This is a genomic window from Ruegeria sp. BHSC223, from assembly GCF_059613025.1.
The window spans coordinates 1-56021 of record NZ_JBXWRR010000011.1 but is presented as its reverse complement, the minus strand read 5'-3'; the positions used below and the strand labels follow the sequence as shown (position 1 = coordinate 56021).

Below are 56021 nucleotides of genomic sequence, written 5' to 3'. Positions count from 1 at the left end.
CTTATGCCCCGCCAGACCGACATACCGGACCCGATCCGCAGCGCCCTGCGCCGTGTCGGCGGTGTCTTGGGCATCGTGCTGATGGTGCTGCAACTGTTGGCACCGCAGCTGGCCCAGGCAGGTGAGGGCGCGTGGATCGAGATCTGCTCGGAAGAGGGCGCGGTCTGGATCCAGATGCCGGTCGAGGGCACGGATGATCCCTGCCCCGATTGCGGCGATTGCCTGATGTGTTCGACAGCGGTTGATTTCATGACGCCCGCCTATGGCGGGGTCGTCGAACCGGTCCTCCTCGACGCCCGGCAACCGACCCGAACCGACGTGTCGGCTCGGGCGGCGCGGAACCGGCTCTGGCCCGAGACCCGTGGCCCCCCAATCCAAGACAAGAGAGGTGCGATGTGCTGATCACACGCGTCATCCGGGTTCTGCTGACCCTTCTGTTTCTGGCCCCCATCCCGGCGCTGGCCAGCGACCTGCCCCGGTTTCTGGCCGCGCTTGCACCCGCCGATCTGGCCCCCGGCGCCGACGCCTTTGGCCCGCTGCGCGAGGATGTGCCGGTGGCGCCGGTGCTCAAGGGCGGCGAGACCGTTGCCTGGGCCTTTCTCACCTCGGATTTCGTGGGCACCACCGGCTATTCCGGCAAGCCGATCCATGTGATCGCCGCCATCGACGCCGACGCGGTGCTGACCGGCGTCAAGCTGGTGGAACATTCCGAACCGATCGTGCTGATCGGCATCCCCAATTCCAGGATGGTCGCCCTGACCGAGGGCTATCAGGGTCTTGACCTCAAACGCGAGGCCGAGACCGGCGGCGAGGGGCATGACCTCGACATCATCTCGGGCGCCACGGTCACCATCATGGTGATCGACGACAGTCTGGTGCGCGCAGGGCTCAAGGTGGCGCGCGCGCTGGGTCTGGGCGGCCTGTCGCCCGCCACCCCCGAAGGCCCGCGTCGCGAGATCGACATGGGTCAGACCGGGACCAGTGACTGGTTCACCCTGTCGGGCGACGGCTCGGTCCGGCGGATGACCCTGGATATCGGGCAGGTCAACGCGGCCTTTGAGGCCACCGGTGACGCCCGCGCCGTCAAGCGCCCCGAACCGGGCGCGCCCGAGGATACGTTCATCGACATGCACCTGGCGCTGGTCTCGGTCCCCGAGATCGGTCGCACCCTGTTGGGTGAGGCGGAATATGCCAACCTGCAAAACTGGCTTGAGCCGGGCGAGCAGGCCATTCTGGTACTCGGGCGCGGCGCTTACAGCTTCAAGGGCTCGGGCTATGTGCGCGGCGGTATCTTCGACCGGATCCAACTGATCCAGGGCGACAGCGCGGTGCGCTTCTTCGACCGTCAGCAACGTCGTCTGGGCACGGTCGCTGCGACGGATGCCCCTGCGTTCTCGGAACTTGACCTCTTCAAGATCCCCGCCGATGCCGAATTTGACCCGGCCGCCCCCTTCCGCCTGCAACTGTTGGTGCAGCGCGCCGTGGGCGCGGTGGAGAAAAGCTTCCTCACCTTCGATCTGGGCTACCGCCTGCCGGAACGCTTCCTGCTGCCTGCCGCCGCCCCGGTGGTGGTCGAGGATGCGAGCGACGAGGCCGCCGCCAAGGCCGCGCTGTGGCAACGGATCTGGAAGGACCGCACTGTCGAGATCGGCATCCTGAGCGCGATGCTGCTGGTGCTGACCGCGACCTTCTTCTTCCAGTTCCAGGCCACGATGAACGCGCGCGTCTTCTACTGGTTCCGCATCGCCTATCTGACTGCGACGCTGTTCTTCATCGGCTGGTACGCCAACGCGCAGCTGAGCGTCGTCAACCTGATGGCGCTGGCGGGAAGCCTGCGTTCGGGCTTCAGCTGGGACGCGTTTCTGCTCGACCCGCTGGTGTTCATCCAGTGGTTCGCCGTGGCCGCCGCGCTGATCTTTTGGGGGCGGGGGGCCTATTGCGGCTGGCTCTGCCCGTTTGGCGCGCTGCAAGAGCTGACCAACAAGGTCGCCCGCGCCTTGCGCCTGCCGCAATGGACCCTGCCCTGGGGCCTGAACGAGCGGCTCTGGCCGGTGAAATACATGATCTTCCTGGGTCTGTTCGGTCTCAGCTTTGTCTCGATCCCGCTGGCCGAAACCTATGCCGAGGTCGAACCGTTCAAGACCGCGATCATCCTCAAGTTCATGCGCGACTGGCCGTTTGTGGTGTTTGCCCTGCTGCTCCTGCTGATCGGCCTTTTCATCGAACGGTTCTATTGCCGCTACCTGTGTCCGCTGGGCGCGGCGCTGGCGATCCCCGCCCGTATCCGCATGTTCGACTGGCTGCGCCGCTACAAGGATTGCGGCAATCCCTGCCAGACCTGTGCCAACGAATGCCCGGTTCAGGCGATCCACCCCACGGGTGAGATCAATCCGAACGAATGCATCACCTGCCTGCATTGTCAGGTGCTCTATCAGTCCGAGGCCAAATGCCCCGTCGTCATCCGCCAGATCAAGCGGCGGGCGCGCACAGGGACGGTCGATCCGAAACTGACCCTCGGACACCCACCGGCGAACCATCCAAACGCCAAACCGCAAGAAGCTTCCTGAAAGGAGGAACGATCATGTCGGACCACGATAACAACCTGAGCGTCACCCGCCGCGGCCTGTTGGGCGCGACCGCTACCGGGGCCGTTCTGGCCAGCACCGGGCTGGGGGCCACCCTGATGACCGCGCGCGAGGCATCCGCCGCCGCCAAGGCCAATCTGGAGCCCGGCGAGCTGGACGAATATTACGGCTTCTGGTCCTCGGGCCAGACCGGCGAGCTGCGCATCCTCGGCATCCCCTCGATGCGCGAACTGATGCGGGTGCCGGTGTTCAACCGCTGCTCGGCCACCGGCTGGGGTCAGACCAACGAGTCGCTCAAGGTGCTGACCGAGGGCCTGCTGCCCGAGACCAAGCAGTACCTCGCCGCCAACGGCAAGGTCACCTATGACAACGGCGACCTGCACCACCCGCATATGTCGTTCACCGATGGCACCTATGACGGGCGCTACCTGTTCATGAACGACAAGGCAAACACCCGCGTGGCGCGCGTGCGCTGCGATGTGATGAAATGCGACAAGATCATCGAGATCCCCAACGCGCATGACATCCACGGCCTGCGTCCGCAGAAATACCCGCGCACCGGCTATGTCTTTGCCAATGGCGAGCATGAGGCGCCGCTGGTCAATGACGGCCAGGTCCTCGACGATCCGTCGCAATATGTGAACATCTTCACCGCGATTGACGGCGACAGCATGGAAATCGCCTGGCAGGTGATCGTGTCGGGCAACCTCGACAACACCGATTGCGATTATCAGGGCAAATACGCCTTCTCGACCTCGTACAACTCGGAAATGGGCATGAACCTGGCCGAGATGACCGAGAACGAGCAGGACCATGTGGTCGTGTTCAACCTCAAGGAAATCGAGGCCGGCATCGCCGCGGGCGACTATCAGGAGCTGAACGGCGTCAAGGTCGTCGACGGGCGCAAGGGCGCGGGCAAGAACTATACCCGCTATATCCCGATCCCCAACAGCCCGCATGGCTGTAACGCCGCCCCCGACAAGCGCCACATCATGATCAACGGCAAGCTGTCGCCCACCGTCTCGGTGATCGACGTCGAAAAGGTCGATGCGCTGTTCTCGGACAATGCCGATCCGCGCTCGGCCATCGTGGCCGAACCGCAGCTGGGTCTTGGGCCGCTTCACACCGCGTTCGACAACAAGGGCAACGCCTATACCACCCTGTTCCTGGACAGCCAGGTGGTGAAGTGGGACATCGCAAAGGCGATCGAGGCCTATGCCGGTGCCGATGTCGACCCGATCCTCGACAAGGTTGATGTGCAGTATCAGCCGGGCCACAACTCGACCTCGATGGGCGAAACCGCCGAGGCCGACGGCAAATGGCTGATCTCGATGAACAAGTTCTCGAAGGACCGGTTCCTGAATGTCGGCCCCTTGAAGCCCGAAAACGAGCAGCTGATCGACATCTCGGGCGACAAGATGAAGGTGGTGCATGATGGCCCGACCTTTGCCGAGCCGCATGACAGCATCATCGTGCACCGGTCCAAGGTGAACCCGGTCAATGTCTGGGATCGCAACGACCCGATGTGGGAAGACGCCCGCCAGCAGGCCGCCGCCGATGGCGTCGATCTGGAGGAAGGTGCCGAGGAACCGATCCGCGACGGCAACAAGGTGCGGGTCTACATGACGTCCGTGGCGCCGACCTTCAGCCTTGAGAAGTTCACGGTGAAACAGGGCGACGAGGTGACGATCTATGTCACCAACCTCGATGATGTGGATGACGTGACCCACGGGCTGTGCATGGCCAACTTTGGCATCGCGATGGAAGTGGCGCCGCAGGCCACCGCCTCGGTCACCTTTATCGCCGACCGTCCGGGCGTGCACTGGTTCTATTGCCAGTGGTTCTGCCACGCGCTGCACATGGAGATGCGCGGCCGGATGTTTGTCGAACCGCGGGGGGCATAAATCATGCGCTGGCCCCTGCTGATTGCGACCCTTTTTGCCACCCCCCTTTGGGCGGCGGATTGGGACGTGCCCAACCGGGCGGGGGCCATCGCCCGGACACTGGCCCAGGCGGCGGATGGTGACACCCTCCGCCTGGCGCCCGGCATCTATGCCGAAACCCTGGTCCTGTCCCGGCCCGTTACCCTTGACGGGATGGGGCAGGCCACCATTGACGGACAAGGCACCGGCAGCGTGATCACCGTGACCGGCCCCGGCGTGACCCTGCGCGGGCTCACCGTGATCGGCTCGGGTTCGAACCATGACGGGATCGACAGCGGTATCCAGCTGACCAAGACCGCCCGCGCGCCGGTGGTGGAAAACAACGTGCTGATCGGCAATCTCTACGGCGTCGATATCCACGGCGCCAAGGATGCACGGGTGAAAGGCAACCGGATCGAGGGCCGCCAGGACCGCCATATGAACGCGCGCGGCAACGGTGTCTATGTCTGGAACGCCCCCGGCGCTGTGGTCGAGGACAACGATATCCGATACGGGCGCGACGGTATCTTCGTGAACTCCTCGCGCCGCAATATCTTTCGCAACAACCTGTTCCGCGATCTGCGCTTTGCCGTGCATTACATGTATGCCGACAATTCCGAGGTCTCGGGCAATGTCTCGATCGGCAACGACCTGGGCTATGCGGTGATGTTCACCAGCCGGGTCAAGGTGCTGAACAACGTCTCGCTCGGCGACCGTGAACACGGGGTCATGCTGAATTATGCCAATGACAGCGTAATCTCGGGCAATGTGGTGAAGGGGGCAAAGGAGAAATGCACCTTCCTCTACAATGCCAACAAGAATGAATTCACCGACAACTGGTTCGAAGGCTGCGGCATCGGCATCCATTTCACCGCCGGGTCCGAGCGCAACCGGATCGTCGGCAACGCCTTTGTCGGCAACCGGACCCAGGTGAAATATGTCTCGACCCGCTGGGTCGAATGGTCCGAGGACGGGCGCGGCAATTACTGGTCCGACTTTGCCGCCTATGACGTCAATGGCGACGGCATTGCCGACGCCCCCTATCGCCCCAACGACAGCATGGACCATGTGCTGTGGACCCAACCGGCAGCCAAGCTGCTGCTTGGCTCGCCAGCCGTGCAGCTGGTGCGCTGGTCGCAATCGGCCTTTCCGGCGCTGTTGCCGGGTGGGGTGATCGACAGCAACCCGCTGATGCATGCCCCCGAACCCTTAGCTTTGAAGAAGGTGCCCCATGACGGATAAGGCCCTGATCATCCATCAGGCGGTCAAGGATCGCGGCCGCGCCCGCGTTCTGGACCATATCGACCTGACCCTGGCCCAAGGTGAGCGCGTGGCGCTGCTGGGTCATAACGGTGCCGGCAAATCGACGCTGATCAAATCCATCCTCGGCCTGACCCGGATCGACAGCGGCAGCATTCGCATCGGTGATGCCGCGCCTGGCAGCGCGCAGGCGCGGCGCGACATTGCCTATCTGCCCGAAGCGGTCTCGTTCCATCCGGCCCTGACCGGGCGCGAGCAACTGACGCTCTTTGCGCGACTGTCAGGCGAGCGGCCTGATGTGCCCGGTCTGTTGGAGCGGGTCGGGTTGGCCGACGCGATGGACCGCCGCATCGGTGCCTATTCCAAGGGGATGCGGCAGCGGCTGGGCCTGGCTCAGGTGCTGCTGGGCAAGCCCCGCGTGGCGCTGCTGGACGAGCCGACCAGCGGTCTCGACCCGATTTCGCGGCAGGATCTCTATGCCATCATCGACGAACTGGCGGGGCAGGGGGCGGCGGTGCTGATCGCCAGCCACGCCCTGACCGAGGTCGAGGCCCGCACCGACCGCATCGCCATCCTGCGCAAGGGGGTCAAGGTGGCCGATGACACGCTGGCCAACCTGTCGGCACTGGCGGGTCTGCCGATCCGCTTGCGGGTCAGGGCGCGCGAAAACGCCGATGCGCTGGCCGCCCGGCTGGGTGGCAGCCGGGTCAACGGTGCCTCGGTCGAGCTGCTGTGCGACCCCGCCGACAAGATGACCGCGCTGCGCAGCATCGCCGCCATGGGCGAGGCGGTTGTCGATGTCGACATGACCCCGCCCCGGCTGGAGGACCTCTATCGCCACTATGCAAAGGAGACGCTGCAATGACCCGTTTTCTTGCCGTTGCCCAAACCGAAATGCTGATCCTGCGCCGCAACCGCTGGCTGCTGGTCGCGACCCTGATCATGGTCTTGTTCGCGCTGGCGCTGACATTCGCGGGCAGCGCCCCTACTGGCACGCTGGGGGTCGACATGTTGACGGTCTCGGTTGCCTCGATGACCACGCTCAGCGTCTATCTGGCGCCGCTGCTGGCGCTGATGATCTCGTTCGACGCGGTGGCGGGCGACATGGACCGGGGCAGCCTGCCCCTGCTGCTGTCCTATCCGGCGGGGCGGGGTGAGATCCTGCTGGGCAAGTTCGCCGCGCATCTGGCCGCGCTGGCATTCGCCATGGCCGTCGGCTTTGGCACCGCCGGTGCGGTGGCGGCCTGGTTCGGTGGGGCGGGCCCTGAAAGCCTGATGGCGCTCTTGCGCCTCATCCTCACCTCGATCCTGCTGGGCGCTTCCTTTCTGGCGCTGGGATACCTGCTGTCCGCGACCGCCCGAGGCTCGGCCGCGGCGGCGGGTCTGTCGGCCGGGCTCTGGCTGGTCTTTGTCGTCCTTTACGATCTTGGCCTGTTGGGGGCCGTGGTCATGGACAAGGGCGGCACCTTCACCCAATCTGTCTTCCCCTGGGTGATGGTGGCCAACCCGGCCGACGCCTTTCGGCTGTGGAACATCGCCGCGACCGAAGGGGTCGCCATGGCGTCGGGCATGACCGGCGCCGCGCAGGCGCTGCCGGTCTGGGCCGCGCCTGCCTCGCTGCTCATCTGGCCGGTGCTGGGGCTGTGGCTGGCCCGCGCCGCGTTCCGGAGGGTCGAGCCATGAGAACCCTTGCCCTGATCGCCCTGATCGCCCTGATCGCGCTGGCCGCTTGCAAGGAGGAAGAGGCCGCCGCGCCGCCCGCCCCGGTCGATCTGACCGAAAGCGCACTCAGCTATTTCTGTCAGATGAACGTGGCCGAACATGGCGGGCCCAAGGGGCAGATCCACCTCAAGGGGCATCCGGCGCCGCTGTTCTTTGCCCAGGTGCGCGACATGGTGGCCTATCTCAAAAGCCCCGAGCGCGAGGCCGAGATCACCGCCATTTATGTCAGCGACATGGGCGCCGCGCTTAGCTGGGCCGAGCCGGGGCCGGGCAACTGGATCGCCGCTGACCGCGCGTTGTTCGTCACCGGCGCGGATGTGGCGGGCGGCATGGGCGCACCTGAACTTGTGCCCTTTGCGACGCCCGAGGCCGCCGCGCGGTTCATTGCGCGTCATGGCGGTCAGGCGCTGCCCCTCAACGACATTCCCGATGCCGCGGTCCTGGGTCCGGTCGACCTGGCCCAGCCGCTGGCGACACCGGTGCTGTAACCCCGCACCCGCAACCCCGAGAGAAGGAGAAATCCATGTTCAAAAACCGACTGATCCTGCCCGTTCTGGCCGCCGGGCTGGCGCTACCGGCGCTGGCTGATGGCGATGCCGACAAGGGCAAGAAAGTGTTCAACAAGTGCAAGGCCTGCCATGCGGTTGGCGAGGGCGCGGCCAACAAGGTCGGGCCGCAGCTGAACGGCATCATCGGCGCCGCTGCCGGTCAGGTCGAAGGGTTCAAGTATTCCGACGCTCTGACCGAGGCCGCAGCAGGTGGGCTGGTCTGGGATGATGAAAGCCTGGCCGCCTTTCTGGCCAAGCCCAAGGATTTCATGAAAGGCACCAAGATGTCCTTTGCCGGGCTGAAGAAGGATGACGAGATCGAAAACGTCATCGCCTATCTGAAAGAGTTCTGAGCCTTTCGGGCGGGGCGGTTGCCGTCCCGCCCTGAGGTTCAGGAACTAACCTTCGAGAGATACCCACAGTACCCGCGCGTCCTCGTCGCTGGTCGAGACGCAGCCATGTCCCATGCCGCTGTCGTAATAGACGCTGTCGCCCGCCTTCATCGGCAGAGGCCGGTAATGTTCGGTATAAAGGGTCAGCTCGCCGCTCAGCACGAACATGAACTCCTCCCCCCGGTGGCGCACCCAGGTGTCGAACTCGCTGACATCGCGGGCCTTGATCGTGCTGATATAAGGCAACATTCGTTTGCTGGTCAGTTCGGTGCACAGCAGTTCGTGATCATAGGTGCGGGTGACCTGATGTTCGCCCTGATCCTTGCGGGTGAAATCGCGGCGGCCCGAGATGTCGCTCTTGCCCGATTGCACGAACAGTTGTGGCGTCTCCAGATCCAGCGCCTGCATCAGGCGGCGGATGATGTCGAAGCTTGGCCGGGTCTGGTTGTTCTCGATCTTGGACAGGGTCGAGCGGCCGATCGCGGCCGACCGCGCCGCTTCCTCCAGCGTCAGGCCCTTGTCCTTGCGGGCATCGCGAATCATCTTGCCCAGCGTTTCGCCATCGGGCGCTTCCAGCATGTCGGGGCTCATCCCCTCGTCTTCGGCCTGTACCGGTTCCATCGCAACTGTCCTTGTTTTCCCGATCTCCCTGCAAGGCAGCCTAACCCATTCAAATTTTCTCATGCAAATCTTTTGTTGCTAATAGGGGAAAAGTTTCCTATAGGAGACTTACCTTGTGTGCGACGGGATACAAATGTCGCGCCAGCAGGGCATTCAGGGGGGTTCTCGTGAGCGAGCGCGTTTCGTCACTGATCTGCAAGAGGGAGCGTCGGCCAGACCGCGCCCCAGCCGTGGACCACGGGTTCACCTCCAAAAAACTGCCGTTCCGGTCCGGTCGCGCCGCTGGCCCCTCTCTCCTTTTCCCGGCCTGGGTCGATCCGGGCCGGAACGGTCTCTTCTCCGCCGCATCCTGTCTTTCAGCCCAAGGGATCCCCCAGTCATGACCGATACGCCCAAACGCACCCCGCTTTACGATCTGCATGTCGAGCTTGGCGGCAAGATGGTGGATTTCGCTGGATGGGAAATGCCGGTGCAATACCCCATGGGGATCATGGGCGAGCACAAGCAGTGCCGCGAAAAGGCGGCTCTGTTCGATGTCAGCCACATGGGGCAGGTGATCCTGCGCGGAGAGGATATTGGCGCCAAGTTGGAAAAGCTCTGCCCGCAGGTGTTTTCCACCCTGCCCGAAGGCAAGGCGCGCTATGGCTTCTTCACCAACGCCCAGGGCGGCATCATGGATGACCTGATCGTGTCGAATGCGGGCGAGTATTTCTTTGTGGTGGTGAACGCGGCGCTGCGCCATCAGGACATTCCGCATATGGCGGCGCATCTGGACGGGGTCGAGGTGACCGAGATCTTCGACCGCGCGCTGGTTGCGGTGCAGGGCCCCAGTGCCGAGGATGTGGTGGGCCGTCTTTGCCCCGCAGCGCGCGATCTGAAGTTCATGGAGACGATGCTGGGCCAGATCGACGGCGTCGAGTGCCGCATCTCGCGGCTGGGCTATACCGGCGAGGACGGTTACGAAATCTCGATCCCCGAAGGCGAGGCGATCCGCATCTCGCGCCTGTTCCTGGCGCATGGGGATTGCGAACCGGCCGGTCTGGGTGCGCGTGACAGCCTGCGGCTGGAGGCGGGGCTTTGCCTTTACGGCAATGATATCGACAACGAGACCTCGCCCATCGAAGCGAGCCTGCTCTGGGCCATCCAGAAACGCCGGCGTGAAGAGGGCGGATTTCCGGGCGCCGAACGCATCCTGAAGGAAATCGCCGAAGGCGCCCCGCGCAAGCTGGTCGGCATCAGGCCCGAAGGCCGGGCGCCTGCCCGCCAGCATGTGGAGATCCAGAGCCTTGGCGGCGAGACCATCGGCGAGATCACCTCGGGCGGGTTTGGCCCCACCGTTGGCGCGCCGGTGGCGATGGGCTATGTCGCCAGCGCTCATGCGGCACCGGGCGACAAGGTCAACCTGATCATCCGGGGCAAGGCCCAGCCCGCCGAAATCGTCTCGCTGCCCTTTGTTGCACAAAACTACAAACGCTAACACACCCCTGCCACGCGGCAGGGGCGCAAAGCCTTGTAAAGGCTTTGTTCACAAGGTTTTTTCAAAACCTTGTCCCCGCCCGAGGTAACTGAAACACACCATCTGAAGGATCGACCAAATGACCATCTATTACTCCGAAGATCACGAATGGCTCAGCGTCGAGGGCGAGATCGCCACGCTGGGCATCACCAAACACGCCGCCGACCAGTTGGGCGAGGTGGTGTTCATCGAGCAGAAAGAGGCCGGTGACGACTTTGCCCAGGGTGACGAGATCGGCGTCATTGAGTCGGTCAAGGCCGCCTCGGAAATCTACGCCCCGGTCGATGGCGAGGTGGTCGAGGTGAACGAGGACCTGGCCGACAATCCCGGTGCCCTGAACGACAGCCCCGAAGGCGACGCCTGGATCTACAAGATCAAGCTCAGCGATCCGTCGCAGCTTGACGGTCTGATGGATCTCGCCGCCTATAACGACATGATCGGCTAAGCCGCCGGCCGCCGGCCCTGCCGGCGGCGCCAACCGCCTGACGAGGACCCAGAGCCATGGCCTTCAAACTCACCGATTACGAAGCCTACGATTTCGCCAACCGCCGCCATATCGGACCCAGCCCGCGCGAGATGGCCGATATGTTGCAGGTGATCGGCTTCAAGACGCTTGACCAGCTGATCGACGCCACCGTGCCGCCCTCGATCCGGCAGAAAGAGGCGCTGGACTGGGGCCCCGCCATGACCGAGCGCGACGCGCTTTATCACATGAAACAGGTGGCCTCGAAGAACAAGGTTCTGACCTCGCTGATCGGTCAGGGCTATTACGGCACCACCACCCCGGCGCCGATCCTGCGCAACATCCTGGAAAATCCGGCCTGGTACACCGCCTATACCCCCTATCAGCCGGAAATCAGCCAGGGCCGGCTTGAGGCGCTGTTGAACTTCCAGACCATGGTCAGCGACCTGACCGGGCTGGACGTGGCAAACGCCTCGCTGTTGGACGAGGCCACCGCGGCGGCCGAGGCGATGGCCATGGCGAAACGCTCCAGCCGGTCCAAGGCCAACAACGCGGCCTTCTTCGTCGACAGGAACTGCCACCCGCAGACCGTCGCCGTGATCCGCACCCGGGCCGAGCCCTTGGGCGTGGATGTGCAGGTGGGCGACCCGTCCGAGCTGGAGGCCGGCGCGGTGTTTGGCGCCATCTTCCAGTATCCGGGCACCTATGGCCATGTGCGCGACTACACCGCCGAGATCGCGGCGCTGCACGAACATAACGCCATCGCCATCGTCGCCGCCGACATCCTGTCGCTGGCGCTGCTGAAATCGCCCGGAGAGATGGGTGCCGATATCGCCATCGGCTCGACCCAGCGGTTCGGCGTGCCGATGGGCTATGGTGGCCCGCACGCGGCCTATATGGCCACCACGGACAAGCTCAAGCGGGCGATGCCGGGCCGGATCATCGGCGTCAGCATCGACGCGCGCGGCAACAAGGCCTATCGCCTGGCGCTGCAGACCCGCGAACAGCATATCCGCCGCGAAAAGGCCAACTCGAACGTCTGTACCGCCCAGGCGCTGCTGGCGGTGATGGCCTCGATGTACGCGGTCTATCACGGACCCGACGGGATCAAGGCGATCGCGCAATCGGTACATCGCAAGACCTCGCGCCTGGCTGCCGGGCTGGAAGAGCACGGGTTCAAGGTTGAACCCGACGTGTTCTTCGACACCATCACCGTCGATGTCGGCCCGCTGCAAAAGACGGTGATCGAGGCCGCCGTGGCGCGTGGCGTCAACCTGCGCAAGGTGGGCAGCGACCGGATCGGCATTTCGCTCGACGAACAGACCCGCTCCGAGACCATCGAGGCGGTCTGGGGCGCCTTTGGCATCGACAAGAAGGATGACAGCGTCAAGAACCGCGCCTATCGCCTGCCCGATTACGCGCTGCGCGATACGCCCTATCTGACCCATCCCATCTTCCACAAGAACCGGGCCGAGGCCGAGATGACCCGCTATATGCGGCGTCTGGCCGATCGCGACCTGGCGCTGGACCGGGCGATGATCCCGCTGGGCAGCTGCACGATGAAGCTGAACGCGACCATCGAGATGATCCCGGTGACCTGGCCGGAATTTGCCAACCTGCATCCCTTCGTGCCCGAGGATCAGGCGCAGGGCTATCTCGAGATGATCGACGACCTGTCCGAGAAACTGTGCCAGATCACCGGCTATGACGCGATCTCGATGCAGCCCAATTCGGGCGCGCAGGGGGAATATGCAGGCCTGATGACCATCCGCAACTATCACGCGGCACAGGGGCAGGGGCACCGCAACATCTGCCTGATCCCCACTTCGGCGCATGGCACCAACCCGGCCACCGCGCAGATGGTGGGCTATCAGGTGGTGCCGGTCCGCTCGGACGATCACGGCAATATCGACCTGGCCGATTTCCGCGCCAAGGCCGAGCAGCACAGCGCCAATCTGGCGGCCTGCATGATCACCTATCCCTCGACCCATGGCGTGTTCGAGGAGACGGTGCGCGAGGTCTGCGACATCACCCATGAACATGGCGGCCAGGTTTATATCGACGGGGCCAACATGAACGCGATGGTGGGTCTGGCGCAGCCCGGCGAGATCGGCGGCGATGTGAGCCACCTGAACCTGCACAAGACCTTTTGCATCCCGCATGGCGGCGGCGGCCCCGGCATGGGTCCGATCGGGGTCAAGGCGCATCTGGCCGAGCATCTGCCGGGTCACCCGGAATACGGCACCGCCGTGGGCCCGGTTTCGGCGGCGCCCTTCGGCTCACCCTCGATCCTGCCGGTCAGCTGGGCCTATGTGCTGTTGATGGGCGGCGCGGGCCTTACCCAGGCCACCAAGGTGGCGATCCTGAACGCCAACTATATCGCCGCGCGGCTCAAGGACGCTTACCCGATCCTCTATACCTCGGCGACGGGGCGGGTGGCGCATGAATGCATCCTCGACACAAGGCCGCTGAACGAAGAGGCGGGCGTGACGGTGGACGACGTGGCCAAGCGCCTGATCGACAGCGGGTTCCACGCGCCGACGATGAGCTGGCCGGTGGCGGGGACGCTGATGGTCGAGCCCACGGAATCCGAACCCAAGGACGAGCTGGACCGGTTCTGTGACGCGATGCTGTCGATCCGGGCCGAAGCGCAGGAGATCATCGACGGCAAGATCGACGCCGAGAACAACCCGCTGAAACACGCGCCTCATACGGTGCGTGATCTGGTGGGCGACTGGGATCGGCCCTATAGCCGCGAACAGGCCTGTTTTCCTCCGGGTAACCTGGGCGTCGACAAATACTGGCCGGTGGTGAACCGGGTCGACAATGCCTATGGCGACCGCCACCTTGTCTGCACCTGCCCGCCGATGGATGCCTATGAAGAGGCTGCCGAATAGGGGATCGACCGGGGCGGGCAGGGGCGCGCGCTCTGCACCATAGGTTCTGCACAAGGGTCGCACAAAATGTGCGGCCCTTTTGCGTGTCATGTCCTGGGTGTCAGCGTCTCGCGGTAGAGCGCGGTGATCCAGGCAGAGAACAGACGCACCTCTTCTCGCCGGGCAGCGGTGTCGCGGGTCACAAGGTAATGTGCCCGCCGTTTGGGCAGGCGCAGGTCGAGCGGTACAACCAGATCACCCTGATCAAGATAGGGTCGGGCAAAGCTCTCCAGCACCATCGTGACTCCCTGGCCCGCAGCAACGATCTGCAGTGCGTTCAGCGAGTTATCGACCCGCATCCAGTCTGCAGTGGCGCCGATCCCCAGCCCATGCAGATCCGACCATTTGCCCCAATCGGTTTCCGACCCGACGATTTGCACCACCCGCGACCCGGCAAGTGCTTGTGCGTCCAGCGCGTCGCCAAGGCTTGCCGCGAAATCCGGGTGACAGACGGGGATCGCGGATTCGTGGCCCAGATGCTGCATCAGGCTCTCGTCCCAGTTGCCAAGTCCCCAGCGGATATCCATGTCCAGTGCGGCGGTGTCGAACCGGTCCGCCCATACCGAGGTCGAAAACTGCACTAATATGTCGGGATGCTCGTCCTGAAACCGGTGCAACTGCGGCGCGATGACCAGCGCGGCGCAAGAGATCGCCGCGCGGACCTGTACGACCCGTTTACCTTGCACCCCGAATAACCCACCCGTCGCCGCCGCCATTTCGTCAAAGCTTTTGCGAATTGTCTGCGCATAGGCCTGGCCGATGTCTGTCAGTGTCACGCCTCGGGGGAGGCGTTGGAACAACTCGGCCTTAAGATGCCGTTCCAGCAGACGGATCTGTTGGCTGACACCAGCGGGGGTCAGACCCAGTTCGTCGGCGGCGGCCGAAAAGCTCTGATGCCGCGATGAAGCCTCGAAGGCCCGGAGCCATGTGACATGTGGCAGGGCGGGGGGATGCGAACGCATGACAGCTTCAACTCAGTTGTTCCAAACGTCACGAGGTTAAGTCAGGGTTTGACCAAATACGAGGGGGTCATCACTGCATAATACAAAACAAAACGGGGCGGCAGGGGCCGCCCCGTTTTGCTCTTTTGTGTCCAGATCAGGTCAGGTCGAACCGGTCCGCATTCATCACCTTGACCCAGGCGGCGACGAAATCGGCCACAAAGCTGGCCTCGGCATCGTCCTGGGCATAGCGTTCGGCCAGCGCGCGGAGCTGCGAGTTGGAGCCGAACACCAGATCAACCCGTGTCGCGGTCCAGCGCGGCGCCCCGCTGGTGCGGTCGCGGCCTTCGTAGACGCCCTTGCCCGACGGTTTCCACTCGGTCCCCATGTCCAGCAGGTTGGTCAGGAAATCGGTGCTCAGCACGCCGGGACGGTCGGTCAGGACCCCATGGGACGAACCGCCATGATTGGCGCCCAGAACCCGCAGACCGGCGACCAGAACCGTCATTTCCGGCGCGGTCAGACCCAGAAGCTGGGCACGATCGACCAGCATCTCCTCGGGCGAGGTGGAAAGCTCGCGCGCCTGATAGTTGCGGAACCCGTCCATCACCGGTTCCATCACCTCAAAGCTCTCGGCGTCGGTCTGCTCGGCGCTGGCATCGCCCCGGCCCGAGGTGAAGGGCACCTCGATCTGGTGACCACCGGCCTTTGCCGCCTGCTCGATACCGGCGCAGCCCGCCAGCACGATCAGGTCGGCCATCGACACCGATTTACCGCCGCTGTTGAACCCGGCCTGGATCCCTTCGAGCACGCCCAGAACGCGGGCCAGCTTCGCGGGCTCGTTGACATCCCAGTCCTTTTGCGGGGCCAGGCGGATACGGGCGCCATTGGCACCGCCACGCATGTCCGAACCGCGATAGGTCGAGGCCGAGGCCCAGGCGGTCGACACCATGTCGGACACGCTCAGGCCCGAGGCCAGGATCTGTGCCTTGAGCGCCGTGGCATCCGCCGCGTCGATCTGGGCACCGGCGGGAACCGGGTCCTGCCAGATCAGTTCCTCGGCGGGCACTTCCTTGCCCAGATACCGGGCGCGCGGACCCATGTCGCGATGGGTCAGCTTGAACCAGGCGCGGGCAAAGGCATCGGCAAACTCGTCGGGATTGGCATGGAACCGGCGCGAGATCTTCTCGTATTCCGGGTCCATCCGCAGCGACATGTCGGCGGTGGTCATCATCGGCGCGTGGCGTTTGTCCGGGTCGAAGGCATCGACAACCATATGCTCGGGCTTCACGTCCTTGGCACGCCACTGGTTTGCACCTGCCGGGCTTTTGACCAGTTCCCACTCATAGCCGAACAGCACGTCGAAATAGCCCATGTCCCACTTGGTGGGGTTGGGTTTCCAGGCGCCTTCGATGCCGCTGGTGATCGCGTCACCGGCCTTGCCGGAGCCATGGGTGCTGAGCCAGCCCAGGCCCATCGCCTCGACCGGGGCCGCCTCGGGTTCGGCGCCCACATGGGCGGCATCGCCCGCGCCATGCGCCTTGCCGAAGGTGTGGCCGCCCGCAACCAGTGCCACGGTTTCTTCGTCATTCATCGCCATGCGGGCAAAGGTTTCACGCACGTCGCGTCCCGAAGCGATGGGGTCGGGGTTGCCATCCGGGCCCTCGGGGTTCACGTAGATCAGGCCCATCTGCACGGCGGCCAGCGGGTTTTCCAGATCGCGGTCGCCCGAATAGCGGCTGTTGGGCTTGTCCGAGGTGGCAAGCCATTCGCCTTCGGACCCCCAATAGATGTCCTCTTCGGGTTCCCAGATGTCGGGGCGGCCACCGGCAAAACCGAAGGTTTTGAAGCCCATCGATTCCAGCGCCACGTTGCCGGCGAGGATCATCAGGTCGGCCCACGAGATCTTGTCGCCGTATTTCTTCTTGATCGGCCAGAGAAGGCGGCGGGCCTTGTCGAGGTTGCCGTTATCGGGCCAGCTGTTGAGCGGGGCAAAGCGCTGGTTGCCGGTGCCGCCACCGCCGCGCCCGTCGGCCAGGCGATAGGTGCCCGCGCTATGCCAGGCCATGCGGATGAAGAGGGGGCCGTAATGGCCATAGTCGGCGGGCCACCAGTCCTGGCTGTCGGTCATCAGCGCGGTCAGATCGGCTTTGAGAGCGTCGAGATCGAGCGATTTGAACGCTTCGGCATAGCTGAAATGCGCGCCCATCGGATCCGATTTGGACGAATGCTGGTGCAGCAGTTTCAGATTGATCTGGTTGGGCCACCAATGATGGTTGCGCATGCCGCTGCCTGCGGCATGTCCATGCATCACCGGGCACTGGCCTGCGCTGGGGGCGTCGTTTCCGTCCATGTCTGTCTCCGATCGTGAGTTGATAGAATGGGTTCAAGCACCAGAAGGAACCGGCACTGGCCGGGGCATTCTGATGTCATGAGAGGAGACTAGCAAAGGAAATTGATCGGAATAAGTTGCATTTTCCGATCTATTTCATAATGAAAAACTATTACTCTTCGCGTGTATGATCGCGGATCGCTTCGGCCAGCACATCGACCGTGTCTATGACAGGCGGGGTACTGGGCAAGCTGTCGGCAATCAGGGAGAACTCAGAGCAGGCGACAAAGATGAGCGCTGCGCCTTTCTCTGCCAACTCCTCTGCCGCGCTGGTCAGGATCGCGCGCGCGGCGGGCACCGGCCCTTCGGCCTTGATGGTGCGAATCGCGGTCAGCATGCGGTCGCCATCCTCGGGCCAGAGCGGGGTCAGTTCGGCCTCGTCGAGGGCAGCGTCAAAGACGCCTGCCATCCGCACGGCGGGCGAGGCGAGCAGACCGACCCGCGCGCCCGGTGCCAGCAGCGCGCGCGCGCGTGCAACTGACAGGGTCACCATGTTCAACAGCGGGATCGACACCGCCGCCTCGATCGCGGGGGCATAGTGATGGGCGGTGTTGCAGGGCATGCCAAGCGCGGTGGCGCCCGCCTGTTCCAGCCGCTGCGCCATCTGCGCCAGGGTGGGGCCGGGATCGGTGCCGGTGCCCTGGATCAGATGCGCGATGCGCGAGGGCACCTGCGGGTTCATGTCGATGAGCAGCGGCAGATGATCGGCATCATCGGTCGCCGTTACCGTTGCCAGCAACCGCTGTTGCAGCAAGATCGTCGCCTCGGGGCCCATGCCGCCAAGGATACCGACCACGCGCCGGGTCATGCCGAGCACCGGTCAGGGCAGGGGAGAAGGCTGGGCATGTCGGTGTCCTTTCGGTTCGTATGCATCAGGGGGCTGCGCTAACGAAAGCCGCAACCGGGCGGATAGGCAAGGGTCAGCCGCGCATGCGGGCATGGTCGGGATCATAGGGCGAGGGCGCGATCACCTGCGCGGTCACCATGTCACCGCAGAGATCCAGCATCATGCTGCTGCCCGGCGCCGCCATCGCGGGATCGACAAAGGCATAGGCCAGGTTCTTGCCGATCCGATAGCCCCAGCCGCCGGACGTCACGGTCCCGACCACCTGTTGGCCCTGCATCAGCGAGGCGCCCGGATGCGCGGGGGCGTAGGTCGTATCGACATGCAGGGTCACCAGCTTTCTGCCCGGGTCCTTGCCCTGCCGGTCCAGCAGCGCCTGCTTGCCGATGAAATCACCCTTGTCGAGCTTGACGAACCGGCTGAGCCCGGTCTCGAACGGATCGAATTCGGTGATCAGATCGGCTTTCCAGTGCAGGAACCCTTTCTCCATGCGCATCGAGTCGACCGCGCGCGCGCCAAAAAGCGTGAGGCCATGCGCCTCTCCGGCCTTTCGCAGCGCCAGATAGGCGGCATAGAGCGCGGCATTGGGGACGTGGATCTCATAGGCCAATTCGCCCGAGAAACTGACGCCCAGCACAGTGGCAGGCGCAAAGCCGATGAAACATTCACGCACCGAGAGCCAGGGAAAGGCCGCGCGCGACCAGTCGCCCCGGGCGCAGGCTGAAAGCACGTCGCATGCGCGGGGACCAGCCAGAACCAGGATGGTCTGGTCATTGGTGAGCGAGCGGAGATGCACGTCCTCATCCGCGCGCAGGTGGCTTTGCAGCCAATCCATGTCATGAAACTCGCTGGCGGCGGCGGATCCGTACCAGACCCGGTCAGGACCCCGATCCGAGGCAGGCAGGTTCGCCACCGTCGCCTCGCCCTTGATCCTGCCGTGATGGTTCAGCAGATAGCACAGCCCGACCCGGCCCGCGCGTTTGGGTACGGCGCCGCAGATCATCCGGTCAAGAAAGGCGTGCCGGTCGGCACCAGTGATCTCGATCCGGTTGAAGCCGTTCACCTCGGCCAGGCCGACGGCGGTCTGTACCGCGTGTACCTCGGCCCCGATCAGGTCAAAGGTCTCGTCAAAGGTAAAGCCGAGCGTTGGGTGGAAATCGGGCGCAGGCTTGATGTAATCCACCCGCTCCCATCCGTTGACAACGGTGAATTCGGCACCCTCGGCGGCCAGAACCGGGGTGAGTGGAGTTGTCTTGGCGGGGCGTCCGGCGGGGCGGTGTTCATGTGGAAAATGAAAGCGGAACTCGTTCTGATAGTCCTCAACGGCCTTCAGCGCGGTCAGTTCCACATTGGCGTGTCCGGTGAACCGGCGCGGGTCGATCACCCAGGTGTCATAGCAGGTCTCGCCATGTACGATCATCTGCGCCAAGAGCCATCCATGACCGCCACCCTCGCCCAGACCGGCGCGCAGGCCGATGGCGCAGAACGCGTTACGCTTGCCGGGAATGGGGCCGATCAGCGGGGCGCCGTCGATCGTATAGGTAATCGGGCCGTTGACGATGGCGCGGATGCCGGTCTCGCGCAGCGCGGGCATGCGGGCAAAGGCACCTTCTAGCACGTCCATCACCCGATCCACATCGTCGGGGCAAAGGGCGTTGACGAAATTCGGGTCGATCCCGTCCATGCCCCAGGTCTTGCACGCCTGCTCGTAGAAGCCGATCAGCAGCCCGTTCTTTTCCTGCCGGCAGTAATAGTCCGAGATCGGGCACCGGATCAGCGGCATGCGGTGGCCTGCCGCCACGATTTCCGGGATATCCTCGGTCAGGAAATACTGATGCTCCATCGAGGCGACCGGGTGATGCACGCCCATCATGGCGCCCACCTCGTTGACGCGGTAGCCGCAGGCATTCACCACGATGTCGCAGTCGATATCACCGTGTTCGGTATGCACGGTCCAGGTGTCGTCCTTGTGCTGGGTCAGCCCGGTTACCGGCGTGTTGCGATAGATCTCGGCCCCGGCCTTGCGCGCGTGATATGCCAGCGCCTGGCACAGCTGGGCCGGGTCGATATCGCCATCCAGCGGATCCCACAGCCCGCCCAGCAGGTTCTCGGTCGAGATCAATGGATGGCGGCGGGCGCATTCGGCGGCGTCGATCACCTCGAAATGCACATCCATGCCGCGCGCCATCGAGGCGAAATGACGATAGCCCTGCATCTGCTGAGGCGTGTTGGCCAGCCGGATGCCGCCATCGCCATGGTGATAGTTGATCGGGTGTTCCGGGTTCTCGGCCAGCGCCTTGTAGAGCGCGATGGAATGGCTTTTCAGGCCCACCATGGTCTGGTTCATGCCGAAATTGGTCACCTGTGCCGCCGAGTGCCAGGTGGTACCGCTGGTCAACTCGTTGCGTTCGACCAGAACCACATCGGTCCAGCCTTCTTGTGTCAGATGATATAGTGTTGAACATCCGGCGATGCCGCCGCCGATGACAACAACCCGAGTACGCGTTTTCATATGTGATGTCTCCGAAAACTCCACCTGCATTAGGGGGGAGGCAATCTTCTTCCGGCAATAGGCGATCGCCGGATCAACGAACAGCAAAACGAGTTTTCGATGTCTGAAATATGAGTGGCAGGCCGAAAATGGATTGGGGTAAATATACCATAATCTTCATTATCACACAGGGACCTGTAGACCGGACCGTTGACCTCAATCCGGTAGAAAGCCCAGTTCATGAGCCCAAGGCGGGTTTGACCCAGGGCGTGATATGGCAAGCGCGGCCACGTGCGCGCCAAAGTTCAGTGCTATCGTCAGGGCATCGGGGGGCAGTTCCTTCAGCGCAGCCGGAGTTAACAGACCCTGTTTCAACAACGAGACTAGGAGCCCGGCTATGAACGTGTCCCCTGCGCCGACGGTGTCGGCAACGGTGACGCTGGGTGCGGACACCGAAACATCGGAGCCGTCCGGCAGGTAACCTGTGGCGCCCGCCGCGCCGCGCGTCACCACCACCAGCGCCGGACCCAGAGCCAGCAGGGACCGCGCCCCGGTGCGCAGATCGGGCGCCTCGGGGTAAAGCCAACCCAGATCCTCGTCCGAAAGGCGCAGGATATCCGCCCGCACCATCATCGCGGTAAGCCGGGTGCGATAGCGCGCCTCGTCCTCGACAAGGGCGGGCCGAATATTGGGGTCGATCAGCACCACCCGCCCTGCCCCGTGGCAGCTCAGCAGATCGGCATAGGCGTCGGCGCCGGGTTCGCAGGCAAGGCTGATGCCTCCGAAACACAAGGTCTTGGCTGCCTCTGGTAAAGGGGGAAGTTCGGCGGTATCCAGCATCCGCCCGGCGCTGTTTTCATCGTAAAAGGCATATTCAGGCTGGCCATCGCGCAGCCGCACAAAGGCAAGCGTGGTCGGCCGATCCACCCGCGCCACGCCCGACAGGTCCACTTGGCTGGCTTGCAGTGCCTCGGCCAGCTGCTGGCCGAACATGTCGCGTGACAGCGCCGTGACCAGCCCGACCCGCTGCCCCAGCCGCCCCAGCGCAATCGCGGTGTTGAGCGCCCCGCCCCCCGGTTGAGGCAGGAAACCGCGTGCCCCACCGATAGTGGGGGCCGGGATCATGTCGATCAGCGCTTCGCCGCAGCACAGGATCATCTTCACCCCCGTTTGGCCTGATGCGCGGGCATTTCAGCGCAAACAGGGGTGGCTGGCCAGAGGTATCAGGTCTCGGTCAGGAAATCGGCCAGAATCGCGTGGAAGAAGCCCGGTTTCTCCAGATGCACCGCATGCGAGGTGCCGGGCACCACCGACAGGCGCGCATCGGGGATGTTGGACCAGAGTGAATGGACCTGCGGCCAGCGATAGGATTTGTCGCTGTCGCCCCACAGGACCAGGGTCGGCATGCTCAGACGGGGCAGTGCCGCGCGCCCGTCCCAGGCGGCCATCGCTCCCAGCCCGGCCATTGCCGCCTGCGGGTTGGCCCGGGCGCCGATTTCGACCAGCAGCGGATAGCCCGCCGCCGCCGCACCGGCCTTGAACCAGGTGGCCCCGATCCTGCGGATGGTGCATTCGACCCCATCCGCCAGCAGCCGTTCGCGCGAGGTGTCGATCGGCTCGAACCGGTCGGGCATCAGCCCCAGCGGCCCGGTGCCGTAAAGCACCAGCCGCTTGACCGCATCGGGCCGGTCGGCGGCCATCTGCTGCGCGATCATGCCGCCCATGGAATGGCCGACCAGCAGGAACTCGGCGATGCCCAACTCGTCCAGCAGACCCAGCACCGCCGCGGCCATCTCCTCGATGCTGGCGCATCCCTGTCGGTCGGCGGCAGCGCCGAACCCCGGCAGGTTGGGCGCGATCACGTCGAACGCGTCCTTGAACCGGGCGATTTCCTGCGCCCATTGCGCGGCACCGCCCAGGTAGCCATGGACAAAGACCAGAACCGGCCCGGACCCTTCGCGCAGATATGGCAGGCCCGGCATCAGCGCATCTGCTCCGGCAGCCACAGCGCCACATCGGGTGCGATGATCAGCACCGCGATCAGCAGGATCATCGCCGCGATGAAGGGCAGGCAGCCCATGATCACGTCACCGATGGTGACCTGATCGCGGCTGATCGCCTGGATCACGTAGAGGTTCAGCCCAACCGGTGGCGTCAGCACCGCGATTTCCATGGTGATGGTGTAGACCACGCCGAACCAGATCAGATCAAAGCCCGCGGCACTCATCAGCGGATAGATGGTCGGCAGGGTGATGAAGGTCATCGACACCGGTTCCAGGAACATCCCCAGGATGATGTAGAACACCAGCACGATGGCCAGAACGGTATAGGGCGACAGGTCGAAGGACAAGAACAGCTCGGTAAATTGCTGCGGCACCCGGTAATAGGTGAGCACGAAACCGAACAGCACCCCCGCCGACAAGAGCAGACCCAGATAGCCCATGGTCCGCATGGTGGAAAAGATCGCCTCCTTGAACCCCTGCCAGGTCAGCCCGCCGACCCAGAAGGCCAGCAGAACCGTCAGCGAGGCGGCGACGGCGGCGGCCTCGGTGGGCGTGGCGATACCGGCATAGATGGCAACCGTGATCACCAGGCCGATCAGCACGACCGGGCCGACCGTGGCCAGGATCATCCGCATCGGCATCTTGGCGGCATCCTCGCTGCCGGGGATGTCTTCGGGGCGCAGCATGCCCCAGATCAGCACCACGACGACAAAGCTAGACACCAGGATGATGCCGGGGATGACACCGGCGATGAACAGGTCGCCGATGCTCTGATCGGTGACGATGCCATAGAACAGCAGGATCAGGCTGGGCGGGATCAGCACCGACAGGGTGCCACCGGCGGCCAGCACACCCGACGAAAGGCGCTTGCCATAGCCCAGCCGCAGCATCTCGGGCAGGGCCACGCCGCCGATGGTGAGCGCGCCCACCATCGAGGAACCGCAGACCGCACCGAACCCGGCGCTGGCCCCGATGGAGCCATAGGCCGCAGAGCCGCGCAGCCGCACGCCCTGATGCAGGAACTGATAGAGGTTCGGCCCGATATTCGATTTGCCGATCAGCTCACCCAGGAACACGAATAGCGGCACCGCCAGCAGGATATAGTCGATCCAGACGCCCCAGAGCTTCAACTCCGAGGACACGATCGAGGTTTTCCAGCCCTGAATCTCCCACAGAAACGGCAGCGAGGCGGCGGCCAGCGCAAATGGGATAGGCAACCCGATGGAGATGAAGAGCATCAACAGGCCCAGCAGTCCCAGGCCGACAACATACCATTCCATCAGAGGTCTCCCGACGGGGCCGGACGCATGATCAGGCGGATCAGGCGCAATGCGGTGTAAAGGGTGAACAGGACCAGCGCGACGGCGCCCGGTGCCCAGAACATGTAGCGGGGCCAGTGCAGGATCTCGGAGGCCACGCCCGAGTTGAACGAGCGGACCGTGGCGCTGACGCCGGCATAGGCAAAGAACCCCCCGACCCCCAGCATCAGCAGGTGATTGAGGATGTCAAAGAACCGCCGCGCCCCCGGACGCATCTGGTCGGTCAGCATGGTGACCTTGGGAAAGGCATCCTCGCGCAGGGCAAAGGCGAGCCCGGCAAAGGCCACCGGGAACAGCAACAGCGCGGTGGCCTCGGTCACCATCCGGTCGGGCTTGCCCAGACCATAGCGGACAAAGACGCCGTAGGTGATCCAGACCATCTGGACCAGAACGATGACGGCCCCCAGCCCGGCGAGCCATACGACGCCGCGCTCGACACCCCGGATCAGGCGGTCGATTCCGTCACTCATGACAGACCTCTCAGGTTTTGATTAAGCGGCAACTGTGGCCCCGGTCATGCGGGGCCACAGGGATGATCCGCCGATCAGGGCGCGTGGCTGGCCAGCAGCGAGCGGATGCTGTCGGCAAGCTCGTTGCCGCAGGCATTGTTCACGGTCTCGTCCCATTTGGGTTTGACGCTGGCGATCAGGCTGGCGCGCTGGTCGTCCGAGATGGATACGGCAGCCCCGCCGCCCTGCATGACGGCATTGCCGACCTGCTGGTCGACCCAGGCCTCGTAGCGGGGTTGAAGCCAGGCTTCGGTCTCGGCCGCCGCGGCGGTAAGTGCGGCCTGCTCATCCGCGCTCAGCGCGTCGAACTTGGCCTTGTTCATCATGTACTGGATGTTGCCATAGAACAGGTTGGCGTTGACCATATAGGGCATCACGGTCCACAGCTTCCACGATGAATAGGTGGCCACGCCCATGTTGATGCCGTCGACCACGCCGCGCTCGGCGGATTGGAACACTTCCTTGGGGGCCACAAAGACCGGCTCGCCGCCCCAGGTTTCGATCATCATCGAGACCAGCGGCCCGATCGAGCGTACCAGCTTGCCGTCCAGATTGCCGATATCGGCAACCGGCTCTTCGAACCACCATTCCTGATCGTAGGAGTAGTTGGAGTTAAAGAGCGGCACCAACCCGGCATTGGCAGCCTCGTCGCGGATCAGTTCGGCATAGGCGGCGTCCAGCCCGGTCTGGTTCTCAAGGCTCACCTCGGCGGGATAAAGCGAGGTCACCGCATAGCAGGGCAGCCGGTTGTCGGCATTGATCCAGCTGATATCGGACACGCCGCCCTGGACGGAATCGACGCCCTCGGACCAGCCATGCAGCGTGGCCGAGGGGAACACCTCGACCTTGACCGAGCCGCCGGTCTTTTCAGCGACCAGATCGGCGAAATGGGTAAAGCCCGCGTAGCGGATATCGGCTTCGTTCACATAGGTACTCAGCCGCAGCGTGGTTTCGGCCGCGGCCGTGCCCGCCACCAGGCCACAGGTCAGGGCCAACGCGCTTGCGGTTACGGTTTTCAGGTTCAGGGTCATTCAGTGTCTCCCGGTTGGATGGGCGGGGGTGGTTCGGTTCTTGATGCCGTCTGCCCCGCATATGTGCTCCGCGTCCCCGGCGGGTGACGGTCGGATGCTGTTATAAGGCTAGGCACGGGTCGGGCGTTATGGCCAACTCAAATACATCATTAAACTATGCGAATGTTGCATAAATAAGCGAAATCAGGCAATTATGGTGAAAACGGGGGCGCAAAGATGGATATCAACTGGCTGCGCGATTTCACCTGCCTGGCGCGGACGCTGAATTTCACCCGCGCCTCGGAAGAGCGCAACATCACCCAATCCGCGTTCAGTCGCCGCATCAAATCGCTGGAAAACTGGTTGGGAATCCCGTTGATCAAACGCTCGACCTATCCGGTTCAGTTGACCGAGGCGGGGCAGCAATTCCTGCCGGTGGCACAGGAAGCCATCGCCAGCCTGACCGATATCCGGCAGGTGTTGCGCGCGCAGGAACAGGGGGTGACCGCGTTCCAGCGCTTTGCGGTGCTGCACACGATCTCGGTCAATTACCTGACCCGGCGCATCGCCGAGTTCGAGGACCTGATCCCCAATCTGCGGGTGCGGGTCTATTCCGACAACCTGCGCACCTGTTGCCAGCTGCTGTCGGACGGCACCTGTGATTTCCTGCTCTATTACCGGCATCAGGACGTGCAGCCGGTGTTCGAGGAGAAGCAGTTCGCGCGCAAGGATATCGGGGTCGAGCTGATGTATCCGGTGGCCGAGAGCGGCGCCGCGCGGGCGGGTGGCTGGGATCTGGACGGCGACGGGCGTCAGCCGATCCCCTATCTCAGCTACGACCCGAGCAGCTTCCTGGGCACCGTGGTCGATCAGACCATCGGCAATCGTACCCCGCCGCTGGCGATCCGCTACATGGATGCACTGACCGAGGCGATCAAGCGGCGGGTGCTGTCGGGAAGCGGCATGGCCTGGCTGCCTGAAAGCGTGATTGCCGAGGAACTGGCCGCCGGGCGGGTCACCATCATCGGCGGCCCGGACTGGCAGGCGCCGCTGACCCTGTCATTGTTCTGTTCGCGCGACCGTCTGGACGAGACCGGCCAGAAAGTATGGAACGCCCTATGATGGGCCGGGCTGGCCGCTGAGCATCTGCCAGCTTTGATCGCTCCGGCGTGGGCTGCCACCCGACAGCCGCATCAGGGTAACGGTCAGCGGCTGGTCCGGCAGGCCCTCGGCCCGGCACAGTCGCCCCGCCGCCAGATGTGGTGCCACCAGTGTCAACGGCAACCAGGCCACTCCGATGCCACCCAATGCGTATTCACAGGCCGCGAGCGTCAGTGCGGTCTCGGCCCGCACCTCATAGGTGAATCCCGCCGGCAGACGCGGCGCGACGAAGCGGTCGAACACCTGTCCCAGGAACACATCCGGCGGATAGCCGATTACCGGCATCTCGGTGCGGGCCTCTGCCGTTTCAAGCCCCAATGCGTGCACGGGCACCAACAGGTCTGTTTCCAGCTCGGCCCGGTCAAAGGCTTGTGGCAGCATCGGATCACGCTCGCCCGGCACCTCGTAGGCGACCGCGAAATCGGCCTCGCCCGACAACAGCAGCATCAGGCATTCGTCCCGGTTGCCCGAGCGCACCCGGACCGAGATGTCCTGAGACGCGGTCAGATCCCGCACGATCCGGGGCGAGATGGTGGTGGTGATCGCGTGCTGACAGACCAGGGTGACCCCGCGCCGGGCATCCTCGGCCGAGACCCGCAGATCCTGCTGCAATCGTCGCAAGCGGCCGCTCAACTCGCGCAGTTCGGGTTCCAGTGCCAGTACGCCGGGCAGCACCGCCACCGGCTTGCGGCTGCGGTCGAACAGCGCCGCGCCGATCCGCTCCTCGATTCCGCGCACCCGGCGGGTAAAGGCGGGCTGGGTCAACAGCCGGCGTTCCGCCGCCGCAGCAAGCGACCCGGTGTCAATCACCGCCAGGATATCGTCGATCCAGTCCAGTTGCATCGCCCTGCCCCGCTAATATGCCGATCATGCATGTTATCCCGCGCAGTTTGCATTAGATTGCCCGGAAATTCGAGGGTAAGTTGCCTTAAACCCAATTCAGGAGTTAACACCATGCATCTTGCCCGCTATCCCCGCCGCTTCATCGCCCATCTGCCGACGCCGCTGGAACGGCTGGACCGGCTGACCGCCGAACTGGGTGGGCCCGAGATCTGGATCAAGCGGGACGACTGCACCGGCCTGTCCACCGGCGGCAACAAGACCCGCAAGCTGGAATTCCTGATGGCCGAGGCCGAGTTGCAGGGCGCCGACATGGTGATGACGCAGGGCGCGACCCAGTCGAACCATGCTCGCCAGACCGCCGCATTCGCCGCCAAGCTGGGCATGGATTGCCATATCCTTCTCGAGGACCGGACCGGCTCGAACAACGCGAACTACAACAACAACGGCAACGTGCTGCTGGACCATCTGCATGGCGCCACCACTGAAAAGCGTCCCGGCAGCGGTCTGGACATGAATGCCGAGATGGAACAGGTCGCCGAGAAGTTCCGCGCCGACGGCCGCAAGGTCTATACCATCCCCGGTGGCGGCTCGAATCCGACCGGTGCGCTGGGATATGTGAACTGTGCCTTCGAGATGCTGAACCAGTTCAACGAGCGCGGGCTGAAGGTGGACCATATCGTGCACGCCACCGGCAGCGCGGGCACCCAGGCCGGTCTGATCACCGGGCTTCAGGCGATGAACGCACAGATCCCGCTGTTGGGCATCGGCGTGCGTGCGCCCAAGCCCAAGCAGGAAGAGAATGTCTATAACCTGGCCTGCGCCACCGCCGAGAAGCTGGGCTGCCCCGGTGTCGTCGCGCGCGAGGACGTGGTCGCCAATACCGACTATGTCGGCGAAGGCTATGGCATTCCCACCGAAAGCGGGCTGGAGGCGATCCGCATGTTTGCCGAGCTTGAGGCGATCCTGCTTGACCCGGTCTATTCGGCCAAGGGCGCCGCAGGCTTCATCGACCTGATCCGCAAGGGGCATTTCAAGAAGGGCGAGCGGGTTGTGTTCCTGCATACCGGCGGCGCGGTGGCGCTGTTCGGCTATGACAACGCGTTTGACTATTCGGGACGCTGGGTGGCCTAAGGCCACCCCTACCCCCTTCCTGCCAAGGACATAACCGATGGTATCGGCGCTCAAGTCCCGTTGGGACACCCACTTTGGTGGCATTCTTCTGGTCTGCGTTGTGGCCGCCGCCGCTACCTTTCTGTCCGAGCATTACGGGGCGCCGGCCATGCTGTTCGCGCTGCTGATCGGCATGGCCTTTCACTTTCTGCATCGCGATGCCGCCTTTGCCCCCGGCCTCGATTTCTCGGCCAAGACACTGTTGCGGTTCGGGGTCGGGTTGCTGGGCCTGCGGCTGAGCGTCGGCGATGTGGAAAGCATCGGCTATGGCGCCGTGGCGGCGGTGGGGGGCTTTGTGCTGGCCACGCTCGCCTGTGGCGCCATGCTGTCCTATCTCTTTGGCCGCCGCATGGCCTTTGGCCTGCTGGCGGGCGGTTCGGTGGCAATCTGCGGGGCGTCGGCGGCGCTGGCCATCGCGTCGGTCCTGCCCGCGCGGGCCGATCGCGAGCAGGACACGCTGTTCGTGGTGATCGGGGTGACCGCGCTGTCGACCATCGCGATGATCGCCTATCCGATCCTGTTCGCCAGCCTGGGTATGAGCGATCTGCAATCAGGGTTCTTGATCGGGGCGACCATCCATGACGTGGCGCAGGTGGTCGGCGCGGGCTATTCCATCAGCGAGGAGGCGGGCGTCATCGCCACATTCGTCAAGATGGTGCGGGTGGCGCTGCTGCCGGTGGTGATGCTGGTCGTGATGTTCAGCTTTCGCGGCGCACAGAGCCAGCGGGTCACCCTGCCCTGGTTCCTGGTGATGTTCATCGTGTTGGCGGTGCTGGCCAATACCGGCGTGCTCCCGCAAGCGGTGATCGACGCCATCGGCACCCTGTCGCGCTGGTGCCTTGTGATTGCCATCTCGGCCCTGGGGGTCAAGACAAGCCTCGCCACCATTGCCCATGTCAAGCCGAGCTATGGCGTGATCCTGGTGGTTGAAACCTTGTTTCTGCTGGCCATCGCCATCGGTTTTGTCCTGTTGACCGAGCTTTGAGAGAGGCGCGCTCTGCGCCTCTCTTCTCCAAGGTCAGAACCGCAGCGATAGGCAGGACATGCCGCCATCCAGCTTGGCGCATTCACTGTTGTCGATTTCCACAACCTCAAATCCGGCCTTGTCGAGGGTCTCGGCTGTTTTCGGAAACCCGGCAGGCATCAGCACTAGATTGTTAAAGCGGATCGAGTTGGCTGCGGCCTCTTCTCCCGGGGCGGTGTGGATCACCCGGTAACCTTCGAAACAGCCCGAGGCATCCAGCCGCTCGGTCGCCAGAATGGTCTCGCCATCCAGGAGCGAGCAGTCGGTCTTGAAATGCAGCACGCCGGGCGGGGTAAAGACCTCGCGCAGGGTATGGCCCCAGTCGGCGACGATATCGGTCAGTTCGGCCACTCCGGCGGCATCGGTCCGGTCCGAGCGACCCACCAGGATCTCGCGCCCGGTGACCAGGATATCGCCGCCCTCGATATGGCCGGGGCCGGTGATTTCGCGTAGCTCGGCGTAACAGGCGCGCAGGGTCGGGGCCATTTCGGCCACCTCGCCCATGCGGCTGGGGGCGCCCGGGCGCATCAGCACTGCGCCCTTGGGCAGGCAAAGCGCGGTATCCTCGACAAACAGCGCGTCGGGATAGGCATCGAGCGGCGGCAGTTCGATCACCTCGGCACCGGTGCTTTTCAGGGTGGCGACATAGTGGTCATGCGCCTTTTGCATGCGGGCCAAATCGGGGGTGCCGATATCCTGGGCCCTGAGCCCATCGATCACGCTGGGGGCCGGGCGGCGGGTGATGGCGCGGGTGAATTCATAGGTCGGGTCGGTCATGGCGGATCAATCCTGTTCCGGCGCATAAGGTGCGTCGATTTCGATGAGCGTGGGGCCGGCATGGCGCCGGGCTTTGGCAAGGGCAGAGGCAAAGCCCGCCGGATTGTCGGCGGCGCAGATGCTGTAGGGCATGCCGCAGGCGTCCGCGATGGCGGCAAAATCGGGCGGGGTCGGGTCGCAACCGACCACCTCGACACCCACCGCGCGCATCGACATGTCGATTTCGCGATAGCCGCGACTGTTCCAGATCACGAATGTGATGGGCAGCGCCTCGTCGCGGGCGACCATCAACTCGGTCAGGCTGAACTGCGCCCCGCCATCGCCCGCGATGCAGATCACCGGCGTTTCGGGGGCTGCGATGGCGGCGCCGATGGCGGCAGGGATACCATAGCCCAGTGCGCCGAACCCGGTGGCGGCGTTGAACCAGCCGCCGGGGCGGTCGTGGTCGTAAACAAGGTTGCCGGCATAGATCGGCTGGGTAGAATCCCCCACCATCAGCGCGCCGGGCACCGCATCGCGCGCGGCTTCCAGCATCTCGACCATGCTGCGCATATAGGGGCCTATTTCCTCACGCGCCGCGTGCCGGGCGGCGCTGGCGCGGGCGGCGCCGTCGTGGTTGCGCGCACCCTCGGGCAGCCGCGCCAACAGCCCCTTCACGGCGGCACCCGCGTCGCCCCGGATCGTCAGGTCGGCGGGGTGGCGGGCAAGCTGAGCGTCGCAGAGGTCGATCCGGATCAGCCCCGCCATCGCGGCCATGGTGCCGGTGGCGTACATGTCGTAATCGGTCGGGCCCAGCTCGGTCCCGATGGCCAGCACCCGGTCGGCGCCTGCGATCAGGTTGCGCACCGCGTCAAGGCTGGGGCTGGCGGCCACCGTCAGGGGATGACCATGCATCAGCCCACGCGCGTTCACCGTCTGCACCACCGGCGCATCCAGCCGTTCGGCCAGCGCCAGAACAGCCGTTTCAATGCCCTTTGCCCCGCCTCCGATCAGGATCACCGGGCGTCGCGCGGCGTCGAGCCGCGCGGCAGCAGTGTCGAGCAACGTGGCCTCTGGTTCATCGGGCTTTGCGGGAGCAGCGGCGGGCAGGGCACCGTCGAAATCGATCCCGGCCACGTCCAGCGGTAACTCGATATGACAGGGACCGCCGCGACCTGTGGCGAACCGGTCAAACACCGATCCCAATGCCGGGGCCAGCTGATCCGTCTGCGAGATGCGATGCGCCTCCAGCGCCACCTGCGAGACCAGCGCCAGCTGATCGGGCAATTCGTGCAGATGCCCCATGCCGCGCCCCAGGCTGGCGCGGGTGTTCACGCCCGAAACCACCAGCATCGGCACGCTGTCTGCGCAAGCCTGTCCCATCGCGGTCAGCGTGTTGGTCACCCCCGGTCCGGTGATGACAAAGGCCACGCCGGGCCGCCCCGAGGCCCGGGCATAGCCATCGGCCATGAACCCGGCGCCCTGCTCGTGGCGCGGGGTGACATGACGGATACCCGAAGCAGCCAGACCGCGATACATCTCGATCGTGTGCACGCCGGGAATGCCGAACACACAGGTCACCCCGCGTGCGGCAAGACCTGCCACCAGCGCCTCTCCCACAGTTGTCATCAGGCGTCCTCGCTCTGGAATTGCGCCGCATGGGCGGCGATGCGCTCGCAGGCGGTGTCAAATGCCGCGTCCCCGGCGGTCAGCGCCACCCGGACCCAGCCGTCGATCGTGTCGCCGAACGAGGCGCCCGGCATCACCGCCACTCCGGCATGATCCAGCAGGTGTTCGGCATAGGCCTCGCCCTTCATGCCGGTGCCGGTGACATCGATCATCGCGAACATGCCGGCCTGCGGTTTCAGCACGCGCAGGCAGGTCTGCCCGTTCAGCCGCGCGGCCAGCCGGTCCGCCCGCGCGGCGAACCGTGCCCGCATGCCCGGTGCAACAGAGGAGCCGTTGCGCACCGCCGCCTCGGTCATGTCGGCGATAAAGGGCTGGTTGCCGAAAAGCATGGTTTCCGACAACGGCAGCAGCGCGGCGGTAAACACCTCGGGTCCGATGCACCAGCCACTGCGAAAGCCGGGCGCGGCGTGGGATTTCGAGATCGACGAGACCACGATCACCCGGTCGGCCAGATCGGGTTGGGCAAGCGGCGACGTAAAGCGTTGCCCGTCGAACACCAACTGCTCGTAAACCTCGTCCGAGATGATCCACAGATCATGCTTGCGGGCGAGGTCGCCAATTGCGGCGATATCCTCGGGCGTCAGGATGGCGCCAGTGGGGTTGTGGGGCGTGGTAAGCAGGATGGCGCGGCTGCGCGGCGTGATGCGCGCGGCGATATCGTCGGCTGAAATGCGAAACCCGTTTTCGGGCCGCAGCGGTACCGGCACCAGATCGGCGCCGGTGGCGCGGATCACCCCGGCATAGGTAGCATACATGGGATCGCCCACCAGCACCTCGTCGCCTTCCTCGGCCACGCCCATCAACACCGCGTAGAGCGCGGTCTGGGTGCCCGGAAAGCACATGACCTGCGCATCCGAAATCGCCCGCCCGGTGCTGGCGCTGTAGCGTTCGGCGAGCGCCGAGCGCAGGCCCGGCTCGCCCGCACCATCGGAATAGGTGGTGCGCCCGGCGCGCATCGCGGCCTCGGCCACATCCATCAACTCGGTCGGTGGCGGCACGTCCGGCTCGCCGATGGTCAGGCTGATCACATCGGCGCCCTGGGCGATCATCGCCTTGGCGCGCAGGTAGATGCCCCATTTGGCGCCGCCCAGATCGGCCAGGCGGCGGGTAATGGCGGTTGTTTTCATGCCTCTTCTCCCGGATCGTTCAGGGTCAGTCCCAGAATGGCGCCGACCGAGGTCAGGCCGATGTTCACAAGTTCGCCCGGATCAAAGGCATCGGGCAGAGCGCCGCCCTCCAGCCAGAGCCCGTCGATGACGGCGTTACAGGCGATGGCCAGCGCGCGCAGCCGCTCGGGCGTGGGGGTTTCACCTGCCTCTTCCAGCGCAGGGGCGATCAGTGCCTGCAAGCGGTCGCGAAAGTCGTAATAGGTGCGGCTGTGCACCTCGGCCATGCGCGGGTCGCGCTGCACCATGTTGAGGAACCCGGCCCACAGACCCACTGCCTGTGGGCTGCTGACCGGGGGGGTCAGGCTGGCGCGCACAATGCGCGCCAATTGGTGCGCCGCCGGTTCGCCCGCCCGGCGGGGGCCTTCCATCGTGGCATCGGTCAGCTGGCTCATATGTGCCTGATAGGCGGCATAGATCAGTTCGTCCTTGCCATCGAAATAGTGCCGGATCAGACCCAGCGTCACGCCCGCCTCGTCCGCGATGCCGCGCACGGTCGCTGCCTGCACACCCTTGCGCCCGATCAGGGTCAGCGTCGCCCGGATCAGCGCCTCGCGCCGGTGTTCGGCGGATTCGCGGGTAAAGCTGCGGCGTGGGCTGTCCAAGGGCGGGGCCTCCTGCGGGGTGAAAAGCGGGCTTGATTTGCGTCGCCCATGTTGTTATACATCTGTATAAATATAAACAGAGCCGGGCCGAAAAGGCAACCGGAAAGTCAGGGGGATGGCGTGACAGCAACGCAGGAACTGACGCCCGACGCGGGGGCCGCCAGCGATTTGGCGGGGACATTGCTGATCGAGGATCTGCATAAATCCTTTGGCGATCTCGAAGTGCTCAAGGGCGTGTCGCTGACCGCGAACCGGGGCGATGTGATCGCGATCATCGGCGGCTCGGGCTCGGGCAAGTCGACCATGCTGCGCTGCATCAACTTTCTGGAAACCCCCAGTTCGGGCCGGATCGTGATCGGCGGCGAGGAAATTCAGATGCGCGCCGACGGTACCGCTGCCAACCGCAAACAGCTGGAGCGGGTGCGCACCCGGCTGGCGATGGTGTTCCAGTCGTTCAACCTGTGGACCCACCGCACCCTGTTGGAAAACGTGATCGAAGTGCCGGTGCATGTGCTGAAAGTGCCGCGTGCGCAGGCGATCGAAAAGGCGCGCGCGCTGCTTGCGCGGGTGGGTCTGGCTGAGAAAGAGGGCACCTATCCGCTGTTCCTGTCCGGTGGTCAGCAGCAGCGCGCGGCCATCGCGCGCGCGCTGGCGGTGGACCCGGCGGTGATGCTGTTTGACGAGCCGACCTCGGCGCTGGATCCCGAACTGGTGGGCGAAGTGCTGGGCGTGATGCGCGACCTTGCCGCCGAGGGACGCACCATGCTGGTGGTCACGCATGAGATGAACTTTGCCCGCGAGGTCGCCGACCATGTGGTGTATCTTTATCAGGGCCGGATCGAGGAGCAGGGGCCACCCGACCAGATATTCGGCAACCCGCAATCCGAGCGGCTGAAACAGTTTCTGAAATCCATCAACTGAACCCCCAAGAATGAACAACAGGGAGACCAACATATGAAACTCAAGACATCGCTGCTGGCCGGTCTGGCCGCATTGGCCCTGGGCGCGGGTGCCGTGGCCGCCGAAGAGGTCAAGATCGGCATCGCGGCCGAGCCCTATCCGCCCTTCGCCTCGCCCGATTCCGCCGGCAACTGGGTCGGCTGGGAGGTCGAGGTGATCGACGCCGTCTGCAAGGCCGCCGCATTGGATTGCGTGCTGACGCCGGTCGCATGGGACGGCATCATCCCCTCGCTGACCGGCAAGCAGATCGACGCCATCATGGCCTCGATGTCGATCACCGAAGAGCGGATGCAGACCATCGACTTTTCGAACCCCTATTACAACACGCCCGCCGTGATCGTCGCCGACAAGTCGCTGGATATTGATGCGTCGCCCGCCTCGCTGGCCGGCAAGATCATCGGGGTGCAGGCCTCGACCATTCACCAGGCCTATGCCAACGCGTATTTCGGTGATGCCGAGATCCGCGTCTATCAGACTCAGGACGAGGCCAATCAGGACCTTTATGCCGGTCGCATCGACGCCACCCAGGCCGACAGCATCGCCATGGCCGATTTTGTCGCCACCGATGCGGGCCAGTGCTGCGAGATCAAGGGCGCCGTTGCCAATGACGAGGCGATCCTGGGCAAGGGCGTGGGCGCCGGGGTGCGCAAGGGTGACGATGCGCTGCGCGAGGCGCTGAACAAGGGTATCGCCGCAATCCTGGCCGATGGCACGCACGAGGCGATCACCGCGCGTTACTTCACCGCGCCCATCTACAGCGAATAATCGCAGTCGATGGAGGGGCTTCTGGACCTGCTCGGCCTGGCGAAAAGCGCCGAGCTGCTGTCGCTGTCACCACCGGGCTGGGGGATGAACCTGCTGCGCGGTCTGGGCAAATCGCTTCAGATCGCGTTCGGGGCCTTCGGCTTCGGTCTGGTGATCGGGCTGTTCGGAGCCTATGGCAAGCTTTATGGCGGGCCGGTCATTCGTGATCTGCTCGCCATTTATACCACCGTTGTCCGGGCCGTGCCCGAACTGGTGCTGATCCTCATTCTCTATTTCGTGGGTACCGACCTGATCAACCGCGCGTCCGAGGCGCTGGGATATGGCCGGGTTGAGATCAGCGGCGTTGCCGCCGGTATCTGGGTTTTGGGCGTGGTGCAGGGTGCCTATTCGACCGAGGTGCTGCGCGGTGCCATCCTGGCAGTGCCGCAGGGCCAGATCGAGGCGGCGCGCGCCTTTGGCATGCCGCCGGTGATGCTGATGCGGCGGGTGACCATTCCGGCGATGCTGTCCTTTGCCCTGCCGGGGCTGGCGAACCTGTGGCTGATCGCCACCAAAGATACCGCGCTGCTGGCGGTTGTGGGCTTTAGCGAGCTGACACTGGAAACCCGGCAGGCGGCGTCGAGCACGCGGGCCTATTTCACCTTTTTCCTCGCCGCGGGCGCGCTCTATCTGATGGTGACGCTGATGTCGTCCGCGCTGTTCCAGCTGCTCGAGCGGCGGTCGCGGCGCGGGCAGCCCTCTCTCAAGGGGGCGGGCCGATGATGCGGATGATCCGTCCGATGCTGATGCCGCACCGGCTGGTGCTGATCGGGCTGGCTGTGGCGCTGGTGGTCTGGTGCGCGCTGACGCTGCGCTGGGACTGGTTGCCGAAGTACATGCCGCTGGCGATGGAGGGGCTGTGGCGCACCGTCTGGCTGCTCGCAGCGAGTACATTCCTGGGCTTCCTGCTGGCGGTGCCGCTGGGTTTTGCCCAGGCGGTGGGGCCCTGGTATCTGTCGACGCCCGCGCGGGTGTTCTGCACCCTGATCCGGGGCACGCCGCTGCTGTTGCAGATCTGGCTGCTTTATTACGGGTTGGGTTCGGTCTTTCCCCAGATCGACGGTATCCGAGACAGCGTTCTGTGGCCCTATCTGCGGCAGGCCTGGCCCTATGCGCTGCTGGCGCTGACGCTGTCCTTTGCCGGGTACGAGGGTGAGGTGATGCGCGGCGCATTCGCCGGGGTCAATCGCGGCCAGCTTGAGGCCGCGCGCTCGTTCGGGATGCCTCGTTTCACCCTGTTCCGCCGCATCTGGCTGCCGCAGGCGATCAACAACGTGCTGCCGACGCTGGGTGGCGAGACCATCCTGCAACTGAAGGCAACGCCGCTGGTGGCGACGATCACGGTGGTCGAGATCTTCGCTGTCTCCTCGCGGGTGCGGCAGGACACGTTCGTGATCTACGAACCGCTCCTGTTGCTGGCGCTGGTCTATATGGTCATCGCGGGGCTGATCGCGCTGGCGTTTCGCTGGCTGGAGAACCGGGTACCCACGCGGCGCCCCGGCAGCTGATCGCGCATCGCGACACGTTGCCCATCGCAAACCCATGGTGTAGGTCTGTCCCGATCTATCGAACAGGCACCCGTGACGATGAGCCGTATTTCTCATATCGAGCTGGATGACAGCAACCTTCCCCCGCCCACGCCCGAGATCGAGCAGGAGCGCAAAGTCGCGATCTATGATCTGCTGGAGGAAAACAGCTTTGCCCTGCCGGCACGCGACGACCGCGCGGTGCCAGACGGGCCCTACCGGGTAAACCTGTCTATCCGCGACAAGCGGCTGGTCTTTGACATCCAGACCGAGGACGAAGAGAAGGCGGCCGAATTCCACCTGTCGCTGGGCCCGTTCCGGCAGGTGGTCAAGGATTACTTCCAGATCTGCGAAAGCTATTTCAACGCGGTCAAGACCCTGCCGCCCAGCCAGATCGAGACCATCGACATGGCCCGGCGCGGCATCCACAACGAGGGCAGCCGGGTGTTGCAGGAACGGCTGGACGGCAAGGCCGAGATCGACACCGACACCGCGCGTCGCCTGTTCACCCTGATCTGCGTTCTGCATTTCGGGGGCTGAATGGTGCACCCGCTTCCGCAGTCGGTCCTGTTTTGCTGCGACCACAACGCGGTCCGCTCGCCCATGGCGGAAGGCATCATGAAGAAATTCTATGGCACCGGCACCTATGTGCAATCCGCCGGTGTTCATAACGACATGGAAATCGACGGGTTCTGTATCGCCGTCTGTCAGGAGATCGACGTCGAACTGGCGCGTCACCGGTCGCGATCCTTCGACATGATGCAGGAATGGGGTGACGACCTCAGCTCTTTCGATCTGGTGGTGGCGCTGTCGCCGGCCAGCCAGCGTCGGGCGCTGGAACTGACCCGTTTTTTTCACCTCGATGTCGAATATTGGCCAATTATGGACCCTACCGGACTGGGCGAGACGCGGGCGGAGAAGCTACACCACTATCGTCAGACCCGCGATCAGATCATCAAACATCTGAAAGAGCGCTGGGGAGAGCCAACGGAGAGATCATGAGCGAGACCGTCAAACGCTATTTCGACGCCTTCAACGCGGGCGATGTGCAGGGCATGCTGGACTGCCTGTCCGAGGATGTGGCCCATCACGTGAACGAGGGCCAAATCCGTGTCGGCAAAGAGAAATTCGCCGATTTCTGCGCCCACATGAACCGCTGCTACAAAGAGCTGTTGACCGACATCGTCGTGTTCGAGGCCGAGGGCGGCACCCGCGCGGCGGCGGAGTTCATCGTCAACGGGACCTATCTGCAAACCGATTCCGGCCTGCCCGAGGCGCATGGCCAGACCTATCGTCTGCCGGCGGGGTCGTTTTTTACGCTGACGGGTGACAAGATCTCGCGCGTGACGACGTTCTACAACCTGGCCGATTGGGTGAAACAGGTCTCGAATGGCTGAGGTGACCGAGGTCCGGGCGCTGACCGGCGCGGCGCTGGACGCCGCGCTGGACGATGTGGCCCGGCTGCGGATCGCGGTGTTCCGCGCCTGGCCCTATCTTTACGACGGTGACCTGGACTATGAGCGGAAGTATCTGCAGGCCTATCGCAACAGTGATCGGGCCATCGTGGTTGGCGCCTTTGATGGTGATCGGCTGATCGGCGCCTCGACCGGCATGCCGCTGGCCGATCATGCCGATGATTTCGGTGCTGCCTTTGAGGGTACCGGCCTGACACTGGAGGAGGTGTTTTATTGCGCCGAATCCGTGCTGTTGCCCGAGTATCGCGGCCATGGTGTCGGGCACCGGTTCTTTGACCTGCGCGAGGGCCATGCCCACGCGCTGGGTTTCGCCAAATGCGCCTTTTGCGGCGTGCAGCGCCCCGCCGATCACCCGCTGAAGCCCGACACCTATCGCCCGCTCGATGCGTTCTGGCGCGCGCGGGGGTACGAGAAACTGCCCGGAGCCGTGGCGCATTTCAGCTGGAAAGATCTGGATCAGGACCACGAGACCGACAAGCCGCTGCAATTCTGGCTCAGGGATCTCTGATCCCGCCCTTGGAGAGACCGCAGATGAAAATCGCCACCGCCGCCTATCCGCTCGACTGGCTCGACAGCTGGGCGCAATACGAGGACAAGCTGGCCCATTGGGTATCCGAGGCCGCCGGACAAGGGGCCGATCTGCTGGTCTTTCCCGAATACGGCGCCATGGAGCTGAGCACGTTGGCCGGGCCTGCGGTCGCTGCCGATCTCGAAGGGTCGATCCGCGCGGTCAGTGAGCGGATGGAAGACGCCGCTGCCCTGCATTTGAAACTGGCCGCCGAACATGGCGTGCATATCCTGGGTGCGTCAGCGCCGGTTGATCCCGGTGCAGGTCGTCCGGTGAACCGGGCGGAACTTTACACGCCCGCCGGAGGACGTGACCATCAGGACAAGCAGATCATGACACGGTTCGAGCGCGAGGATTGGGACATAGCACCCGGCGGGCCGCTGAAACTGTTCGACACCGCTCTGGGCAGGATCGGCGTTTTGATCTGTTATGACAGCGAATTCCCGCTGTTGGGCCGGGCTTTGAGCGAGGCCGATATCCTGCTTGTCCCGTCCTGCACCGAGGCATTGGCGGGATACAGCCGCGTGCGGATCGGTGCGATGGCACGGGCGCTGGAAAACCAGTGCGTGACCGCCATGGCCTCGCTTGTGGGTGACAACGACTGGTCTGACGCGGTGGACCGCAATACCGGCATGGGCGGCATATTCGGCCCGCCTGACAAGGGCTTTCCCGGTACCGGTATTCTGGCCGAAGGACAGATGAACCGGCCTGGCTGGACCTATGCCGAGGTCGACTTGTCGGCCATCGCCCATGTGCGCGCCGATGGCGGTGTCCTGAACCGTAGCCATTGGGTCGAACAGGACAGGCGGGTCGGTTCGGTCACAAACTCTTGCCTGCGTGCAAAAGCACCCTTGAATTAGGGGGGAAATGAGCGCATTTAAGCGCCAGTGCCTGCGGATTCCGCGGGCTAAACGCAATAATGGAGACAACATGGCCAAGGAAGATACGCTCGAATTTCCCGGTGTCGTGAAGGAACTCCTGCCCAATGCGACGTTCCGGGTCGAGCTTGAAAACGGCCATGAGATCATCGCGCATACGGCAGGCAAGATGCGCAAGAACCGCATCCGTGTTCTGGCTGGCGACAAGGTGCAGGTCGAGATGACCCCCTATGATCTGACCAAGGGTCGGATCAACTACCGCTTCAAGTAACGCCTTTCGCATGGCGTTCATTCTCGGATCGGGCAGCCCAAGGCGGCTGGACCTGCTGGCGCAGCTTGGCATCACGCCGGATGCGGTGCGCCCACCCGAGATCGACGAGACCCCGGCCAAGGGCGAACTGCCCCGCGCCTATTGCACCCGCATCAGTCGTGAGAAGGTGGCCGCCGTCGAGGCCGGGCCGGACGATATCGTTCTGTGCGCCGATACCACCGTCGCGCTTGGCCGTCGTATCCTGGGCAAACCGGCAGACGCGGGAGAGGCGGCCGAGTTCCTGCATGCGCTGTCCGGGCGCCGGCATCGCGTGATCACCGCTGTGGCGGTGCGATGCGGTGGCCGTCTGTGGGAGCGGGACGTGGTAAGCCAGGTCAAGGTCAAGCGGCTCTCGGATCCCGAAGTGAACCGGTATCTCGCCACTGACGATTGGAAGGGCAAGGCCGGGGCTTATGCCATTCAGGGCCCGGCTGGCGCGTTCATTCCCTGGATCTCGGGTTCGTTCAGCGCCATCGTCGGCCTGCCGCTGGCGGAAACCGCCGCCCTTCTGGCCGCCGCGGGGCACCCCAAGTTCAAAGGTGACACATGAAAGGCCGCACCATCGTACTGGATCATATCGCCGGACGCGAGGCTGCGGCGCTGATGGTCGATGGCCAGCTGGACGATTTCCTGATCGCTGGCGACGCGCCACCACCCGGCACCATCTATCGCGCCCGCGCCGATCGACCGGTCAAGGGGCAGGGCGGCATGTTCCTGACCACCCCCGATGGCCCGGCCTTTCTGCGCCAGATCAAGGGGCTGGCCCCCGGCACGCATCTGCTTGTTCAGGTGACCGGGTATCCCGAGCCGGGCAAGGCACTCCCGGTCACATCCAAGCTGTTGTTCAAGAGCCGCCATGCCATCGTCACGCCCGATGCGCCGGGGCTGAACCTGTCGCGCAGCATCCGCGACGAAGCCGAGCGTGACCGCCTGTTGGAAATCGCGCATGATGTGATGGAGGGCCATGGCTTTGGCCTGATCCTGCGCTCGTCTTGTGCAGAGGTCGCGGCCGAGGTGATTGCCGAGGATATCGAGGCGATGATCTCTCAGGCCCGGCAGGTGCTGGAGGACGATGGCAAGGGTTGCGAGACCCTGATCGAAGGTGACGGCCCGCATGTTCTGGCCTGGCGCGACTGGACCGATCCGGCCGAAGTTGTGACCGAGGCGGGCGGGTTCGAGGATCATGGCGTGCTCGACGCGCTGGAGCGGGTGCGCGGCATTGCCGAGCCACTGCCGGGCGGTGGCCACCTCTATATCCAGCCCACCCGCGCGCTGGTGGCGGTGGATGTGAATACCGGCAGCGATACCTCGCTGGCGGCAGGGCAAAAGGCAAATTTCGCCTGCGCGAAACTGCTGCCGCGCGCCCTGCGCGTGCGGGGCCTGGGCGGCCAGATCACGCTGGATCTGGCGCCCATGGCCAAGAAGGACAGGCGCGGGTTCGAAGCCGCCCTGCGGGCCGCGTTGAAGGCCGATAGCGAAGAGACGACCCTGGCGGGCTGGACCCCGTTGGGTCATTACGAACTGCAACGCAAGCGCGGTCGGGTGCCGGTGTCGGAGGCGCTGTCATGAGTTGCCCGATCTGCGGGTCCGAAACCGTTCCCGCCTATCGTCCCTTCTGCTCGAAACGCTGCGCCGATCTTGATCTGGCCAAGTGGTTGAATGGCTCCTATGCGATCCCGTCTTCGTCTGAAGAGGAAGACGAAGCCCTTGATGATGAGGCCGAAACTCAGGCCAAGCTGCGGCACTGAAAAAACTTGAAAAAGCCTCTGGACACCGCCTCAGCCACGTCCTAGAAGGCCTCCACCCAGCGGCAGAAGCCGTTCCCGTGCCCGGGTAGCTCAGGGGTAGAGCAGTGGATTGAAAATCCTCGTGTCGGTGGTTCGATTCCGCCCCCGGGCACCACTAAAACCAAATTATAACAATGATTTGGATGGCGTTCCGCGTCGGTTGCCGCGGCACTGTTTCGCTGTGGGTATCATTTGGGTATCTGCTCCAGAACCGTTACATGGTACGCGCTTGGTCCGGCCGCCTTGAACGTAAGCGTTGCATCTAGCCCCCTCGTTGCCCCCTAAACCTGCTGGTGCTCCAAATGGTATTCAGGCCCCCGGTACTTAGCAGGAGGTCGGAATGGCGGAATACGAGGTCTGGGGTTTCACAATTCGCAAGTCAGCATCTGGAAAGAACATCTGGCCCAACGAATTGAAATGGGAAGCCGCGCGTCGCATCCGAGAAGAAGGTCAGTCAGCCGGTGATGTAGCTGCAGAGATCGGCGCGCATGAATGCCTCGTCCGCAAGTGGTCGGTGGCAGATCGGCGCAGCCGAGGTGAAAAAATCCAAGTCGAAGGCCCGGCATTTGCTGCTTTGAACATCGAGGGTGAGGCACCTCCAGTCGAACCGCCTGCACCGGCCCGCAGCACCCAAACAGGATTTGGGCGTATTCTCTGTGGACGTGTCACTATCGAGTTCCCTCTGGGGATTTCCCAAAGTGATCTTGTGAAACTCGTTCAGGTCGCGGGGCAACTCCAATGATTGCGCCGTCAAACACCTACAAGATTTACTTAGCCACCACCCCTGTCGATTTTCGAAAGGGGATGGACGGGCTCGCCAATTATGTTCTCAGCAATTTCGACCTCGATCCGCTCTCAGGGGCTTTCTTCGTTTTCAGGTCCAAAGGGCGAGACAAAATCAAGATACTGATGTGGGATGGGACTGGTCTCGTTCTGGTCTACAAACGCATTGAGGGAGCGGGATTCGTTTGGCCCAAGCTGAACGAGGGCACCATTTCCATGACCAAGGCGCAGTTTGAAGCCTTGTTCGAGGGGCTGGACTGGAGACGTGTCGAGACCGCCAATTACCACCACCCGAAAATCAGGTGAGAGGGGTTCACCGTGTTGGATTGCCAGTGGCGTACTGGGCTTCAATTCTATGGCTGTTCCGCCGAATCGCATTCAAGGTGGAGCAACCAAAGCGTGTATTTGGCCCAAAACCAGCCGCCTTCTGCGGGATTAACACGCTGTTCTTAAAGGTAATTTTGAAATCTTGAATTGCACGCAATGTGATCGCGCAATAGAAGCATTTCATTTTTCGAATATTTTCAGAGGCATGTCGTTTTTTCTATTGTGAAATGGGTTCGCCGCAGCAATCCAACCTCCCGCCCGAGTTCCCACGAGCTTGAGTGAGTGTTTTCGCTCTTGGATTTTGCTGGAGGGCGCAGTCTTTTGCTGCGCTTCACGACATGGACGACACGATTGTAAGCCTACTGGCTGACATGGCCGCATTGGCGGGGCTTGAAGGCTCGTACTTCTCGGAGCGAACTGAAGCCCTGTGGCGTGAGCAAGAGTCCGAGAAGGCCGCCCTCCGCGCCGAGTCGAACAAGGCAAAAGCGCTCTTACGCATCAAGGACGCGAGGATAAGGGAACTGGAAGGGCAAGTCGCCGATCTCAAGAAAAAGGTATTTGGCGCGAATTCAGACCACAATCCAGACAAGGGACACTCCAAAATGGATGAAGACAAAAAACGCCCTTCAACTCCGGAAGGTAAGCCAGAAAACCCCTCGCAGAACCGTAGGAACAACTTGCGCGACGATAGTACTACCCCAAAGCCAGCGGCTCCTCGAAATCAAAACGGGCGCGGCAAACGCGAATTTCCGAGACACCTCGAGAGGCGCGAAATCTACATGGGAACGCCCGACAGAAAGTGCCCCTGCGGATGCGGAGGCTCGATACGCGGATATGACCTCAACGAAACACTCGAGGTGATCCCGGCGCGTTATTACGTGGCCGTGCGCCAGTATCCGAGATACCGTTGCCGCGTGGCGAACAAAGTGATTGGCACGCCTTACATCCCCCGAGTTTTTCCCCAGACGACGATGAGCAACGGCGTTCTTGCCAGCGCGATAACAATGCGCTTCGGCTGGCAGTTGCCGTGGTATCGACAGGAGAACATTCACAAGGCAAACGGCGTTGACGTAAATCGCAGCACCTTGATGAAATGGTCAAACCGTGTTGCCACTCAGGCCCTTCTGCCCATCTACGAACTGCTCAAGTCAGAACTGCAGCAGAACAGTGCGCGTCTGTTCATGGATGAAACAACTGTACCTATGCTCGCACCGGGCAAGGGCAAAACCAGCACGAGTTATCTGTTCGCACTGCATCGCGATGATCGGTCCTTTGGCGGCAACCTTCCACCCATCGTTTTGTACTGCCCCAGCAAAACGAGGGCGATGTACAAAATACACGAACTGCTCAGTGGCGTCGCTGCAATCGTTCAAACAGATGCCTACGCAGGCTACGGGCAATTGGGACGAGCAGGAACGACCGTGGAACGCATCATCTCTCCCAAGTGCTGGGCACACACGCGTCGGCACTTCACGGATGAATACGAGTTCAACAAGACCGAGGACGCCAGAATTGTAATCCGGCTGATCGCCGAACTCTACGCCGAGGAAGAAAAGATTAGGGGCAAGCCGCCCCTCGTTCGGGAAACACACCGGCGGAAGTACAGTGCCGTCATACTTGCTCGCCTAAAGGCATTCCTAGATGAGTGTTCAGGCCGTCATCTGAAGAAAAACAGGATGGCGAAGGCGATCAACTATGCGCAGAAGCATTGGCTGGACTTGGTTCTCTTCGTTGATGACGGGCGTATTGATCTCGACACCAACGCGGTCGAGCGCATGTTCAAGCCGTCGATCTTGCTGCGCAAGAACGCGCTGTTCATGGGCAGCGATGAAGGTGCAGAGGCGTGGGGGATTCTGTCCTCCATCGTAGAGACCTGCAAGCTCAACGGAGTAAATGTCGAACCCTATCTGAATTGGGTGCTGGATCAGATCGCGGCGAAACTACCTCGTAGCGAGTACGACAAGCTGCTGCCCTGGAACGCGCCTTCGGAGTTCTACATTGGCGGTCAAATTAAAGGTAAAGAACGGCACCCTCCGCAAGAGAAATGATAAACCCTATGGGACACTTGCTCGTTGACAACCTGCGGACACAAACGGCGAAGCAGTCGTCTGTAACTAGGCTTCAGGCATCTGATGTTAAATGGTTTCTCACGGCCGAGCGTTTGTGTTAGACGGTGAACCAGGCAGTCTTGCAAAACACGGTAAAATTGAATGGCAAATCGTTGGTTGGGCCTTAGCGCCACTAAAGACACGGTCTTGGTTGTCGATGCTGAAATCCCTGATGACGAAGACGCTCCCATTGTAATTTTTTCTGACGACACTTGGAGGGTGCAAAAAGGTGACCGAGCGGCTGCTTATAATGTTCTGCACCAGCAGTGTGCCGACTACATTAAAGAGAACAACATCGAGGCCGTGATTGTGAAGGCCAGCGCGGTTGCGGGGAAGGGGTCTGCGACGCTTGGTTTTTTACTCAGTGCCGAGGTTCGAGGCGTGGTCATTGCAGCGGCAGCTTCACAGTGCCCAGTGCGAGCACTGTCGAAAGCACTGATCAGCAGAACCTACGGCGAACGAAAAGTGGACGAGTACGTTGGGGACGACGCATTCTGGTCTGAAAAGACTGCAGGAGGAGACTTGCGCAAAATGAGCCGCGAAACTGCGATGCTTCTCATCGCAGCGAGGAATTCATAATGGCTGACTATGTCTCAGATTTGAAGGTGGGCGCTAGGCTCGGCAACGGTGCGTTCGGTGAAGTTTTCCGTGGTGATGACCCGGCACATGGCGAAGTTGCGGTAAAGGTTTTGAAGCGGGAATGGTTCCACAATGACGCCATTTGGCCGTCCTACAAAGCCGGGTACCTAGCCGAGGCAAAAAACCTTGCAAAGGCCAGCCACCGAAACGTGGTTCAGGTTCATCACGTCGTTGAAGCGACAGACGGCGATAGCGTCTACATTTGTATGGCCTTCTGCCCCAACGGTTCGTTGCAGGCGTTCTTCGAAAAAGGGCCAATGACCTTGGCCGCAGTGCGAAAAATCGGCACCGAGGTCCTTATGGGCCTAGGTGCGATGCACGCTCGGGGAATGGTACACAGGGACATCAAACCCGCCAACATTCTACTCAATGGGAAATCCGAAGCCCAGATCAGCGATTTTGGCCTCGTAACAGACGATCTCGTGCTGGGCTACGCATCGCAAGCTGGCTACAGCGATCATATTGCCTACGAGGTTTGGCAGGGCAAGGGGACTAGTGCCAAATCGGACCTTTGGGCCTTAGGGATGACCTTATACCGACTTCTTCACGGAAAGACTTGGTACGAGGAGTCTCCTGACCCACGGGACCTTATCAAGAATGGTGGCTTCGCTAAAAGTCTCCGTTGGCTTCCGCACGTCCCCAAGGCTTGGAGGCGAGTGGTACGCAAGATGCTGAATGACGATGAGAAGGCCCGCTACCAGAACGCTGCTCAAGCTCTTAAGGCATTGGCGAATGTCCCGACATCGCCAGTTTGGGAAGTCACAGTCGACAAGGACGCCGTACGGTGGGAACAATTGAAGGGCACTCGACGTGTTGTCGTCGAATGGAAACGTTTGTCCCCAAGAAGGCACCAATGGGAGGCGTGGAGCGAGCCGACCGGCAAGGGGCGAAAAATGCGCTTGGCGGGGTCGGAAGGTGTGGTCGGACGGCTTGAAGCTGAAAGGGGACTTGAGGAGTTTTTTGACGCCTAGCCTGTTCTAAACCGACGAGGTAATAGGAAGCGACCGGTTAGCTCCGTAGCAGTGACAGGCTTCAGGCCTAGCTTTGATCTAGCTATTTCCTGCCGCTCCTTCGTGCACTTACTGCAATATGATAAATCCGACACTACGCCGTGAGCCGGTCGCCAATGGCGGCCACAGTGGCGGCATCTTGGCATACTCAACGTCAAATTGGGCGACTTGCGGCTCATAGGCTCCTCGCCAATCATATTTGTACCAATTTACGAACAAACCATGAATAACGAGCTGTGTCTTGTCAAGGATTGCACCTAGTCGGAACTGGCCTCTGGGCCGAAAACAGCAACATTCAGCCTCCAATTTGACTAAACCACTCTTCGGTCGAAATGTGATCAATGGAGGCAAAAATGTGTTCGCAAACGCTTCAATTGAGGCGGCAACCAACAAAAGCCCAAGGCCACACCCTGTGCTAAAATGCCATCATAAACGATTGAAATTGGAACCGCTGCATTGGCGCATAGCGCCAATGTAGAATGGTGAGACTGCGAAGGAAAGGCTGCTCCGAGGGGGCCGGTTGCAACGCTTACCCTTGAACGCGAAAGTGCGTCATATCCTTCATCGCTGGACTTCACAGGCCAAGGCCGCTCGACTATTGGTTGAGAGAAGAAAACTTCGGAAAAACAATATGTCAAACGAACGAGCAAATGGCGACCTTCAGTTCGAGGCGGACCTGTTTAAGGCCGCAGACAAGCTCAGGGGCAATCTTGAACCCTCCGAATACAAGCACGTCGCGCTTGGCCTCATCTTCCTGAAATACATCTCCGAAGCCTTCGAAGCGCAGCGCGCCAAGCTGGAGCAGGAGGAATATGCCGACCCGGACGATCCCGAGGAATACACCGCTGCCCGCGTCTTCTGAGTGCCTGAAATCGCCCGTTGGTCCTACCTCAAGGACAAGCCCGCGCCCGCGATCTGGAAATCACCGACCCCGTCACCGGCAACAAGAAGAAGGTCGACATCGGCGGGCTGATCGATGCAGCGATGGAGGCCATCGAAAAGGCTAACGCGACCACGCTCAAAGGCGTCCTGCCCAAGAGACTATGGCCGCCCCGCGCTCGACAAGACGATGATCGGCGACCTTGTGATGCTCTTCTCGGACGTCACCATGCACACCGAGGGGGAGAAGTCGCGCGACCTGCTGGGCCGGGCCTACGAATATTTCCTGTCGGGCTTTGCCGGGGCCGAGGGGCGGCGCGGCGGCGAGTTCTTCACCCCCCGCTCGGTCGTGCGCGTCATGGTCGAGATGCTGGAACCCTACCGGGGCCGCGTCTATGACCCCTGCTGCGGGTCGGGCGGCATGTTCGTGCAGTCGGAAAAGTTCATCGAAGACCACTCCGACCAGCGCCACGTCGAAGAGGCCAAGCGGCAGATTTCGATCTACGGGCAAGAGCGCAACCACACCACATGGAAGCTGTGCAAGATGAACCTTGCCGTGCGCGGGATCGACGCCGACATCCGCTGGAACAACGAAGGCTCGTTCATCCGCGACGAGTTCTCGAATACCTATTTCGACTACATCCTCGCCAACCCGCCCTTCAACGTGTCGGACTGGTGGCGCGAAAATCTGGCCGAGGATATCCGCTGGGACGCCTTCGGCACGCCGCCGCAGGGCAACGCAAACTATGCATGGCTGTCGCACATCTACCACCACCTTGCCCCGCGCGGCACGGCGGGGGTGGTGCTGGCCAATGGCTCCATGTCCTCGCAGCAGTCGGGCGAGGGCGAGATGCGCAAGCGGATGGTGGATGGGGACGCGGTCGATTGCATGGTCGCCCTGCCCGGCCAGCTGTTCTATTCAACCCAAATCCCCGCCTGCCTTTGGTTTCTGGCCAAGGACAAAAGCGCCAATGGGCATAGGGACCGGCGCGGCGAGTTTCTGTTCATCGACGCGCGCAAGATGGGCGTGATGGTCGACCGCACGCGGCGCGAGTTCACGCCGGAGGATATCGAGAAGATCGCGGGCACCTATCACAGCTGGCGCAACCGCGACGGCGGATACGAGGACGTGCCGGGCTTCTGCAAATCGGCGCGCACCGAAGAGGTCGCAAAGCACGGCTATGTGCTGACACCGGGCCGCTATGTCGGGACCGAGGATGCCGAGGATGACGGGGTGCCGTTTGAGGAGCGGATTGCGCATCTCCAAGAGCAACTTGTAGCGCAATTCTCCAGTAGCCACGACCTTGAGAAGCAGATTGCGGCAAACTTTGCGCGGCTAGTCACTCGATGAAGGATTGGTCCAAGAAAACACTAGGCGAGTTTGTTTCGCTTCAGCGGGGACATGATCTTCCTACCGATAGCCGTGGCGAGGGAAATATCCCTGTCGTCGGCTCCTTTGGGATTACCGGCTATCACGATGTTGCAAAGGCCAAAGGACCGGGCGTTACGGTTGGGCGAAGCGGCGCCTCCGCTGGAACGGTCGTCTATGTCCAGGAGGACTATTGGCCGCACAACACGTGCCTGTTCGTCAAAGACTTTCAAGGCAACAACCCTCGCTTCGCCTACTACCTACTTTCAACCCTAGACTTGGCCAGCCATGCTGCCGGGAGTGCTCAGCCTTCGTTGAACCGAAACCACATAGCGCCTCTTCCTTTATTGGTTCCGGAAAGACCCGAGCAGGACGATATAGCCTCGATCCTCTCCGCCCTCGACGACAAGATCGAGTTGAATCAGCGGATGAATGAGACGCTGGAGGCTTTGGCGCAGGCGATTTTCAAGGATTGGTTCGTCACCTTCGGCCCCACCCGCCGCAAGGCGGAGGGCGCAACCGACCCCGTCGCCATCCTCGGCGGCTGATCCCCGACCCCGCCAAAGCCGCCCCCCTCGCCGCTCTCTTTCCCGACAGCTTCAGTGAGGATGGTTTGCCGGATGGGTGGGCCGAACGCGAGATTGGCCAAGACTTCGATGTAACGATGGGGCAGTCGCCCCCAGGCGATACCTACAATGAAACGGGCAATGGCCTGCCCTTCTATCAGGGGCGAAGAGACTTCGGATGGCGCTTCCCGACAAGACGCGTCTATTGCTCCGCCCCCACGAGAGTTTCGCCTGCGGATTGGACCTTGGTAAGCGTTCGCGCGCCAGTGGGTGACATCAACAGAGCATGGGAACAATGCTGTATTGGACGCGGTGTAGGGGCATTCATGCACCGAAAGAACCTCGCATCATTTACCTACTACGCCGGGCTGCATCTTCGCGAGGAACTGGCTTCCTATGACAAGGACGGAACGGTGTTCGGTTCGATCAACCAGAACCAGTTCAAGGCCTTGAAAATATACGGCGCGGACCAAACAGCCGCTGCCGCTTTTGATGACTTCGTTTCGCCGATTGACGCTCTTATCAGAACAAAAACTGACGAAAACCGCACCCTCGCCGAAACCCGCGACTACCTCTTGCCCAAGCTGATGTCCGGCGCGGTGCGCGTGCGGGATGCTGACGCGATGGTCGAAGGGGCTGATGCATGACCGAGGAAAGCCCAACTCCGTCAGGTCCCTATTACAAGCGCTTGCCGCTCTGGCCGGACTTTGATCTTCAGAACAACAATATCGATGGCCGCGTTCCGGTCTGTCGTGTCGATGACTGGCAGAGCTTCGAACGCCTGATCGAAACCGAGCACGAGCACCTTGGCGCGGGCGAGCGCATCTATCGCGGCCAGCGCCGGTTTGACTGGCAGATCGCCGCGACCCTCACCCGTGAGTTCGGCGGTGGCGCCATTCCCACCGATGTGTCCCGCAGGCTTCTGAACCGCTTCCAACTTGCCATGCGCGGGCGCGGCACAGACATGAACGGCAACGATGAGAACGAAGTCTGGGCCTTTGGTCAGCATTTCGGCCTTGCAACGCCGCTGCTCGACTGGACCGAGTCCCCCTTCGTCGCCCTGTTCTTTGCCTTCGCGCAAGAGGACGACCCGGCGGAGAAAGCCAACGACGGCCGCGCGGTGTTCACTCTGAACCGAGGCCTGATCGAGGAGCTGCTGCCGGAACTGTTCTTTGAACCCGCGCTTGGGGAGAACGCACGGCTCGTCAACCAAGCGGGCCTATTCACCGTCACCCCATCCGGCGACGACAACCTCGTTTCGGCCATCATCGACGCGGTGATTGAGAGCGGCGCGGTTGACCCGGACAATCCGAGACAGATCGCGCGTTACATCTACAAGGTGCACATTCCCAATCAGGGACGGCTCGCCTGCCTCTCCATGCTGCGCCGCATGAACATTCATCATGCGAACCTTTTTCCCGACCCATCAGGGGCATCGGAATACTGCAACGACTGGCTGCGGCGCGAGATTGCGGAAGCGCGACGGGAAGAGGCAGCCAAGAAATCGGTCGAGGCAAAGACCACTGTATCCAAGCCGGTCGATTATGGACCGGTCCTTGCCGTTGTGGGCGCGGCAGACTCCGTTGAGGAAATCATCAAAGCGCTCATCGTTGAAGATGACGGCATCGCGGAAACCACGATCAAAGAATGGGCTGGGCGCGTGGCGAAGACCTACGAGGAGTATGCGTCGCTCGACTGGCCGGTCCATGTGAGCGGACAGAAGGAAGTCACGGTTCGCATCCGCCGCTTGATGAATGCGCTTGGCTTCCCAGAGTCGCGGCGTGATGCAGCCGTGAACGCCATCGTTGATTTCTACGCCAAGGAGTATCGCACCCAGCACGGGCTTGCTGAACCGCAATCGGAGGGCAGGCTTGATGATTAACGTGTGGTGTGTCCGCGCCGAGTTCGGGAAATACGCGCAGGCGTTCCTCAAGGGCGGCTATACCGCGATTGGCTGGATCGAGGACAAGAGCCTGGCAGACTGCAAAAGCCGCGATGACATCCATCTTCTCTACCGCGAGGCCTATCCGCAGGACACCAGCAACATCGTGATCGGCCAGCAAGTCGGCCAGATCGCCCGCTTCCTTCTCGAAATTCAGCCGGGCGACATTGTCATCACCCCGGACAACAACACCGAGCTTCTGCATCACGGTATCGTCGCGGAAGGCTATCGTTTCGAGCCGAACGATCCCGCCTGCCCTTACATGCACCGCCGCAACATCAAGTGGCAGGCCGAACCGTTGCTGCGGTCCGGGCTTTCGGTCCCGCTGCAAAACACGATGCGCTCGTCGCTGACTGTGTTCTCGGTTTCGCAGGTCGAAGAGGTTCTACGGCTTGTCGGGCGGGAGGGCGAGATACCACCGAGCAAGGCCAAGCCCTACGATCCCACGAACGCGGTGCTCGAACAGGTGCTGAAGCTGGACGACAAGGAGTTCGAAATCCTAGTCGGTCATCTTCTGACGGCACTGGGCTTCGAAGGATCGGAAGTTGTGGGAAAGACCGGTGACGGTGGCGTCGACGCAACCGGTGAGTTGAACGTGTCCAACCTCGCCAAGATCAGGATTTTCGTGCAGGCCAAGCGCTACAAGCTGGGCACCAAGATCAGCGCCAATACGGTCAAATCTCTTAGAACTGCCATACCCTTCGGCGGGCAAGGCGCATTCATAACCACTGTCGATTTTCAGCGTTCGGCCTTTGACGTTGCTTTGGAGAACGGATTTCCCCGGATCGGCTTGGTTAACGGCGAACAACTTGTCGACCTTCTTGTCGAGCATTGGGATGACATCCCCCACGAGTTTCAGGACCGCTTGTCGCTGAAGCGCGGATTGGTGCTGTCATGATGGGCTTCTCCGAAGACACCGTCGAACTGGCCGGCATTGAGAGGCTCAAATCCCTTGGCTGGAACTATTTGCATGGTAGCGTCATTGCGCCGGATGGCGCATCGCCTCAGCGCCCGTCCTACTCTGATCCGGTACTGGTGAAGCGGCTAGAAATGTGGGTGGAACGTATCAACCCGCACATCCCTGAAGAGGTCCGGGCGGAAGCGATCCGTCAGGTACTGGTGAGCCAGACCATTGACGCTGTCGAGGAAAACCGGCGCACCCATGCACTGATCACCGAAGGGGTGACCGTCGAATACCGGGCGGGCGACCGGATCGTCGGAGAAAAGGTCTGGCTGATCGACTTCGAGAATGTGGACGCCAACGACTGGCTGGTAGTCAACCAACTCACCCTGATTGAAGGACGCAAGAACCGCCGCCCGGACCTTGTTCTATTCGTCAACGGCCTGCCTCTAGCGGTTCTGGAACTGAAAAATCCCGGAAGCGAGAACGCGACACTGACAGCCGCGTTCAACCAGATCGAAACCTACAAGCGCGACATCCCATCGCTGTTTCGCACCAATGCGGTGCTAGCGACATCGGACGGGATCAAGGCGCGTATCGGTTCGCTGACAGCGCAGGAAGAGCGCTACATGCCGTGGCGCACCGTGGAAGGTGACGACTATGCCCCACCCGGCACCCCGGAACTTGACACGCTGTTGAAGGGCGTCTTCGAACGTAGCCGCTTCCTGACACTCATCCGTGATTTCACCGTCTTCGGAGATCGCGGAGACGGACCCTTCAAGATCATCGCAGGCTATCACCAGTTTCATGGCGCGCAGAAAGCAGTCCGGGAGGCGATTAATGCTTCCAGCCCGTACGGTGACCGCAAAATTGGCGTGATATGGCACACGCAAGGCTCGGGCAAGAGCTTCCTCATGGCGTTCTTTGCGGGCCTCGCTGTTCGCTCTGCTGAACTGCAGAACCCGACACTGGTCATCCTGACGGACCGGAATGATCTAGACGATCAGCTCTTCGGAACCTTCAATCTGTGCCGCGACCTGATCCGCCAGAAGCCGGAACAGGCCGACAACCGCGATGACCTGAAGCGACTTCTGGAACGGTCAGCCGGGGGCGTGATTTTCACGACCGTTCAGAAATTCCTGCCCGGAGGCTCGGAAGAGAACTTTCCGCTTCTGACTGACCGGCGGAACGTGATCGTCATCGCTGACGAAGCACATCGCACCCAGTATGGCCTCGACGCGAAGCTCGACACGAAGACCGGCATTCGGCGCTATGGCTATGCGCACTACATCCGCCAAGCCCTTCCGAACGCCTCGTTCATTGGCTTCACCGGCACACCGGTTGAGGGCGCGGATCGCAACACGCCCGCGATCTTCGGCGACTATATCGACGTCTACGACATTTCCCGTGCGGTCGAAGACGGAGCCACCGTCCCCATCTACTATGAAAGCCGTTTGGCACGCATCGAACTGGACGAGGATGAGAAGCCCAAGATCGATGCCGAAGTCGAAGCGCTGGTTGAAGACGACACGCTGACGGAAGCCGAGAAATTCAAGGCGAAGTGGGCAACCGTCGAGGCGCTCGTCGGTGCGGAGAAGCGCCTTAGCCTTGTCGCGGCTGATCTTGTCGAACACCTTGAAGCGCGCCTTCAGGCTTTGGACGGGAAGGCCATGGCGGTTTGCATGAGCCGGCGCATTTGCGTTGAGCTATACGATGAAATCGTCACGCTCCGCCCGGAATGGCATTCTGAAGATGATGCGACAGGTGCCGTCAAGATCGTCATGACCGGAGCTGCGTCAGACCCGTTGAACTGGCAGCAGCATATCGGGAACAAGCGGCGGCGCGACCTGATTGCAAAGCGCGCCCGCGATCCGAACGATTCACTTAAACTGGTAATCGTTCGCGACATGTGGCTGACAGGTTTTGACGCGCCGTCCATGAACACAATGTACGTGGATAAGCCGATGCGAGGCCATGGCCTCATGCAGGCCATTGCGCGCGTGAACCGAGTATTCCGAGACAAGCCCGGCGGCTTGATCGTTGACTATATCGGAATCCTACAAAACCTGAAAAACGCCCTCAAGGACTACAGCCCGAACGATCAAGAGAAGACAGGCATCCCTGAAGACGAAGCTGTCGCCGTCATGCTTGAGGCGTTCCAGCGGGTGAAGTCGGTCTTCCACGGGCATGACTTTTCGGGCGGCTTGGTCGGTACGCCCCAGGAGCGGCTCCAAGCACTCGCCGCTGCAATAGATTGGGTGCTCAGATGGCAAGAAACACAAGCCGGAAAGGCATCGAACGACGAAGCCCGCAAACAGGCCCACCGCGCCTATCAAGACTTGGTTCTTTCGCTGACAAAGGCCTACGCACTGGCTTCTGCAAGTGACGAAGCCACGACCATTCGCGATGAGGTCGGTTTCTTCCAAACTGTCCGAGCCGCCATTGCGAAATCGACAGCAAAGGGGGCGATTTCTGGGTCAGACCGCGCTTTCGCCGTTCAGCAGCTCATCGACCGTGCCGTCGCCTCGACTGAGATTATCGATGTATTGCGCGCTGCCGGTATCGAAAGCCTGGACATTTCCATCTTGTCCGACGATTTTCTTGCAGAGCTGCAAGGGATGGAACGCAAGAACCTGGCACTGGAAGCCTTGAAGAAACTTCTTAACGGCGAAATCAAGAGCCGCCTTCAAACCAACGTGGTGGAGAGCCGCGCATTCTCGAAACGGTTGGAAGAAGCAGTTGCCCGATACCATTCCAACGCCATCTCGGCAGTGGAAATGATCAACGAACTGATTGCGCTTGCGAAAGACTTGCAGGCCGCACGCAAGCGCGGTGAAGAGACGGGGCTTTCGGGCGAGGAAGTCGTCTTCTACGACGCCTTGGCCCAGAACGAGAGCGCAATCGCGGTTCTAGGCGATGACAAGCTTCGGCTAATCGCCCATGAGCTGTTGGAGCAACTGCGGCAGAACGCGACGGTCGATTGGCACAAAAGGGAAAGCGCGCGGGCCAGGATGCGCGTCCTAGTGAAGCGCATCCTGAAGAAGTATGGTTATCCGCCTGATCTTTCAGAGGACGCCGTTAAACTTGTTTTGGAACAGGCGGAAGCACTGTTGCGCTTTTCAAGAAACAACGAAGATTAGCCAATCAGCTTTGAGGTTGGACTGGCGCTTGAATTGCTTTCCTTGCCTCCAGAGACGGTTCCGGAAAACTGAACATCCGGGATAAGTGGATTTTCCGCGCAACAGCAGCATGATGCTGCGAGCGAGGAGAAGACCATGACAAGACGACCGCGCCGGAACCA

Annotated in this window: 54 protein-coding genes and 1 tRNA gene; 40 read left to right on the top strand and 15 right to left on the bottom strand. The window is 62.5% G+C overall.

The genetic code is table 11. From position 1 onward, the window contains the following. The first annotated feature begins 3 nt into the window (after window positions 1-3). The 8 genes from AC2FNY_RS15635 to AC2FNY_RS15600 are packed head-to-tail and all read left to right on the top strand — an operon-like array spanning window position 4 to window position 8390. Window positions 4-402 (top strand): DUF2946 family protein, encoded by a 399-nt coding sequence (locus tag AC2FNY_RS15635; RefSeq protein ID WP_496803023.1) that lies wholly within the window; start codon window positions 4-6, stop codon window positions 400-402. Then, window positions 396-2567, top strand: a complete 2172-nt coding sequence (locus AC2FNY_RS15630) for a 4Fe-4S binding protein (RefSeq protein ID WP_496803022.1) — start codon at window positions 396-398, stop codon at window positions 2565-2567. The genes AC2FNY_RS15635 and AC2FNY_RS15630 overlap by 7 nt, the downstream gene beginning before the upstream one ends. 14 nt (window positions 2568-2581) lie before the next feature. After that, a complete protein-coding gene (nosZ, locus tag AC2FNY_RS15625) occupies window positions 2582-4489 on the top strand; it encodes a TAT-dependent nitrous-oxide reductase (protein ID WP_496803021.1) in 1908 nt (635 codons plus the stop codon). A 3-nt stretch (window positions 4490-4492) separates the two neighbouring features. After that, entirely contained in the window at window positions 4493-5749 is a 1257-nt protein-coding gene (locus tag AC2FNY_RS15620) for a nitrous oxide reductase family maturation protein NosD (RefSeq protein WP_496803020.1), read from the top strand. Then, window positions 5739-6632 (top strand): ABC transporter ATP-binding protein, encoded by an 894-nt coding sequence (locus AC2FNY_RS15615; protein WP_496803019.1) that lies wholly within the window; start codon window positions 5739-5741, stop codon window positions 6630-6632. Before AC2FNY_RS15620 ends, AC2FNY_RS15615 begins: the two co-directional genes overlap by 11 nt. Next, window positions 6629-7450: an ABC transporter permease gene (locus tag AC2FNY_RS15610; RefSeq protein ID WP_496803018.1), complete on the top strand. Its 822-nt coding sequence runs from the start codon at window positions 6629-6631 to the stop codon at window positions 7448-7450. The genes AC2FNY_RS15615 and AC2FNY_RS15610 overlap by 4 nt, the downstream gene beginning before the upstream one ends. Then, complete coding sequence (locus AC2FNY_RS15605) at window positions 7447-7977, top strand: nitrous oxide reductase accessory protein NosL (protein ID WP_496803017.1); 531 nt, start codon at window positions 7447-7449, stop codon at window positions 7975-7977. Before AC2FNY_RS15610 ends, AC2FNY_RS15605 begins: the two co-directional genes overlap by 4 nt. 35 nt (window positions 7978-8012) lie before the next feature. Then, complete coding sequence (locus tag AC2FNY_RS15600) at window positions 8013-8390, top strand: c-type cytochrome (RefSeq protein WP_496803016.1); 378 nt, start codon at window positions 8013-8015, stop codon at window positions 8388-8390. Window positions 8391-8435: 45 nt separating this feature from the next. On the opposite strand, the gene AC2FNY_RS15595 is transcribed toward AC2FNY_RS15600, so the two are convergent. Continuing rightward, window positions 8436-9050, bottom strand: a complete 615-nt coding sequence (locus AC2FNY_RS15595; protein WP_234168196.1) for a helix-turn-helix domain-containing protein — start codon at window positions 9048-9050, stop codon at window positions 8436-8438. A gap of 379 nt (window positions 9051-9429) precedes the next feature. On the opposite strand from AC2FNY_RS15595, the gene gcvT reads away from it, so the two are divergent. The 3 genes from gcvT (at window position 9430) to gcvP (ending at window position 13926) form a co-directional block, all read left to right on the top strand. Continuing rightward, window positions 9430-10527, top strand: a complete 1098-nt coding sequence (gcvT, locus tag AC2FNY_RS15590) for a glycine cleavage system aminomethyltransferase GcvT (RefSeq protein ID WP_496803015.1) — start codon at window positions 9430-9432, stop codon at window positions 10525-10527. 118 nt (window positions 10528-10645) lie between these two features. Next, on the top strand, window positions 10646-11011 hold the full coding sequence (gene gcvH, locus AC2FNY_RS15585; RefSeq protein ID WP_234143734.1) for a glycine cleavage system protein GcvH: 366 nt from the start codon (window positions 10646-10648) through the stop codon (window positions 11009-11011). A gap of 56 nt (window positions 11012-11067) precedes the next feature. Continuing rightward, window positions 11068-13926 (top strand): aminomethyl-transferring glycine dehydrogenase, encoded by a 2859-nt coding sequence (gcvP, locus tag AC2FNY_RS15580; protein WP_496803014.1) that lies wholly within the window; start codon window positions 11068-11070, stop codon window positions 13924-13926. Window positions 13927-14012: 86 nt separating this feature from the next. On the opposite strand, the gene AC2FNY_RS15575 is transcribed toward gcvP, so the two are convergent. From AC2FNY_RS15575 to dctP, 9 genes are all read right to left on the bottom strand, one after another. After that, window positions 14013-14927: a LysR substrate-binding domain-containing protein gene (locus AC2FNY_RS15575; protein WP_234177039.1), complete on the bottom strand. Its 915-nt coding sequence runs from the start codon at window positions 14925-14927 to the stop codon at window positions 14013-14015. 136 nt (window positions 14928-15063) lie between these two features. Further along, window positions 15064-17259 (bottom strand): catalase/peroxidase HPI, encoded by a 2196-nt coding sequence (katG, locus tag AC2FNY_RS15570; RefSeq protein WP_496803013.1) that lies wholly within the window; start codon window positions 17257-17259, stop codon window positions 15064-15066. A 151-nt stretch (window positions 17260-17410) separates the two neighbouring features. Beyond that, window positions 17411-18106 (bottom strand): cysteate racemase, encoded by a 696-nt coding sequence (gene cuyB / locus AC2FNY_RS15565; RefSeq protein WP_496803012.1) that lies wholly within the window; start codon window positions 18104-18106, stop codon window positions 17411-17413. Window positions 18107-18218: 112 nt separating this feature from the next. Beyond that, window positions 18219-20654 (bottom strand): GcvT family protein, encoded by a 2436-nt coding sequence (locus tag AC2FNY_RS15560; RefSeq protein ID WP_496803011.1) that lies wholly within the window; start codon window positions 20652-20654, stop codon window positions 18219-18221. A gap of 195 nt (window positions 20655-20849) precedes the next feature. Beyond that, entirely contained in the window at window positions 20850-21791 is a 942-nt protein-coding gene (locus tag AC2FNY_RS15555) for a carbohydrate kinase family protein (RefSeq protein WP_496803010.1), read from the bottom strand. A gap of 65 nt (window positions 21792-21856) precedes the next feature. Next, a complete protein-coding gene (locus AC2FNY_RS15550) occupies window positions 21857-22615 on the bottom strand; it encodes an alpha/beta fold hydrolase (RefSeq protein WP_234140198.1) in 759 nt (252 codons plus the stop codon). Then, entirely contained in the window at window positions 22615-23916 is a 1302-nt protein-coding gene (locus AC2FNY_RS15545; protein WP_496803009.1) for a TRAP transporter large permease, read from the bottom strand. Before AC2FNY_RS15545 ends, AC2FNY_RS15550 begins: the two co-directional genes overlap by 1 nt. Beyond that, the gene (locus tag AC2FNY_RS15540; RefSeq protein WP_496803008.1) at window positions 23916-24425 is read right to left on the bottom strand and encodes a TRAP transporter small permease; all 510 of its coding nucleotides are present in this window, start codon (window positions 24423-24425) and stop codon (window positions 23916-23918) included. Before AC2FNY_RS15540 ends, AC2FNY_RS15545 begins: the two co-directional genes overlap by 1 nt. Before the next feature lie 74 nt (window positions 24426-24499). Further along, window positions 24500-25495: a TRAP transporter substrate-binding protein DctP gene (dctP, locus tag AC2FNY_RS15535; protein ID WP_496803007.1), complete on the bottom strand. Its 996-nt coding sequence runs from the start codon at window positions 25493-25495 to the stop codon at window positions 24500-24502. 216 nt (window positions 25496-25711) lie between these two features. Between dctP and AC2FNY_RS15530 the strand changes: the two genes are divergently transcribed. After that, a complete protein-coding gene (locus AC2FNY_RS15530; protein ID WP_234145738.1) occupies window positions 25712-26596 on the top strand; it encodes a LysR family transcriptional regulator in 885 nt (294 codons plus the stop codon). On the opposite strand, the gene AC2FNY_RS15525 is transcribed toward AC2FNY_RS15530, so the two are convergent. Beyond that, entirely contained in the window at window positions 26591-27478 is an 888-nt protein-coding gene (locus AC2FNY_RS15525) for a LysR family transcriptional regulator (protein WP_496803006.1), read from the bottom strand. The genes AC2FNY_RS15530 and AC2FNY_RS15525 overlap by 6 nt on opposite strands. A 111-nt stretch (window positions 27479-27589) precedes the next feature. On the opposite strand from AC2FNY_RS15525, the gene cuyA reads away from it, so the two are divergent. Together cuyA and AC2FNY_RS15515 are read left to right on the top strand one after the other, a co-directional pair. After that, window positions 27590-28609, top strand: a complete 1020-nt coding sequence (gene cuyA / locus AC2FNY_RS15520; RefSeq protein ID WP_234140133.1) for a D-cysteate sulfo-lyase — start codon at window positions 27590-27592, stop codon at window positions 28607-28609. A 37-nt stretch (window positions 28610-28646) separates the two neighbouring features. Beyond that, window positions 28647-29633, top strand: a complete 987-nt coding sequence (locus AC2FNY_RS15515; RefSeq protein WP_496803005.1) for a YeiH family protein — start codon at window positions 28647-28649, stop codon at window positions 29631-29633. Between the two features lie 33 nt (window positions 29634-29666). Here the strand turns inward: AC2FNY_RS15515 and AC2FNY_RS15510 are convergent, their stop codons facing one another. The 4 genes from AC2FNY_RS15510 to AC2FNY_RS15495 are packed head-to-tail and all read right to left on the bottom strand — an operon-like array spanning window position 29667 to window position 33888. Further along, window positions 29667-30449, bottom strand: coding sequence for a dimethylarginine dimethylaminohydrolase family protein (locus AC2FNY_RS15510; protein WP_496803004.1), 783 nt, complete (start codon window positions 30447-30449; stop codon window positions 29667-29669). A 6-nt stretch (window positions 30450-30455) separates the two neighbouring features. Continuing rightward, window positions 30456-32057, bottom strand: a complete 1602-nt coding sequence (locus AC2FNY_RS15505; protein WP_496803003.1) for a 5-guanidino-2-oxopentanoate decarboxylase — start codon at window positions 32055-32057, stop codon at window positions 30456-30458. Beyond that, the gene (locus AC2FNY_RS15500; protein ID WP_496803002.1) at window positions 32057-33244 is read right to left on the bottom strand and encodes a pyridoxal phosphate-dependent aminotransferase; all 1188 of its coding nucleotides are present in this window, start codon (window positions 33242-33244) and stop codon (window positions 32057-32059) included. Before AC2FNY_RS15500 ends, AC2FNY_RS15505 begins: the two co-directional genes overlap by 1 nt. Then, window positions 33241-33888: a TetR/AcrR family transcriptional regulator gene (locus AC2FNY_RS15495; RefSeq protein WP_234140128.1), complete on the bottom strand. Its 648-nt coding sequence runs from the start codon at window positions 33886-33888 to the stop codon at window positions 33241-33243. Before AC2FNY_RS15495 ends, AC2FNY_RS15500 begins: the two co-directional genes overlap by 4 nt. 138 nt (window positions 33889-34026) lie before the next feature. On the opposite strand from AC2FNY_RS15495, the gene AC2FNY_RS15490 reads away from it, so the two are divergent. From AC2FNY_RS15490 to AC2FNY_RS15365, 26 genes are all read left to right on the top strand, one after another. Beyond that, on the top strand, window positions 34027-34809 hold the full coding sequence (locus tag AC2FNY_RS15490; protein WP_496803056.1) for an ABC transporter ATP-binding protein: 783 nt from the start codon (window positions 34027-34029) through the stop codon (window positions 34807-34809). Window positions 34810-34842: 33 nt separating this feature from the next. Further along, entirely contained in the window at window positions 34843-35613 is a 771-nt protein-coding gene (locus tag AC2FNY_RS15485) for a transporter substrate-binding domain-containing protein (RefSeq protein WP_496803001.1), read from the top strand. Between the two features lie 9 nt (window positions 35614-35622). Beyond that, window positions 35623-36375 (top strand): ABC transporter permease, encoded by a 753-nt coding sequence (locus AC2FNY_RS15480; RefSeq protein WP_234140126.1) that lies wholly within the window; start codon window positions 35623-35625, stop codon window positions 36373-36375. Next, window positions 36372-37160 carry an ABC transporter permease gene (locus tag AC2FNY_RS15475; protein ID WP_439653292.1) on the top strand — a complete coding sequence of 263 codons (789 nt, stop codon included), beginning with the start codon at window positions 36372-36374 and terminating at the stop codon, window positions 37158-37160. The genes AC2FNY_RS15480 and AC2FNY_RS15475 overlap by 4 nt, the downstream gene beginning before the upstream one ends. Window positions 37161-37238: 78 nt before the next feature. Continuing rightward, window positions 37239-37718: a UPF0262 family protein gene (locus tag AC2FNY_RS15470; RefSeq protein ID WP_234140125.1), complete on the top strand. Its 480-nt coding sequence runs from the start codon at window positions 37239-37241 to the stop codon at window positions 37716-37718. A gap of 3 nt (window positions 37719-37721) precedes the next feature. Next, complete coding sequence (locus AC2FNY_RS15465) at window positions 37722-38180, top strand: arsenate-mycothiol transferase ArsC (protein ID WP_144084117.1); 459 nt, start codon at window positions 37722-37724, stop codon at window positions 38178-38180. Then, a complete protein-coding gene (locus tag AC2FNY_RS15460; protein WP_234140124.1) occupies window positions 38177-38575 on the top strand; it encodes a ketosteroid isomerase-related protein in 399 nt (132 codons plus the stop codon). Before AC2FNY_RS15465 ends, AC2FNY_RS15460 begins: the two co-directional genes overlap by 4 nt. Next, window positions 38568-39161, top strand: coding sequence for a GNAT family N-acetyltransferase (locus tag AC2FNY_RS15455; RefSeq protein WP_496803000.1), 594 nt, complete (start codon window positions 38568-38570; stop codon window positions 39159-39161). Before AC2FNY_RS15460 ends, AC2FNY_RS15455 begins: the two co-directional genes overlap by 8 nt. 23 nt (window positions 39162-39184) lie before the next feature. Beyond that, a complete protein-coding gene (locus AC2FNY_RS15450; RefSeq protein WP_496802999.1) occupies window positions 39185-40081 on the top strand; it encodes a carbon-nitrogen hydrolase family protein in 897 nt (298 codons plus the stop codon). Between the two features lie 70 nt (window positions 40082-40151). After that, window positions 40152-40370 (top strand): translation initiation factor IF-1, encoded by a 219-nt coding sequence (infA, locus tag AC2FNY_RS15445; RefSeq protein WP_005978431.1) that lies wholly within the window; start codon window positions 40152-40154, stop codon window positions 40368-40370. A 10-nt stretch (window positions 40371-40380) separates the two neighbouring features. Beyond that, the gene (locus tag AC2FNY_RS15440; protein ID WP_234140121.1) at window positions 40381-40959 is read left to right on the top strand and encodes a nucleoside triphosphate pyrophosphatase; all 579 of its coding nucleotides are present in this window, start codon (window positions 40381-40383) and stop codon (window positions 40957-40959) included. After that, window positions 40956-41978, top strand: a complete 1023-nt coding sequence (locus AC2FNY_RS15435) for a ribonuclease E/G (protein WP_496802998.1) — start codon at window positions 40956-40958, stop codon at window positions 41976-41978. Before AC2FNY_RS15440 ends, AC2FNY_RS15435 begins: the two co-directional genes overlap by 4 nt. Next, window positions 41975-42157: a DNA gyrase inhibitor YacG gene (locus tag AC2FNY_RS15430; protein ID WP_234140119.1), complete on the top strand. Its 183-nt coding sequence runs from the start codon at window positions 41975-41977 to the stop codon at window positions 42155-42157. Before AC2FNY_RS15435 ends, AC2FNY_RS15430 begins: the two co-directional genes overlap by 4 nt. Before the next feature lie 79 nt (window positions 42158-42236). Continuing rightward, window positions 42237-42311, top strand: a tRNA-Phe gene (locus AC2FNY_RS15425). A 225-nt stretch (window positions 42312-42536) separates the two neighbouring features. Then, a complete protein-coding gene (locus tag AC2FNY_RS15420; protein ID WP_496802997.1) occupies window positions 42537-42938 on the top strand; it encodes a hypothetical protein in 402 nt (133 codons plus the stop codon). Next, window positions 42935-43285 carry an IS66 family insertion sequence element accessory protein TnpB gene (tnpB, locus tag AC2FNY_RS15415; RefSeq protein ID WP_496802996.1) on the top strand — a complete coding sequence of 117 codons (351 nt, stop codon included), beginning with the start codon at window positions 42935-42937 and terminating at the stop codon, window positions 43283-43285. The genes AC2FNY_RS15420 and tnpB overlap by 4 nt, the downstream gene beginning before the upstream one ends. A 359-nt stretch (window positions 43286-43644) precedes the next feature. Next, window positions 43645-45354, top strand: coding sequence for an IS66 family transposase (tnpC, locus tag AC2FNY_RS15410; protein ID WP_496802995.1), 1710 nt, complete (start codon window positions 43645-43647; stop codon window positions 45352-45354). A 162-nt stretch (window positions 45355-45516) separates the two neighbouring features. After that, entirely contained in the window at window positions 45517-45993 is a 477-nt protein-coding gene (locus tag AC2FNY_RS15405) for a hypothetical protein (RefSeq protein WP_496802994.1), read from the top strand. Continuing rightward, entirely contained in the window at window positions 45993-47024 is a 1032-nt protein-coding gene (locus AC2FNY_RS15400; RefSeq protein WP_496802993.1) for a serine/threonine-protein kinase, read from the top strand. The genes AC2FNY_RS15405 and AC2FNY_RS15400 overlap by 1 nt, the downstream gene beginning before the upstream one ends. Window positions 47025-47694: 670 nt before the next feature. Then, window positions 47695-47925 carry a type I restriction-modification system subunit M N-terminal domain-containing protein gene (locus AC2FNY_RS15395; RefSeq protein ID WP_496802992.1) on the top strand — a complete coding sequence of 77 codons (231 nt, stop codon included), beginning with the start codon at window positions 47695-47697 and terminating at the stop codon, window positions 47923-47925. A gap of 207 nt (window positions 47926-48132) precedes the next feature. Beyond that, window positions 48133-49293 (top strand): N-6 DNA methylase family protein, encoded by a 1161-nt coding sequence (locus AC2FNY_RS15390; RefSeq protein ID WP_496802991.1) that lies wholly within the window; start codon window positions 48133-48135, stop codon window positions 49291-49293. After that, on the top strand, window positions 49290-49859 hold the full coding sequence (locus AC2FNY_RS15385) for a restriction endonuclease subunit S (RefSeq protein ID WP_496802990.1): 570 nt from the start codon (window positions 49290-49292) through the stop codon (window positions 49857-49859). Before AC2FNY_RS15390 ends, AC2FNY_RS15385 begins: the two co-directional genes overlap by 4 nt. A 344-nt stretch (window positions 49860-50203) precedes the next feature. Beyond that, window positions 50204-50524, top strand: coding sequence for a restriction endonuclease subunit S domain-containing protein (locus AC2FNY_RS15380; protein ID WP_496802989.1), 321 nt, complete (start codon window positions 50204-50206; stop codon window positions 50522-50524). Further along, entirely contained in the window at window positions 50521-51759 is a 1239-nt protein-coding gene (locus AC2FNY_RS15375) for an FRG domain-containing protein (protein WP_496802988.1), read from the top strand. The genes AC2FNY_RS15380 and AC2FNY_RS15375 overlap by 4 nt, the downstream gene beginning before the upstream one ends. Beyond that, a complete protein-coding gene (locus AC2FNY_RS15370) occupies window positions 51722-52717 on the top strand; it encodes a restriction endonuclease (RefSeq protein ID WP_496802987.1) in 996 nt (331 codons plus the stop codon). Before AC2FNY_RS15375 ends, AC2FNY_RS15370 begins: the two co-directional genes overlap by 38 nt. Continuing rightward, window positions 52714-55860 carry a type I restriction endonuclease subunit R gene (locus AC2FNY_RS15365; protein ID WP_496802986.1) on the top strand — a complete coding sequence of 1049 codons (3147 nt, stop codon included), beginning with the start codon at window positions 52714-52716 and terminating at the stop codon, window positions 55858-55860. The genes AC2FNY_RS15370 and AC2FNY_RS15365 overlap by 4 nt, the downstream gene beginning before the upstream one ends. The last annotated feature ends 161 nt before the right edge of the window (window positions 55861-56021 follow it).

What these genes read in the sequence shown, in the direction of transcription:
- dctP (WP_496803007.1), bottom strand. Translation starts at nt 25,495, where the DNA reads ATGACCCTGAACCTGAAAACCGTAACCGCAAGCGCGTTGGCCCTGACC.
- AC2FNY_RS15525 (WP_496803006.1), bottom strand. Translation starts at nt 27,478, where the DNA reads ATGCAACTGGACTGGATCGACGATATCCTGGCGGTGATTGACACCGGG.
- tnpB (WP_496802996.1), top strand. Translation starts at nt 42,935, where the DNA reads ATGATTGCGCCGTCAAACACCTACAAGATTTACTTAGCCACCACCCCT.
- AC2FNY_RS15420 (WP_496802997.1), top strand. Translation starts at nt 42,537, where the DNA reads ATGGCGGAATACGAGGTCTGGGGTTTCACAATTCGCAAGTCAGCATCT.
- AC2FNY_RS15460 (WP_234140124.1), top strand. Translation starts at nt 38,177, where the DNA reads ATGAGCGAGACCGTCAAACGCTATTTCGACGCCTTCAACGCGGGCGAT.
- AC2FNY_RS15515 (WP_496803005.1), top strand. Translation starts at nt 28,647, where the DNA reads ATGGTATCGGCGCTCAAGTCCCGTTGGGACACCCACTTTGGTGGCATT.
- AC2FNY_RS15635 (WP_496803023.1), top strand. Translation starts at nt 4, where the DNA reads ATGCCCCGCCAGACCGACATACCGGACCCGATCCGCAGCGCCCTGCGC.
- AC2FNY_RS15375 (WP_496802988.1), top strand. Translation starts at nt 50,521, where the DNA reads ATGACCGAGGAAAGCCCAACTCCGTCAGGTCCCTATTACAAGCGCTTG.
- AC2FNY_RS15405 (WP_496802994.1), top strand. Translation starts at nt 45,517, where the DNA reads ATGGCAAATCGTTGGTTGGGCCTTAGCGCCACTAAAGACACGGTCTTG.
- nosZ (WP_496803021.1), top strand. Translation starts at nt 2,582, where the DNA reads ATGTCGGACCACGATAACAACCTGAGCGTCACCCGCCGCGGCCTGTTG.
- AC2FNY_RS15365 (WP_496802986.1), top strand. Translation starts at nt 52,714, where the DNA reads ATGATGGGCTTCTCCGAAGACACCGTCGAACTGGCCGGCATTGAGAGG.
- cuyA (WP_234140133.1), top strand. Translation starts at nt 27,590, where the DNA reads ATGCATCTTGCCCGCTATCCCCGCCGCTTCATCGCCCATCTGCCGACG.
- tnpC (WP_496802995.1), top strand. Translation starts at nt 43,645, where the DNA reads ATGGACGACACGATTGTAAGCCTACTGGCTGACATGGCCGCATTGGCG.
- gcvT (WP_496803015.1), top strand. Translation starts at nt 9,430, where the DNA reads ATGACCGATACGCCCAAACGCACCCCGCTTTACGATCTGCATGTCGAG.
- AC2FNY_RS15390 (WP_496802991.1), top strand. Translation starts at nt 48,133, where the DNA reads ATGATCGGCGACCTTGTGATGCTCTTCTCGGACGTCACCATGCACACC.
- AC2FNY_RS15620 (WP_496803020.1), top strand. Translation starts at nt 4,493, where the DNA reads ATGCGCTGGCCCCTGCTGATTGCGACCCTTTTTGCCACCCCCCTTTGG.
- AC2FNY_RS15435 (WP_496802998.1), top strand. Translation starts at nt 40,956, where the DNA reads ATGAAAGGCCGCACCATCGTACTGGATCATATCGCCGGACGCGAGGCT.
- AC2FNY_RS15450 (WP_496802999.1), top strand. Translation starts at nt 39,185, where the DNA reads ATGAAAATCGCCACCGCCGCCTATCCGCTCGACTGGCTCGACAGCTGG.
- AC2FNY_RS15395 (WP_496802992.1), top strand. Translation starts at nt 47,695, where the DNA reads ATGTCAAACGAACGAGCAAATGGCGACCTTCAGTTCGAGGCGGACCTG.
- AC2FNY_RS15615 (WP_496803019.1), top strand. Translation starts at nt 5,739, where the DNA reads ATGACGGATAAGGCCCTGATCATCCATCAGGCGGTCAAGGATCGCGGC.
- AC2FNY_RS15575 (WP_234177039.1), bottom strand. Translation starts at nt 14,927, where the DNA reads ATGCGTTCGCATCCCCCCGCCCTGCCACATGTCACATGGCTCCGGGCC.
- AC2FNY_RS15480 (WP_234140126.1), top strand. Translation starts at nt 35,623, where the DNA reads ATGGAGGGGCTTCTGGACCTGCTCGGCCTGGCGAAAAGCGCCGAGCTG.
- AC2FNY_RS15385 (WP_496802990.1), top strand. Translation starts at nt 49,290, where the DNA reads ATGAAGGATTGGTCCAAGAAAACACTAGGCGAGTTTGTTTCGCTTCAG.
- cuyB (WP_496803012.1), bottom strand. Translation starts at nt 18,106, where the DNA reads ATGACCCGGCGCGTGGTCGGTATCCTTGGCGGCATGGGCCCCGAGGCG.
- AC2FNY_RS15400 (WP_496802993.1), top strand. Translation starts at nt 45,993, where the DNA reads ATGGCTGACTATGTCTCAGATTTGAAGGTGGGCGCTAGGCTCGGCAAC.
- AC2FNY_RS15470 (WP_234140125.1), top strand. Translation starts at nt 37,239, where the DNA reads ATGAGCCGTATTTCTCATATCGAGCTGGATGACAGCAACCTTCCCCCG.
- gcvP (WP_496803014.1), top strand. Translation starts at nt 11,068, where the DNA reads ATGGCCTTCAAACTCACCGATTACGAAGCCTACGATTTCGCCAACCGC.
- AC2FNY_RS15555 (WP_496803010.1), bottom strand. Translation starts at nt 21,791, where the DNA reads ATGATCCTGTGCTGCGGCGAAGCGCTGATCGACATGATCCCGGCCCCC.
- gcvH (WP_234143734.1), top strand. Translation starts at nt 10,646, where the DNA reads ATGACCATCTATTACTCCGAAGATCACGAATGGCTCAGCGTCGAGGGC.
- AC2FNY_RS15475 (WP_439653292.1), top strand. Translation starts at nt 36,372, where the DNA reads ATGATGCGGATGATCCGTCCGATGCTGATGCCGCACCGGCTGGTGCTG.
- AC2FNY_RS15505 (WP_496803003.1), bottom strand. Translation starts at nt 32,057, where the DNA reads ATGACAACTGTGGGAGAGGCGCTGGTGGCAGGTCTTGCCGCACGCGGG.
- AC2FNY_RS15455 (WP_496803000.1), top strand. Translation starts at nt 38,568, where the DNA reads ATGGCTGAGGTGACCGAGGTCCGGGCGCTGACCGGCGCGGCGCTGGAC.
- AC2FNY_RS15510 (WP_496803004.1), bottom strand. Translation starts at nt 30,449, where the DNA reads ATGACCGACCCGACCTATGAATTCACCCGCGCCATCACCCGCCGCCCG.
- AC2FNY_RS15610 (WP_496803018.1), top strand. Translation starts at nt 6,629, where the DNA reads ATGACCCGTTTTCTTGCCGTTGCCCAAACCGAAATGCTGATCCTGCGC.
- AC2FNY_RS15605 (WP_496803017.1), top strand. Translation starts at nt 7,447, where the DNA reads ATGAGAACCCTTGCCCTGATCGCCCTGATCGCCCTGATCGCGCTGGCC.
- AC2FNY_RS15560 (WP_496803011.1), bottom strand. Translation starts at nt 20,654, where the DNA reads ATGAAAACGCGTACTCGGGTTGTTGTCATCGGCGGCGGCATCGCCGGA.
- AC2FNY_RS15540 (WP_496803008.1), bottom strand. Translation starts at nt 24,425, where the DNA reads ATGAGTGACGGAATCGACCGCCTGATCCGGGGTGTCGAGCGCGGCGTC.
- AC2FNY_RS15430 (WP_234140119.1), top strand. Translation starts at nt 41,975, where the DNA reads ATGAGTTGCCCGATCTGCGGGTCCGAAACCGTTCCCGCCTATCGTCCC.
- AC2FNY_RS15530 (WP_234145738.1), top strand. Translation starts at nt 25,712, where the DNA reads ATGGATATCAACTGGCTGCGCGATTTCACCTGCCTGGCGCGGACGCTG.
- AC2FNY_RS15380 (WP_496802989.1), top strand. Translation starts at nt 50,204, where the DNA reads ATGCACCGAAAGAACCTCGCATCATTTACCTACTACGCCGGGCTGCAT.
- infA (WP_005978431.1), top strand. Translation starts at nt 40,152, where the DNA reads ATGGCCAAGGAAGATACGCTCGAATTTCCCGGTGTCGTGAAGGAACTC.
- AC2FNY_RS15545 (WP_496803009.1), bottom strand. Translation starts at nt 23,916, where the DNA reads ATGGAATGGTATGTTGTCGGCCTGGGACTGCTGGGCCTGTTGATGCTC.
- AC2FNY_RS15550 (WP_234140198.1), bottom strand. Translation starts at nt 22,615, where the DNA reads ATGCCGGGCCTGCCATATCTGCGCGAAGGGTCCGGGCCGGTTCTGGTC.
- AC2FNY_RS15440 (WP_234140121.1), top strand. Translation starts at nt 40,381, where the DNA reads ATGGCGTTCATTCTCGGATCGGGCAGCCCAAGGCGGCTGGACCTGCTG.
- katG (WP_496803013.1), bottom strand. Translation starts at nt 17,259, where the DNA reads ATGGACGGAAACGACGCCCCCAGCGCAGGCCAGTGCCCGGTGATGCAT.
- AC2FNY_RS15595 (WP_234168196.1), bottom strand. Translation starts at nt 9,050, where the DNA reads ATGGAACCGGTACAGGCCGAAGACGAGGGGATGAGCCCCGACATGCTG.
- AC2FNY_RS15485 (WP_496803001.1), top strand. Translation starts at nt 34,843, where the DNA reads ATGAAACTCAAGACATCGCTGCTGGCCGGTCTGGCCGCATTGGCCCTG.
- AC2FNY_RS15500 (WP_496803002.1), bottom strand. Translation starts at nt 33,244, where the DNA reads ATGAAAACAACCGCCATTACCCGCCGCCTGGCCGATCTGGGCGGCGCC.
- AC2FNY_RS15600 (WP_496803016.1), top strand. Translation starts at nt 8,013, where the DNA reads ATGTTCAAAAACCGACTGATCCTGCCCGTTCTGGCCGCCGGGCTGGCG.